43 protein-coding genes and 1 pseudogene are annotated in these 41,960 nt (G+C 64.1%); 22 read left to right on the top strand and 22 right to left on the bottom strand.

What is annotated here, in order from left to right; translation table 11 throughout:
* Positions 1 to 272: pseudogene (locus E2583_RS00345) on the top strand (porphobilinogen synthase); the annotation flags it as partial.
* A gap of 132 nt (positions 273 to 404) precedes the next feature.
* On the top strand, positions 405 to 1,598 hold the full coding sequence (locus E2583_RS00350; RefSeq protein WP_291592109.1) for a magnesium transporter CorA family protein: 1,194 nt from the start codon (positions 405 to 407) through the stop codon (positions 1,596 to 1,598).
* Between the two features lie 165 nt (positions 1,599 to 1,763).
* On the opposite strand, the gene E2583_RS00355 is transcribed toward E2583_RS00350, so the two are convergent.
* Complete coding sequence (locus E2583_RS00355) at positions 1,764 to 2,456, bottom strand: dienelactone hydrolase family protein (RefSeq protein WP_291592110.1); 693 nt, start codon at positions 2,454 to 2,456, stop codon at positions 1,764 to 1,766.
* A 182-nt stretch (positions 2,457 to 2,638) separates the two neighbouring features.
* On the opposite strand from E2583_RS00355, the gene E2583_RS00360 reads away from it, so the two are divergent.
* Positions 2,639 to 3,286: a MarC family protein gene (locus E2583_RS00360; RefSeq protein ID WP_291592111.1), complete on the top strand. Its 648-nt coding sequence runs from the start codon at positions 2,639 to 2,641 to the stop codon at positions 3,284 to 3,286.
* A 92-nt stretch (positions 3,287 to 3,378) separates the two neighbouring features.
* Here E2583_RS00360 and E2583_RS00365 read toward each other — a convergent pair whose 3' ends face one another.
* From E2583_RS00365 to E2583_RS00385, 5 genes are all read right to left on the bottom strand, one after another.
* Positions 3,379 to 3,876: a hemerythrin domain-containing protein gene (locus tag E2583_RS00365; protein ID WP_291592112.1), complete on the bottom strand. Its 498-nt coding sequence runs from the start codon at positions 3,874 to 3,876 to the stop codon at positions 3,379 to 3,381.
* A 173-nt stretch (positions 3,877 to 4,049) separates the two neighbouring features.
* Positions 4,050 to 4,733, bottom strand: a complete 684-nt coding sequence (locus E2583_RS00370; RefSeq protein ID WP_291592114.1) for an ABC-type transport auxiliary lipoprotein family protein — start codon at positions 4,731 to 4,733, stop codon at positions 4,050 to 4,052.
* Between the two features lie 108 nt (positions 4,734 to 4,841).
* Positions 4,842 to 5,786, bottom strand: a complete 945-nt coding sequence (locus E2583_RS00375) for an MlaD family protein (RefSeq protein ID WP_291592115.1) — start codon at positions 5,784 to 5,786, stop codon at positions 4,842 to 4,844.
* A complete protein-coding gene (locus E2583_RS00380) occupies positions 5,786 to 6,634 on the bottom strand; it encodes an ABC transporter ATP-binding protein (protein ID WP_291592117.1) in 849 nt (282 codons plus the stop codon). The genes E2583_RS00375 and E2583_RS00380 overlap by 1 nt, the downstream gene beginning before the upstream one ends.
* A gap of 138 nt (positions 6,635 to 6,772) precedes the next feature.
* The gene (locus E2583_RS00385; RefSeq protein WP_291592119.1) at positions 6,773 to 7,900 is read right to left on the bottom strand and encodes an ABC transporter permease; all 1,128 of its coding nucleotides are present in this window, start codon (positions 7,898 to 7,900) and stop codon (positions 6,773 to 6,775) included.
* Between the two features lie 313 nt (positions 7,901 to 8,213).
* Here E2583_RS00385 and E2583_RS00390 point away from each other — a divergent pair, with 313 nt between their 5' ends.
* Both E2583_RS00390 and E2583_RS00395 read left to right on the top strand, forming a co-directional pair.
* Positions 8,214 to 9,881, top strand: a complete 1,668-nt coding sequence (locus E2583_RS00390) for a GMC family oxidoreductase (RefSeq protein WP_291592120.1) — start codon at positions 8,214 to 8,216, stop codon at positions 9,879 to 9,881.
* 575 nt (positions 9,882 to 10,456) lie between these two features.
* Positions 10,457 to 11,215, top strand: a complete 759-nt coding sequence (locus E2583_RS00395) for a TSUP family transporter (RefSeq protein ID WP_291592122.1) — start codon at positions 10,457 to 10,459, stop codon at positions 11,213 to 11,215.
* A gap of 36 nt (positions 11,216 to 11,251) precedes the next feature.
* On the opposite strand, the gene mrdA is transcribed toward E2583_RS00395, so the two are convergent.
* The 4 genes from mrdA to E2583_RS00415 form a co-directional block, all read right to left on the bottom strand.
* Complete coding sequence (gene mrdA, locus E2583_RS00400; RefSeq protein WP_291592124.1) at positions 11,252 to 13,204, bottom strand: penicillin-binding protein 2; 1,953 nt, start codon at positions 13,202 to 13,204, stop codon at positions 11,252 to 11,254.
* Between the two features lie 159 nt (positions 13,205 to 13,363).
* Positions 13,364 to 13,882, bottom strand: coding sequence for a rod shape-determining protein MreD (gene mreD / locus E2583_RS00405; protein ID WP_291592125.1), 519 nt, complete (start codon positions 13,880 to 13,882; stop codon positions 13,364 to 13,366).
* On the bottom strand, positions 13,879 to 14,904 hold the full coding sequence (gene mreC, locus E2583_RS00410) for a rod shape-determining protein MreC (RefSeq protein WP_291592127.1): 1,026 nt from the start codon (positions 14,902 to 14,904) through the stop codon (positions 13,879 to 13,881). Before mreC ends, mreD begins: the two co-directional genes overlap by 4 nt.
* Before the next feature lie 165 nt (positions 14,905 to 15,069).
* Positions 15,070 to 16,113: a rod shape-determining protein gene (locus tag E2583_RS00415; protein ID WP_003059473.1), complete on the bottom strand. Its 1,044-nt coding sequence runs from the start codon at positions 16,111 to 16,113 to the stop codon at positions 15,070 to 15,072.
* 212 nt (positions 16,114 to 16,325) lie between these two features.
* On the opposite strand from E2583_RS00415, the gene gatC reads away from it, so the two are divergent.
* The 4 genes from gatC to E2583_RS00435 all read left to right on the top strand — a co-directional run bounded on the left by gatC (position 16,326) and on the right by E2583_RS00435 (position 20,731).
* Positions 16,326 to 16,625 (top strand): Asp-tRNA(Asn)/Glu-tRNA(Gln) amidotransferase subunit GatC, encoded by a 300-nt coding sequence (gene gatC, locus E2583_RS00420; protein ID WP_003070403.1) that lies wholly within the window; start codon positions 16,326 to 16,328, stop codon positions 16,623 to 16,625.
* Between the two features lie 20 nt (positions 16,626 to 16,645).
* Entirely contained in the window at positions 16,646 to 18,136 is a 1,491-nt protein-coding gene (gatA, locus tag E2583_RS00425) for an Asp-tRNA(Asn)/Glu-tRNA(Gln) amidotransferase subunit GatA (RefSeq protein WP_291592131.1), read from the top strand.
* Positions 18,137 to 18,161: 25 nt separating this feature from the next.
* The gene (gatB, locus tag E2583_RS00430; RefSeq protein WP_291592132.1) at positions 18,162 to 19,619 is read left to right on the top strand and encodes an Asp-tRNA(Asn)/Glu-tRNA(Gln) amidotransferase subunit GatB; all 1,458 of its coding nucleotides are present in this window, start codon (positions 18,162 to 18,164) and stop codon (positions 19,617 to 19,619) included.
* A gap of 296 nt (positions 19,620 to 19,915) precedes the next feature.
* Positions 19,916 to 20,731 (top strand): alpha/beta fold hydrolase, encoded by an 816-nt coding sequence (locus E2583_RS00435; protein WP_291592133.1) that lies wholly within the window; start codon positions 19,916 to 19,918, stop codon positions 20,729 to 20,731.
* 108 nt (positions 20,732 to 20,839) lie between these two features.
* Here E2583_RS00435 and serA read toward each other — a convergent pair whose 3' ends face one another.
* The gene (gene serA, locus E2583_RS00440) at positions 20,840 to 22,069 is read right to left on the bottom strand and encodes a phosphoglycerate dehydrogenase (protein WP_291592174.1); all 1,230 of its coding nucleotides are present in this window, start codon (positions 22,067 to 22,069) and stop codon (positions 20,840 to 20,842) included.
* Positions 22,070 to 22,306: 237 nt separating this feature from the next.
* Between serA and E2583_RS00445 the strand changes: the two genes are divergently transcribed.
* From E2583_RS00445 to E2583_RS00465, 5 genes are all read left to right on the top strand, one after another.
* Positions 22,307 to 23,344: a hypothetical protein gene (locus tag E2583_RS00445; protein WP_291592134.1), complete on the top strand. Its 1,038-nt coding sequence runs from the start codon at positions 22,307 to 22,309 to the stop codon at positions 23,342 to 23,344.
* A 93-nt stretch (positions 23,345 to 23,437) separates the two neighbouring features.
* The gene (locus tag E2583_RS00450; RefSeq protein WP_291592135.1) at positions 23,438 to 24,013 is read left to right on the top strand and encodes a nitroreductase family protein; all 576 of its coding nucleotides are present in this window, start codon (positions 23,438 to 23,440) and stop codon (positions 24,011 to 24,013) included.
* Positions 24,014 to 24,155: 142 nt separating this feature from the next.
* On the top strand, positions 24,156 to 25,268 hold the full coding sequence (locus E2583_RS00455; protein WP_291592137.1) for an HPP family protein: 1,113 nt from the start codon (positions 24,156 to 24,158) through the stop codon (positions 25,266 to 25,268).
* 88 nt (positions 25,269 to 25,356) lie between these two features.
* Positions 25,357 to 25,575 (top strand): hypothetical protein, encoded by a 219-nt coding sequence (locus E2583_RS00460; RefSeq protein ID WP_291592139.1) that lies wholly within the window; start codon positions 25,357 to 25,359, stop codon positions 25,573 to 25,575.
* A gap of 86 nt (positions 25,576 to 25,661) precedes the next feature.
* Entirely contained in the window at positions 25,662 to 26,015 is a 354-nt protein-coding gene (locus tag E2583_RS00465; protein WP_291592140.1) for a hypothetical protein, read from the top strand.
* An 11-nt stretch (positions 26,016 to 26,026) separates the two neighbouring features.
* Here the strand turns inward: E2583_RS00465 and E2583_RS00470 are convergent, their stop codons facing one another.
* Complete coding sequence (locus tag E2583_RS00470; protein WP_291592142.1) at positions 26,027 to 26,692, bottom strand: DUF4124 domain-containing protein; 666 nt, start codon at positions 26,690 to 26,692, stop codon at positions 26,027 to 26,029.
* 8 nt (positions 26,693 to 26,700) lie between these two features.
* Positions 26,701 to 27,402 carry an orotate phosphoribosyltransferase gene (gene pyrE, locus E2583_RS00475; RefSeq protein ID WP_291592176.1) on the bottom strand — a complete coding sequence of 234 codons (702 nt, stop codon included), beginning with the start codon at positions 27,400 to 27,402 and terminating at the stop codon, positions 26,701 to 26,703.
* A gap of 10 nt (positions 27,403 to 27,412) precedes the next feature.
* Between pyrE and E2583_RS00480 the strand changes: the two genes are divergently transcribed.
* Complete coding sequence (locus E2583_RS00480) at positions 27,413 to 28,216, top strand: exodeoxyribonuclease III (RefSeq protein WP_291592144.1); 804 nt, start codon at positions 27,413 to 27,415, stop codon at positions 28,214 to 28,216.
* 196 nt (positions 28,217 to 28,412) lie between these two features.
* Positions 28,413 to 28,868 carry an azurin gene (gene azu / locus E2583_RS00485; protein ID WP_291592146.1) on the top strand — a complete coding sequence of 152 codons (456 nt, stop codon included), beginning with the start codon at positions 28,413 to 28,415 and terminating at the stop codon, positions 28,866 to 28,868.
* Positions 28,869 to 28,896: 28 nt separating this feature from the next.
* Here azu and E2583_RS00490 read toward each other — a convergent pair whose 3' ends face one another.
* Together E2583_RS00490 and E2583_RS00495 are read right to left on the bottom strand one after the other, a co-directional pair.
* Complete coding sequence (locus tag E2583_RS00490) at positions 28,897 to 29,034, bottom strand: hypothetical protein (RefSeq protein WP_291592148.1); 138 nt, start codon at positions 29,032 to 29,034, stop codon at positions 28,897 to 28,899.
* Positions 29,035 to 29,036: 2 nt separating this feature from the next.
* Positions 29,037 to 29,492 (bottom strand): Lrp/AsnC family transcriptional regulator, encoded by a 456-nt coding sequence (locus tag E2583_RS00495; protein ID WP_182285356.1) that lies wholly within the window; start codon positions 29,490 to 29,492, stop codon positions 29,037 to 29,039.
* 105 nt (positions 29,493 to 29,597) lie between these two features.
* Here E2583_RS00495 and E2583_RS00500 point away from each other — a divergent pair, with 105 nt between their 5' ends.
* Entirely contained in the window at positions 29,598 to 30,224 is a 627-nt protein-coding gene (locus tag E2583_RS00500; RefSeq protein ID WP_291592152.1) for a LysE family translocator, read from the top strand.
* A gap of 173 nt (positions 30,225 to 30,397) precedes the next feature.
* Here the strand turns inward: E2583_RS00500 and pntB are convergent, their stop codons facing one another.
* Together pntB and E2583_RS00510 are read right to left on the bottom strand one after the other, a co-directional pair.
* A complete protein-coding gene (pntB, locus tag E2583_RS00505) occupies positions 30,398 to 31,813 on the bottom strand; it encodes a Re/Si-specific NAD(P)(+) transhydrogenase subunit beta (protein WP_291592154.1) in 1,416 nt (471 codons plus the stop codon).
* A 27-nt stretch (positions 31,814 to 31,840) separates the two neighbouring features.
* Positions 31,841 to 33,484 (bottom strand): Re/Si-specific NAD(P)(+) transhydrogenase subunit alpha, encoded by a 1,644-nt coding sequence (locus E2583_RS00510; protein ID WP_291592156.1) that lies wholly within the window; start codon positions 33,482 to 33,484, stop codon positions 31,841 to 31,843.
* Between the two features lie 339 nt (positions 33,485 to 33,823).
* On the opposite strand from E2583_RS00510, the gene E2583_RS00515 reads away from it, so the two are divergent.
* The 3 genes from E2583_RS00515 (at position 33,824) to E2583_RS00525 (ending at position 36,257) form a co-directional block, all read left to right on the top strand.
* Positions 33,824 to 34,462: an MBL fold metallo-hydrolase gene (locus E2583_RS00515; protein ID WP_291592158.1), complete on the top strand. Its 639-nt coding sequence runs from the start codon at positions 33,824 to 33,826 to the stop codon at positions 34,460 to 34,462.
* Between the two features lie 91 nt (positions 34,463 to 34,553).
* Positions 34,554 to 35,048 (top strand): hypothetical protein, encoded by a 495-nt coding sequence (locus tag E2583_RS00520; protein ID WP_291592160.1) that lies wholly within the window; start codon positions 34,554 to 34,556, stop codon positions 35,046 to 35,048.
* Between the two features lie 123 nt (positions 35,049 to 35,171).
* Positions 35,172 to 36,257 carry a hypothetical protein gene (locus E2583_RS00525; RefSeq protein WP_291592161.1) on the top strand — a complete coding sequence of 362 codons (1,086 nt, stop codon included), beginning with the start codon at positions 35,172 to 35,174 and terminating at the stop codon, positions 36,255 to 36,257.
* On the opposite strand, the gene E2583_RS00530 is transcribed toward E2583_RS00525, so the two are convergent.
* Entirely contained in the window at positions 36,254 to 36,919 is a 666-nt protein-coding gene (locus tag E2583_RS00530; RefSeq protein ID WP_291592163.1) for a pseudouridine synthase, read from the bottom strand. The two genes, E2583_RS00525 and E2583_RS00530, sit on opposite strands and share 4 nt — an antisense overlap.
* A gap of 49 nt (positions 36,920 to 36,968) precedes the next feature.
* Complete coding sequence (locus tag E2583_RS00535) at positions 36,969 to 37,883, bottom strand: LysR substrate-binding domain-containing protein (protein ID WP_291592164.1); 915 nt, start codon at positions 37,881 to 37,883, stop codon at positions 36,969 to 36,971.
* 77 nt (positions 37,884 to 37,960) lie between these two features.
* On the opposite strand from E2583_RS00535, the gene E2583_RS00540 reads away from it, so the two are divergent.
* Positions 37,961 to 38,428 (top strand): CidA/LrgA family protein, encoded by a 468-nt coding sequence (locus E2583_RS00540; RefSeq protein ID WP_291592166.1) that lies wholly within the window; start codon positions 37,961 to 37,963, stop codon positions 38,426 to 38,428.
* A 3-nt stretch (positions 38,429 to 38,431) separates the two neighbouring features.
* The gene (locus tag E2583_RS00545) at positions 38,432 to 39,127 is read left to right on the top strand and encodes an LrgB family protein (protein WP_291592168.1); all 696 of its coding nucleotides are present in this window, start codon (positions 38,432 to 38,434) and stop codon (positions 39,125 to 39,127) included.
* A gap of 36 nt (positions 39,128 to 39,163) precedes the next feature.
* Here the strand turns inward: E2583_RS00545 and E2583_RS00550 are convergent, their stop codons facing one another.
* From E2583_RS00550 to E2583_RS00560, 3 genes are all read right to left on the bottom strand, one after another.
* Positions 39,164 to 40,192 carry a cyclase family protein gene (locus E2583_RS00550; protein ID WP_291592170.1) on the bottom strand — a complete coding sequence of 343 codons (1,029 nt, stop codon included), beginning with the start codon at positions 40,190 to 40,192 and terminating at the stop codon, positions 39,164 to 39,166.
* Between the two features lie 60 nt (positions 40,193 to 40,252).
* A complete protein-coding gene (locus E2583_RS00555; protein ID WP_291592172.1) occupies positions 40,253 to 40,945 on the bottom strand; it encodes a DsbA family protein in 693 nt (230 codons plus the stop codon).
* A 92-nt stretch (positions 40,946 to 41,037) separates the two neighbouring features.
* The gene (locus E2583_RS00560; protein WP_291592178.1) at positions 41,038 to 41,919 is read right to left on the bottom strand and encodes a LysR family transcriptional regulator; all 882 of its coding nucleotides are present in this window, start codon (positions 41,917 to 41,919) and stop codon (positions 41,038 to 41,040) included.
* Between the last annotated feature and the right edge of the window lie 41 nt (positions 41,920 to 41,960).

The raw sequence follows: 41,960 nt of genomic DNA on the forward strand, positions 1-41,960 counted from the left end.
AGGACATCGCCGAAGGCGCGGACATGGTCATGGTCAAGCCCGGCATGCCGTATCTGGACGTGGTGCGCCGCGTCAAGGACGAGTTCAAGGTGCCGACCTTCGCCTACCAGGTCTCCGGCGAATACGCCATGCTCAAGGCCGCTGCCGCCAACGGCTGGCTCGATCATGACGCCGTCATGATGGAGGCCCTGCTGGCCTTCAAGCGCGCCGGCGCCGACGGCATCCTGACCTACTTTGCCATCGACGCCGCCAGAAAGCTGCGCGGCCTGTAACAAAATTGATAGCTATCAGCGCATGTCAATCTTGCGTTTGAAGGCATTTCAGGCATGATCTGACGGCCCGGCCTGCTGACCCGGGCCGTTTCTGCATCCGCTTTCGCACTGACATCGAGGCTGCCAACTCCCATGCGCGTGCTGCATATCTCTCCCCTCTATGCCCAGCCTGTTGACGGGCTGCCCACACAGGCGGCGACAACGGGGTTTTACTGGGTCTCCTGCACGCGCTCTGAGCTGGAGGCTCAGTTGCCCGCCATCCAGACCATGCTGGCCAGGCTGGGCGGCTCAGCCCTCGTGGACCTGCATGTCTCCGACCTGCTCAATCCTGCCATCCCTTCCAATTACGACTACACCTCGGTGTACGACGTGCTGGTGTTCCGGCGCCTGGCCAACGCCCATCTGCCTCCGCTCAACGGCAGCCATGCCTCGCCCGCGCCTGCCGTGGCAGCACCGCCTATCCTGGCGGCCGGCACCGGCAGTGCGGCATCCAGCGCCCCGCCGCCATCCCACAGCCTGGCCCACAGCGGCCAGCGCGAAGCGCCGGTGCTGCAGCGTGTGGAAACCCAGCCCGTGGGCTTTGCGCTCTATGACCAGATTCTGCTGTCCGTGCACCCTGACGGCTGCTTTGTGGTGGAAAACTTCTGGCAGCGCCTGATCTCCGGGCCCGCCAAGACCGACGGCCGGCAGGCCAGCAGCAAAATGCCCGCGGAGCCTGCGGACCTGATGCTGCGCATGGTCAACAGCATGGTGGACGGCTACCTGGACCTGCGCCGCACGCTGACGCGCCAGATCGACCATTGGCAGATGGCACTGCTCAAGCCCGACAAGCGCTTCAGCAACTGGGCCAGCGTGCTCGATGTACGCCTGGCACTGCACCAGCTCGACGAAATCTGCGAAGACCAGCGCGCCGCCGTGCAGGACTGGACCGAGGCGCTGGAGGGCTGGCCACCCGAGCACACCCCCGCGCGCCAGCACGAGCGCGAGCTGCTGCGTGTGCGCTCGCGCGACGTGCTCGAACATATCGAGCGCGTGACCCACCACATCCATCGCATGGAGCAAAGCGCCGAGACCGCCGTCCAGATGCACTTTTCGGCCCAGAGCAACCGCGCCAACGACATCATGCGCACGCTGACCACGGTGACGGCCATCTTTCTGCCGCTGAACCTGATTGCCGGCATCTTCGGCATGAACTTCGAGTTCATACCGTTCGTGCACAAGAAGGACGGCTTCATCTGGGCCCTGGTCGCCATGGTGATCATCACCGTGGTGCTCGTGGCCTATTTCTGGCGCAGGCGCTATCTGGAAAGCGAAGAAAAAGAATGACCCCCTGAGGCGCTTCCGCGCCTTCCCCCAAGGGGGACGACATCCTCGCTGCGCGGCGGCGCTTGCTTGATGTCTCTGATGGGGGACCGCCCAGCGGCAACGGGCTTTAGATAAAAACAGCTACTTGCGCTTATATATCAAGCACAAGCAGCTATTGTTTTTATATCAACCCAGGTGCTGGGCGAAGAAGGCCAGAGTGCGCTCACCTGCCAACGCTGCAGCGGCTTCGTTGTAGGAGCCGCGCTGGTCGCAGTTGAAGCCGTGATCGGCTTCGTAGACATGGACTTCCACCTTGGGTTGAGCCTTCCCGAAGGCTTCGACGGACTCCAGCGAGATGTAGTGATCCTTGCTGCCGAAGTGGGCCAGCACCGGGCACAGCGCCTGACGGCTGGCTTCCAGCTCGCCCGTCATGCCGCCGCCGTAATAGCAGACTGCCGCCGAAACACTGGCCAGATTGCAGGCCGAGCGCCAGGTCATCAGGCCGCCCCAGCAAAAGCCCACCACGCCGATCTTGCCGCCGGGCACCAGCGTCGCGGCATGGGCCACCGCCGCCTCCACATCGCGCAGCGCTCCCGGCGCAGGCAAGGCTTCCACCGCCGTCTTCAGGGCAACGCCTGCCTTCATGTCGTCTTCGCCATAGCCCAGCTCCACATCGGGCTTGACGCGGGCGAACATGGCGGGAGCCACGGCTACATACCCCTGGGCAGCATAGCGATCTGCCACGGAACGGATATGCGAGTTCACGCCAAAGATCTCCTGCAGCACCACGATGGCACCGCATGCCTGGCCCTCGGGCATGGCCACATAAGCGGGGATTTTTGCGCCATCCACGGCCGTCAGTTCAACAAAGCTGCCCATTGCGAAGCTCCTTAACATGATTCAAAAGAGAAATCCGCGACGCGGCCGCCAGCAATGCTGTAATGGTTGCTGCCGCGTCGACGGTCCGCTCATTTTTTCACAGGAGTGTTCATGCCAGCCATTCCAACCCCACAACAGGCCGACAGTCGCAAGAAGCCCCTCATCCCCGGAGGCGAGCTGTAATGGATCTCAAGCCACTGATCACCCTGGTCGCCATCATCAACCCGCTGGCCATTGTTCCGTTCTTCATCCACTACACGGCCGGCTTCAACGCCGAGCAGCGCTGGCAGACCATTCGTACCGCCGCCTTTGCCGCATTCTGCGTGATTGCAGTCTGTGCGTTGCTGGGGTTGCAGATTCTGCAGTTCTTCAACATCTCCCTGCAGAGCTTTCAGGTCGGCGGCGGCCTGCTTCTGCTCATCAGCGCGATGAACATGCTCAACGCCCGGCCCGCCGAAGACCGGCCCAACAACGCCACGCTGGCAGCCGGCGTCGAGAAGGCCGCCGAAGGCAACAGCATTGCCGTCGTGCCGCTGACCATCCCCCTGCTGACCGGGCCTGCCGCCATGTCCACCGTGGTGATCTATGCCGATCAGGCGCGCACCGTCTGGCAGCATGTGGCGCTGGTCGGCTACGGCGTGGTGGTGGCTGCCGCCATCATGCTGTGCTTTTCACTGGCCCATCCGATTGCCCGCGTGCTGGGCAAGACCGGCATCAATGTGATGACCCGGCTCATGGGCCTGATCCTGGCCGCTCTGGCCATCGAGGTGATGGCGGGAGGCCTGGTCAAGATATTCCCCATCCTGGCCTCACCGGCGATCTACCCTTGACCCCCTGAGCGGTTGCACCGCGTCGCGGGGGACGGCAGCTTCGCTGCGCGGAGGCGCTTGCTCGCTGTCTTCCGCCTCAGCGCGTGTCTGCTTCAGGCAGTGGCCGCTTCCATTTTTTCAGCTTCACCGCAGGCACCACCACAGCCGGTGATGGGCTCTGCAGGCAACGCATCGGGCATCAGCACCGCGCCGGTCACCGGGTCAAAGCCTGCGCGGCGCATATGCAGGGCCAGGGCGGCGTCCATGTTCTGTGCATGGTGACTGAACCAGGGCCCCAGCTCGGCCGCCATATGGCGGATGGTGGCCAGATCGCCCTGCCCTCCCTTGGCGGCCCCCTCGCGCAGGACGGCCAGCACCACCTTGTGCTGCTGGCTGTGGCAGTTGCCTGTGGCAAATCCCGTGGTCTGCATCCAGCGATCCTCCTGATCGAAGTGCTGCTGGGTGTGGGCAATCAGCGCGTCCCAGAGCCCGCACAGTTGCTCGTCGGCGGCAGCCTCCACCTCGGCCAGCAGGGTCACGAACTCCTCATGCACCGCATCCATGACGGGAAAATCCAGGATGAGGGCGGCATTCCATTCGAGGCTGGCCATGGCAGTTCCTTGTGCGAGTTGGAGGAACTGGCAGCTTAAGAACAAGACCGCTCCCAGCCATTGACCCACATCAGCAAATCATTGGCCTGCCTGCCTCGAAAAATGGCCCGACATCCCCAAAGCCCTGCAGGGCCGGGCTTTGCGGGCGATCCCGCCTCGGAGGGCAGGACGACCTAGCGCCCGTACCCCTTCAGCCAGCGGCTGATCTGGGCCGCCGCCTCATCCACCGCACGCGCCATGGCCTGGGCACCTCCGGCCGCGTCGGCGGCACTCGAGGGCATGTCGACCGTGAACACCTTCTGGCCCAGCAACTGGTTGCCCGCGCTCTCTCCGGCACCAATCAGGCTGGCACTCAGGCGCAGCACCGCACGGCTGCTGCTGGCACTGTCAAAGACCTGGCTGAACTCGTCCACCGTCACGCGCAACTGCGCAATCGAGCGCTTGTCGGACAACACGGCACGGACATTGTCCTTGCCCGAAAGCACGGGACGCTCCAGCCCCAGACGCATGCGCAGGCGCTGCTCCACCATCTGGGCCGGAGGCAGGCTCCAGCGCGCGTTCTGGTAGGCACGCAGTTGCTGGCTGTCGCTGTAGTTCAGGCGGTAGAACATGGATGTCAAGCCCTCGGGCAGCCCCGGAGCCTGGACTTCGGCCAGCACCAGCGGCACCGGAGCGACGGACGACGCGGCCGCAGTTGCGACCGGCAATGCGATATCGGTCATGCCCAGGTCATAGCGTACCGGCTGTGTGGGCGCCGTGGGCAGGCCTGAGCAGGCGGCCAGTGCCAGCACCAGAGAAGAAGCGCCCAGCAATCGCCATGCTCCGCAGCCTGCGAGTGAAACCTTGGTGTCTGCCATGTTTATTCCTTTAGGTCTGACGCAAACGGGAAGGGGCAACGGGAATTTCCATCGTCAAAGAACACTCTGCCCGGTCCGATGTGCGCGAATCATGTCCTTGTTTCCGATTCACTTCGGAGCCACAAAACCGGGTTCGCCGGGGCCAGGCAGGCCCAGGCCCTGGCCGTAGATGACGGACTGGGGGTTGTCGTTGAAGCGACCCGCTGCAGCGCCCATGGTGCGCGCCGCCCGCGAGACATCGTCGGCCGCGCCGTTCATGCGCGGCAGGGTGCTGCGCCCCAATGACTCAGCCGCCTGCGACAGGGCCTGCGTGCCCTCGGCAATCTGCTGCAGCGGGCCGTCGGGCGCATTCACCTTGCGCACGGTCTGCTGCAGATCGGTCGCCACGCCCGTGGCGGCATTGCCGGCCTTGGTCAGGGACTGCAGGGTCTGGTGCGCATCCGCCGTGAGCTGAGGAAAGTCCTTGGCGGTCTTGTTCATGGTCTCGGCCAGATCCTTGATCCCGCCGGATGCTGCGGCGATATTGTCCAGCGCCGCACTCACCCGCTTCTGGTTGTCCTCTCCCAGCATGGCATTGAGACGGCGTGAAATTTCGTCAACCCGCTCCAGCAACACCGGCCCCTGGTCGGCCAGCATGTTCAAGGGAGAGGACTTCATGGGCAGGCGCGGCAGGCCGCCGGGGCCGGGCTTGAGCGGCTGCGAGGCCCGGCTGTCATCATCGAGCTGGATATGGGCCAGACCTGTCACCCCCTGATAGCCCAGCTGGGCATAGGTGGCCGGCGTGACAGGCGTGTCCTCGCCCACGGCGATGCGAATCAGCACATTGCCGGGGATCTGCGGGTCAAAGCCGATGCGCACGACCTTGCCCACGGGCACGCCCTTGTAGCGCACCGTGGCCTGGGGCTGCAGGCCGCTGACACCGTCCTTGGTGGACATTTCGTAGAGCTGGTATTCGCGGTTGTCGCGCGTCAGCCAGACGGCCAGCCCTGCCAGCAGGGCCGCAACCACCAGCACAAAGATGCCGGCAGCCATGGCATGGGACTTGTTTTCCATCAGCGTTCCTCTGCGGCCGCGCCGCCTTGCACCGGGGCCATGGCACGGCGGCCACGCTCTCCCTGGAAAAAATGTTCGATAAACGGGTGCTTGATCTGGGCCACATCGCGCGGCGCTCCGGTGAACAGCACTTTTTTCTCGGCCAGCACGGCCACGCGCGTGGACAGCGCGAACAGCGTATCCAGGTCGTGGGTGACCATGATCACGGTCAGGCCCAGCTCGGCATGGATATCGCGCAGCAGCTCGCAGAACTCGTCAGAGCCCTTGGGGTCCAGTCCGGCGGTGGGTTCGTCCAGCAGCAGCAGCGGCGGATCCATCATCAGCGCACGCGCCAGCGCCACACGCTTGATCATGCCGCCAGACAGGTCTGCGGGCATGCGCGAGGCATGTTCCGGCTTGAGGCCCACCATCTGCAGCTTGACCATGGCCGCATCGCGCACCACGGCATCGGGCAGGGTGCCCTGCTCTCTCAGCGCAAAGGCGATGTTGTCCAGCACATTGAAGGCCGAATACAGTGCCCCTTGCTGGAACAGCATGCCCACCTGACTCGCCGCCAGCTCGCCGCTGATGACCTCGCGCGAGGGCCGACCGTCCACGGACACCGTGCCGCGCGAAGGCGAAAGCAGGCCGAGGATCTGGCGCAGCAGCACGGTCTTGCCCGTGCCGGAGCCCCCCACCAGGGCCAGGATCTCGCCCGGGTAGACATCGAAATTCAGGTCCTGGTGAACGGCAAAGCGCGACTCGCCCTCGCCAAACTCGGTCCACAGGTCCACCGCCTGCACCAGGGGCTTCACATCCTGCGGCGGCGCGTATTCGCCCACGGCCCCCTCGATACGGCGGTTCTGCATCACCTCTGTCATTGGCCTGCCCCCCGCACCATGAGGCTGGCGCAACCCAAGCCAGAGATGCCGAGCAAGGGCCGCACCGCAGCGAGGGTGTCGTCCCCCTTGGGGGAAGTGGCGAAGCCGCGCAGGGGGTAGTTCATCCTAAAAGCCCACGTTTCTGAAGAGGATGGCGAAGATGGCATCCACGATGATCACCATGGTGATGGAAGACACCACGGCGGCCGTGGTGCCGCGCCCCAGGCTCTGGGTATTGGGCTCCACCTGCAAGCCCCAGTGACAGCCGATCAGGGCAATCAGCACGCCGAACACCACGGACTTGCCCATGGCCAGCACCAGATTGCCGACCTTCACGGCCGCAGGCAGGCTCTGCACGAAGTAGGACGGGGTGATGTCCATGGTCAGGTCGGCCGCGACCATGCCCCCGGCCAGGGCCGCCAGGATGGTCCACAGGGCCACCAGCGGCATGGACACGGCCAGCGCCAGCGCACGCGGCAGCACCAGCCGGTAGCCCTGGGAGATGCCCATGACCTGCATGGCATCGAGTTCCTCGGTCACGCGCATCACGCCGATCTGTGCCGTGATCGCCGAGCCGCTGCGCCCCGCCACCAGAATGGCCGCCAGCAGCGGCCCCAGCTCCCGGATCAGTGAAATGCCCAGAATATTGACGATAAAGGACTCCGCCCCGAACTGGCGCAGCTGCAAAGCCATCAGATAGGCCAGCACCACGCCGATCAGAAAGCCCACCAGGGCCGTGATCGGCAGCGCCGTCGCGCCGGTCGCATAAAGATGTCCCGAAATGTCGCGCCAGGGGCCGCGCAGGGGATTGCGCAGCAGTCGCAGGCAATCCAGCAGCAACTGACCGACCAGCCGGATCAGATTGGCAAAGTGCCCGCAGGCATCGATCACCATCTGGCCCAGCTGATTGATCTCGCACATCCAGCCCGAGGGCTCGGGCTTGGGCTCGGGCACCTCGCTGAATCGCGCCACTCGCTCCAGCATGGATCGCTGGTTTGGGGTTGTCAGCAAGTGCGTTGGCCAGGCCTTGTCCCACTGCTCCCACAGCAGCTGCGCGCCGATATGGTCCAACCAGACCATTTGCTGCAAATCCCAGGCCGCATCCTTGGGCACCGCCTTGATCTGCGGAGCCAGATGACGCCAGATACGGCGGTCGCCCAGCTCGGCAGCACTCCAGCGGCCCGCAGGCACGGCCCATCGCAGACCATCACGGGACTGCAGAGGACATTGAGGTAGTTGGTCTGGGCTGGGCAAAGAAAAGCTTCCTAAGACATGAGGGAGACAGGCTGGCCGCAGGGGGCAGCATAACGCGCTCGGCAAGGAGCATGCCAAACGCGGTACGTAGGCCACAGCCGCATGCCTCGCAATGATAGCGTTGCAATTTTTATCAAAAACTTGTGGAAATCAAAACTGGCATTGCATCGGCAGCTTCCAAAACAGGAGTGTGCGAGCGCTTTCCCTCTCGACACTGCCAAGGTCATCGCACCTAATCAACAGGCCTTTTTGCCCATGACTGCCTGAAGGTATGGCCTGTTCGCCAAGCCATACCCGGCCTTTTGATCTGCCCATGAGTGACACCCAGTTCGACTACATCGTCATCGGCGGCGGCACCGCAGGTTCGCTGCTGTGCAACCGTCTCACCCGCAACAAGAATCACCGGGTTCTGCTGATCGAGGCCGGCGGCAAGGATGACTACCACTGGATCCACATCCCAGTCGGCTACCTCTATTGCATCGGCAACCCGCGCACCGACTGGCTCTATCAGACCGAGCCCGACCCCGGCCTCAACGGCCGCCGCCTGCGCTACCCGCGCGGCAAGACGCTGGGTGGCTGCTCCAGCATCAACGGCATGATCTACATGCGCGGTCAGGCCCGCGACTACGAGCAATGGGCAGAGCTGACCGGCGACGACACCTGGCGCTGGGAGCAGGTGCTGCCGGCCTTCCGGCAACATGAGGACCATTGGCGCCTGGACGCAGGAGGCGACGCCAGCGAGGAGTTCCGGCGCCTGCACGGTAGCCTGAGCACCGGCGGCAGCGGCGAATGGCGGGTGGAGAAGCAGCGCTTGCGCTGGGACATCCTCGACGCCTTTGCCCAGGCCGCGCAGCAGGCCGGCATCCCCGCCACCGACGATTTCAACCGGGGCTGCAACGAAGGCGTGGGCTATTTCGAGGTCAACCAGAAATCAGGCCTGCGCTGGAACACGGCCAAGGCCTTTCTGCGCCCCACCTGCTATGGCCGCCCCAACTTCGAGATGTGGACCCGCGCCCAGGTATGCCGGCTGCTTCTGGAGGATCTGCCGGACGGCGGCCAGCGCTGCACCGGAGCCGAAGTCTGGACCGGCCAGGAGATGGTCACGGTGCAGGCCGGCTGCGAAGTGCTGCTCTGTGCAGGCGCGGTGAACTCGCCGCATATCCTTCAGCTGTCGGGCCTAGGCCCCGGTGAACTGCTGCAGCGCCATGGCGTGGCCGTGCGCCGCGACCTGCCCGGTGTGGGTTCCAATCTGCAGGATCACCTGCAAATTCGTTCGGTCTACAAGGTGCACAACGCAAAGACGCTCAACACCATGGCCGGCAGTCTCTGGGGCAAGGCAGCCATCGCACTCGAATACGCGCTGCGGCGCAGCGGCCCCATGAGCATGGCACCCTCGCAGCTCGGTGCCTTCACGCGTAGCGACCCGGCTCGGGCCCACCCGAATCTGCAATACCACGTGCAACCGCTGTCGCTGGACGCCTTCGGCGAGCCCCTGCATGACTTTGCCGCCTTCACGGCCAGCGTCTGCAACCTCAACCCCGGCAGCCGCGGCACGGTGCAGCTGCAAAGTGCCGACTTCCGCCAGGCGCCGGCCATTGCGCCCAATTACCTCTCCACGGCCGAAGACCGGCAGGTGGCGGCCGACAGTCTGCGCGTCACGCGCCGCATCGTCAGCCAGCCCGCGCTCGCACCCTTCCGGCCAGAGGAGTTCAAGCCCGGACGGCAATACCAGAGCGACGAAGATCTGGCACGCCTGGCCGGCGACATCGCCACCACCATCTTCCATCCCGTGGGGACGACCAAGATGGGGCGCGCCGACGACCCGATGGCGGTGCTGGACAGCCGCTTCAGGGTGCGCGGCGTGCAGGGTCTGCGCGTGGTCGATGCCGGTGCCATGCCCACCATCACCAGCGGCAATACCAACAGCCCCACGCTGATGATGGCCGAAAAGGCCGCGGAATGGATTCGTGCCGCCGCCTGAAAAGCGGCCGCTGAAAGACCCAGTGATTCACTGTGAAAAGCCGGTTCGCCCCCCGAAAGCCGTCGCCGCAGCAACCATCCGCTGTGGGCGGAAAATTTCCGCCCGGCGGCATGAGGCCCACAACAAGGTCTTCTGAGATCTTTTGCTTATAAGCAAATGACGCTATTGTTTTTAAAAAATCTCCAAACCGATCAGGATGTCACAAAACTTTCCGATTCATTTGTCAGACGTTTTTGATATAACCCAAGGGAATTCCCCAATGCACCACACAGGTGCAGCCCTTACATTCTCGTCACTCTCGCTGCTCCACGAAGCAGCATGGAGGGCCGAGGAGACAACTCGACACAACCAGACCTATACACATAAAAGCATCAAAGATGCGTTCAAAAGCGCCCCTCAGCGGGCGCTTTTTTTATGCCGGCGCACAAGCTTGGGGCGGCGGTGCGACAATGCCGGCGCCAACTTCGGGCGTTCACAACCGCCCTCTGCCGGCTTCTTCATCCCGCCTTCAGCAGCGCCGCCCCTGCGGCGACCGGCGCTGCATACGGCATGCACCAATTGCAGGCATTTGCTCCATGGAATGGATTCTTGTTTCCCTCGCCTCGGCCATGGCCGGGTTTGTTGACGCCATCGTGGGAGGCGGCGGACTGATTCTGGTGCCCGCCATGTTTGCAGCCTTCCCTACCACCACGCCCGCCACACTGTTCGGCACCAACAAGAGCGCCGCCGTCTGGGGCACGGCCATTTCCGCCTGGCAGTACAGCAAGCGCGTGCACATCACCTGGGCGACGCTGCTGCCCGCCATCGGCACGACGCTGGTGGGCGCTTTTCTGGGTGCCTGGGCGGTGACGCTGATCTCGCCCGATTTTCTGCGCAAGCTGCTGCCCTTCATCCTGCTGGGCGTGCTGGGCTACACCCTGGCCAAAAAAGAGCTGGGCCGCGACCACGAGCCGCGCCTGGCAGCCCGCACCGAGATGCTGACCGCCAGCGCCATCGGTCTGCTGATCGGTTTCTACGACGGCTTCTTCGGCCCAGGCACGGGCAGCTTCTTCGTGTTCCTGTTCGTTCGCCTGCTGGGCTATGACTTCCTCAACGCTTCGGCCAGCGCCAAGCTGCTGAACCTGGCTTCCAACGCCGCGGCACTGCTGCTGTTCACGCTCAAGGGCCATGTCTGGTGGCACTTTGCCATCCCGCTGGCCGTGGCCAATGTGCTGGGCAGCATGCTGGGCACCTGGATGGCCTTGCGCCACGGCACGGGCTTTGTGCGCACGATTTTCATCGGCGTGGTCAGCCTGCTGATCCTCAAAACGGGTTATGACGCATTCCTGCGCTGAACCCCTTCAAGGCATGCGTAACCAGCGCTCAATACATCAGGGCGCTGTCTCGTCGTCGGACAGCACCGGGATGTCTTCCACACGGCGCGGCGTGCCTATCGGAGCGCCCGCCTTGCCCTGGCGCACGGCAGCGATATCTGCCTCGCTCGGATAGTTGCCCACCAGCCAGTAGTCCAGGATGCGGCGCGCGATGGGTGCGGCAGCTGCCGCACCGAAGCCGGCGTTTTCCACAATCACCGCCACGGCAATCCTGGGTGCCTCTGCGGGCCCGTAGGCGATATAGAGCGAATGGTCGCGCTGATACTCGGCCAGACGCGCAGCGTTGTATTTTTCCTTCTGGCCCACGCTCACGGCCTGGGCCGTACCGGTCTTGCCGCCCGACAGATAGCTGGCACTGCCAAAGACACCACGCCCCGTGCCTCCGGTCACCACGCCCACCATGCCCCGCTTGACGGCATCGACATTGCTCTGCTTGAAGCCCAGGTTGACGGGCGCCGGCTGAACAATCGGCGTTCTCACGCCGGTCACGGAGTCGATCAGCTCCTTGCCCACATGGGGTGTGAAGCTCAGGCCGTTGTTGACCAGCGTGGCCAGCGCATGCGAGAGCTGGAGGATGGTGAAATTGTTGTAGCCCTGACCGATCCCCAGAGAAATCGTCTCGCCCGCAAACCATTGCTGCTGCGCGGCACGTTTGTAGGTCTTGCGCTTCCACTCCTTGCTGGGCAGCACACCGCGCACCTCGCCGGGCAGGTCGATGCCGGTGATCTGGCCAAAGCCCAGCGGCTTCATGAAGTCGTGAATCGCATCCACCCCCATCTCGTTGGCCAGGGTGTAAAAATAGACATTGCTGGAGTGCTGGATGGCACGCGCCAGATCCACCGGCCCCAGCGCGTGGCCGGAGCGGAAGGTGTGGCCGCCGAACGTCCAGGAGCCGCCGTCCTGAATCACCGTGCCCGGCGTGCGCTTGCCGGTCTCTATGCCCGCCAGACCCATGAAGGGCTTGTAGGTCGAACCCACGGGATAGGTACCGCGCAGGGAACGGTTGAGCAAGGGACGGTCCAGCGATTCGTTGAGCGCCTTCCAGCTCTCCTGGTCGATGCCGTCGACGAACAGATTGGGGTCGTAGGTGGGCTTGCTAACCATGGCCAGCACCTCGCCATTGCGGGGGTCCATGGCGATGGCCACGCCGCGGCGATTGCCGTAGAGGTCTTCCACCATCTTCTGCAGCTTGATATCCACCGACAACTGCAGGCTGTGTCCCGGCGTGGCAGGACGACTGCCCAGACGACGCACGGCATGGCCTCCCGCCGAGGTCTCCATTTCCTCCCAGCCGGTCTGACCGTGCAGTTGCAGCTCGTAGCTTTTTTCGGCGCCCAGCTTGCCCATGACCTCGGTGCCGCGGTAGTTGGCAGCATCGTCGGAATCTTCAATCTCTTCTTTTTCCCTTTGATTGATGCGACCGATGTATCCGATCAGATGGCTGCCGGTTTCCTTGAGCGGGTAGGTGCGGAACAGCCTCGCCTTGATGTCCACGCCCGGAAAGCGATAGCGCTGGGCGGCGAACCTGGCGACTTCCTCGTCCGTCAGACGTGAGCGGATCGGAATGGATTCAAAGCTCTTGGAGTCGTCCATGAGCCGCTTGAACTTGCGCCGGTCGCGCGGCGTGATCTCCAAGATCTCGGAGAGTCCGTCGATGGTCTCGTCCAGATCCTCGACCTTGGAGCGCGTGATCTCCAGCGTGTAGGCCGAGTAATTGGTGGCCAGAACCACGCCGTTGCGGTCCAGGATCTGGCCGCGATTGGGCACGATGGGAACCACTGCCGTGCGATTGCTCTCTGCTCGCTCGGCAAACTCCTCGTGGCGCTCCACCTGCAGCACCAGCAGGCGCCAGACCAGCAGGCAAAACGCCAGAAACACCACACCGCCCATGACAATCGCACGCATGCGAAAGCGCTGCAGCTCGACTTCGGTGTTACGGATCTCCATCATGCGACGACCCCAGCCAACACTGCCGCCCCGCATGCGCTGCGCCACCGGCGTGCCTCAGCCCAAAGACAGCGAGCAAGGGCCGTCCCGCAGCGGGGCTGTCGTCCGCCCCCGCGAAGCGAGAGGGAGCCAGGCGCGAGGCGACTCAGGAGGGAATGCATCTCACAGAGGACGGTTTTCATCACTGTCGGGAGCACGGCGCTGGGGTGCCAGCAGCAGCACGCTGACCACCGGCCACAGCAAGGTCTCGATCAGCGGAGCAATCAGAAACTCCAGACCGGGGAAGATGCCTCCCGTCGCCACGCGCAGCAGCACCTGGATGCCGTGCGCAGCGCCAAACAGCGGCAGCAGGTGCAACGCCTGCACGGGGCTCGAGAACCAGAGCAGACGGCGACTCATCCAGCCCGTCACGAAGACCAGCAAGGTGTAGGCCAGCGCATGCTGACCCAGCAGAGAGGCGCGGTCCACATCCATGATCAGACCCAGCGCAAAGGCAATGCCCAGGCCCACACGCTGCGGCTGGTTCAGACTCCAGAAGGCCAACAGCAACAGGAGCATGTCCGGCAGCCAGACGATGCGGCCCAGCGGCAGCATATTGATGGCCAGTCCGATCACCAGGGTGACGACGATGAACAGAGGGTTGACCGGCAGCAACAGCTGCTGGCCGCGCGGCATGATCATGCGGGATCCTTTGCGGGCTTCGCCGCCTTGGCCCCCGCCTTTTCAGCGGCAGCCTTCTCCCTTTCGGCAGCGGCGGCTTCTTTCTTGCCCCGCGCCCTGGCGGCACGGTCGGCCTTCTCTGCATCGGCCTTGGCCTGCATGCTGGAGGCCTCCGGATGCTCGGTGCGCCCCTGAGGCTTGAGCACCATCACATGGCGCACGCCCTGCACGCGGCCCACCGGCTCGCAATAGATGCGGGTGAAGGCCGAGTCGGCACGGCGGTCTACCGTCACCACCGTGGCCACCGGCAGGCCCAGGGGGTACAGCCCGTCAATACCACTCGTGGTCAGCAGATCGCCCACCTGCACATCGGCATTGCTGGGCATGAAGCGCAGCTCCAGGCCACCGGCGCGTGTCGAAGACGCATCGCCATAGGCCACACTGCGCGCACCGGTGCGCGGGTTGAAAACGGGAATGGCCTGATCGCGATCGATCAGCAGCGTGACCTCGGCGCGCGTCGGGTAGACACGCGTGACCTGACCGATCACGCCTTTTTCGTCGAGTACGGGCGAGCCCGGCTCGATTCCGTCGGCCTGCCCCTTGTCGATCACGACCCGGCGCGTGTAGGGATCGGGACTGTCATAGACCACCTCGGCCACCTGCCCCGGCGTGAGCGAGCGCTCGCGCAGCTCCAGCATCGAGCGCAGGTGCTCGTTCTCCTTGATCAGCTCGTCGGCCAGTTCGGCACGCTGGGCCATGACGACCAGTTCCTTGCGCGCGGCATCCTCGCGCGCTACCGCCTGCTGCTGAACCTCGGCATAGCGGCTGGCGTTCTGATAGGCCAGCACGGGCTGAGCCACCAGCCATTGCACGGGCGACAGCGCCGCCGACACGGCTGAGCGAACGGGCGTGGTGATCTTGAAACGCGCATCGGCCACCATCAAAAACAGCGCCAAGGCGCTGTAGAGGGCAAGCTGGGAAGTGCGCGAGGCCTGTTGCTTGAACAGCGATGGGGCGCGGTGGTCCAGGGTGTCCAGGCTCATGTGCGCTCCCTGGGCATGGCCGCATGCGCACGGCCTTCCAAACCAGAAGGAATGCAGAAAGAGAGCGCGGTATGCAGGCGTATCACGGACTCAGGCCCTGTTCATGGAAGTGGCTGCGGTACGCGCACTATGCCGCGTGCCGCAAAACACCACATTGCACAGCGATTAATCGCTGGTGAAGATGCTGCCCTGGCGATCCATGGTCTCCAGGGCCATGCCGCAACCGCGCACCACGCAGGTCAGCGGTTCTTCGGCCACCAGCACGGGCAGACCGGTTTCTTCGGCCAGCAGACGGTCCAGGTCGCGCAGCAGCGCGCCGCCGCCGGTCAGCATCATGCCGCGCTCGGCGATGTCGGCACCCAGCTCGGGAGGCGTCTGCTCCAGCGCGTTCTTCACTGCGGAAACGATCTGGTTGAGCGGATCGGTCAGCGCTTCCAGCACTTCGTTGGAAGAGATGGTGAAGCTGCGCGGCACGCCTTCGGACAGGTTACGACCCTTGACTTCCAGTTCCTTGACTTCGGAGCCGGGGAAGGCCGAGCCGATCTGCTTCTTGATCAGCTCTGCCGTGGGCTCGCCGATCAGCATGCCGTAGTTGCGACGGATATAGCTGATGATGGACTCGTCGAACTTGTCGCCACCGACACGCACCGAGCCCTTGTAGACCATTCCGCCCAGCGAGATCACGCCCACTTCGGTCGTGCCGCCGCCGATGTCCACCACCATGGAGCCCGAGGCCTCGGACACGGGCAGGCCCGCGCCGATGCCGGCTGCCATGGGTTCTTCGATCAGGTACACGGCCGTGGCGCCCGCCGCTTCGGCCGCGTCCTTGATGGCGCGGCGCTCGACCTGGGTGGAGCCGCAGGGAACGCAGATGATGATGCGGGGGCTGGGTGTCAGCACCGAGCGCGGGTGCACCATCTTGATGAACTGCTTGATCATCTGCTCGGTGATCACGAAGTCGGCGATCACGCCGTCCTTCATGGGACGGATCGCTTCGATGTTGCCGGGCACCTTGCCCAGCATGGCCTTGGCTTCGCGGCCGACCGCCTGGATCACCTTCTTGCCGTGGGGGCCGCCTTCGTGACGGATCGCAACCACCGAAGGTTCATCCAGAACAATGCCCTTGTCTCGGGCGAAAATCAGGGTGTTAGCTGTGCCAAGGTCAATGGCAAGGTCGGTGGAGAAGTACCGACGGAAAGCTCCGAACATTCAGGGTCCTCTCAGGCACGGCTTGCGCATCGGCTGGCCGTCGCCGGGATGTAAGGTAATGGAGTCTGGGTGGTGGGCATTTTTTGCACAATGACCAGCCGAACGGAGGTATTGCGGCAAAGCCGAGATAATACCGTATCCCCTGTGAATAACTTCTACTGTCAGGGTTAGAAACACTGCTTTACACGCGGCGGCCCTGTTAAATAATTTCTATGGCATTGAACGATCAAGACATTGCGCGCATCGCCAACTTGGCCCGCCTTGAGCTGTCGCAAGACGAAAGTAAGCGCATGCTCGCGCAACTAAACAACTTTTTCGGCATCGTCGAAAAAATGCAGGCTGTGGATACTTCAGGCGTCAGCCCTCTGTCACATCCGGTGGCAGCCATCCAGGACGTCGCCTTACGGCTACGTGACGATTTGGTAAGTGAGGGCAATAACCGCGATGCCAACATGCAAAACGCCCCTGCCGCCGAAAAGGGTTACTTCCTCGTGCCCAAGGTCATCGAATAAACGCGCGGAACCACAAGAACATGAGCCAAACCGAACTCCACCAATTGAGCGTGGCCGAGCTGGCCGCGCAACTGCGCGCCAAGCAGGTCTCCGCCACCGAAGCCGCCCAGCATTTCCTGGCCCGCGCCAAGCAGCACCAGCACCTGGGCGCTTTTGTTGCCATCGATGAAGACGCCACCCTGGCCCAGGCCCGGGCGGCCGACGCCCTGATTGCCGAAGGCAAGGGCGGCAAGCTGGCCGGCGTGCCCATCGCGCACAAGGACATCTTCGTCACCAAGGACTTCCCCACCACCGCCGCCAGCAAGATGCTGGAGGGCTACCAATCGCCGTTTGACGCCACCGTGGTGAAAAAGCTCGCCGATGCCGGCGTGGTCACGCTGGGCAAGCTCAACTGCGACGAGTTCGCCATGGGCGGCGCCAATGAGAACTCGGCCGTGGCCCCCGTGGGCTTTGATGCGGCCCAGCCCGTGCGCAACCCCTGGAACACCGAGCGCGTGCCCGGCGGCTCGTCCGGCGGCTCGGCCGCTGCCGTGGCCGCGCGTCTGGCCCCGGCCGTGACCGGCACCGACACCGGTGGCTCGATCCGACAGCCCGCATCGTTCTGCGGCATCACCGGCATCAAGCCCACCTACGGCCGCGCCAGTCGCTACGGCATGATCGCCTTTGCCTCCAGCCTCGACCAGGCCGGCCCCATGGGCCGCAGCGCCGAAGATTGCGCGCTGCTGCTCTCCGAAATGTGCGGCCCCGATCTGGACCGCGACTCCACCAGCCTGGACTACCCCGCCGAGGACTTCACTGCCCGCCTGGGTGACTCGGTCGAAGGCCTGCGCATCGGCGTGCCCGCCGAGTTCTTTGGCGAAGGCCTGTCCGACGATGTCCGCGCAGCCGTGGACGCCGCGCTCAAGGAATACGAAAAGCTGGGCGCCAGGCTGGTGCCCGTGAGCCTGCCGCGCACCGAGCTGTCCGTGCCCGTGTACTACATCCTGGCTCCGGCCGAGGCTTCGTCCAACCTCTCGCGCTTCGACGGCGTGAAGTTCGGCCACCGCGCCGCCAAGTACGAAGACCTCAACGACATGTACAAGAAGACCCGCGCCGAAGGCTTTGGCGACGAGGTCAAGCGCCGCATCATGATCGGCGCCTATGTGCTGTCCGAAGGTTATTACGACGCCTATTACCTGCAGGCGCAGAAGATCCGCCGCATGATCGCCGACGACTTCCAGGCGGCTTTCAAGGACTGCGACGTCATCGCCGGCGCGGCCGCGCCGACGACGGCCTGGGCCATCGGCGGCAAGGCCGATCCCGTGAGCAACTACCTGGCCGACATCTTCACCCTGCCGGCATCGCTGGCCGGCCTGCCCGGCCTGTCACTGCCCGCAGGCTTTGGCGACGGCGGCATGCCCGTGGGCCTGCAGCTGATCGGCAACTACTTCGGCGAAGCCCGACTGCTGAATGCGGCACACCGCTTCCAGCAGGCCACCGACTTCCACCTGCGCAGCCCCGCCGGTATTTGAGAGACGCAGGAAGGACTAGATACACATGACAGTGAAACTGATCAATGGCTATGAAGTCGTCATCGGCTTCGAGACCCACGCGCAACTGGCCACCCGCAGCAAGATTTTCAGCCGCGCCAGCACCGCCTTCGGTGCCGAGCCCAACACCCAGGCCAGCGCCGTGGATCTGGCTCTGCCCGGCACGCTGCCGGTGATGAACAAGAAGGCCGTGGAATGCGCGATCAAGCTCGGCCTGTCCCTGGGCTCGACGATTGCACCGCGCTCCATTTTCGCGCGCAAGAACTACTTCTACCCCGACTTGCCCAAGGGCTACCAGATCTCCCAGTTCGAGATCCCCGTGGTGCAGGGCGGTGAAGTCAGCTTCTATCTGGAAGAAGGCAAGAACAACGTCCTCAAGACCGTGCGCCTGGTGCGCGCCCACCTTGAGGAAGACGCCGGCAAGTCCGTGCACGACGAGTTCATCGGCCAGTCCGGCATCGACCTGAACCGCGCCGGCACGCCGCTGCTGGAAATCGTGACCGAACCGGATATCCGCTCCACTGCCGAAGCCGTGGCCTACGCCAAGGAGCTGCACAAGATCGTCACCTGGATCGGCATCTGCGACGGCAACATGCAGGAGGGCTCGTTCCGCTGCGACGCCAACGTGTCCGTGCGCAAGCCCGGCCAGCCGCTGGGCACACGCCGCGAGATCAAGAACCTGAACTCGTTCCGCAACATGCAGATCGCCATCGATTACGAAATCCTCTGGCAGATCGAGCAGCTCGAGGACGGCCACAAGATCCAGCAGGCCACCGTGCTGTTCAACCCCGACACGGGCGAGACCCGCGCCATGCGCACCAAGGAAGACGCAGCCGACTACCGCTACTTCCCCGATCCCGACCTGCCTCCTCTGGTCGTGGCGCCTGAATGGGTGGAGAAGGTCAGGGCCGAGATGCCCGAGCTGCCACGCGCCATGGCCGCGCGCTTTGTCGAGCAATACGGCCTGCCCGAGTACGACGCCACCACGCTGACGCAAAGCCAGGCCATGGCCTCCTACTTCGAAGCCGCCGCCAAGGCCTGCGGCCAGCCCAAGCTGGCCTCCAACTGGGTCATGGGCGAGATCTCGCGCCGCCTGAACATGGAAGAGATCGGCATGGACCAGGTCAAGGTCAGCGCCGAACAGCTGGGCACCCTGATCGCCCGCATCCACGGCAACGTCATCAGCAACAACTCGGCCAAGCAGGTGTTCGAAGCTCTGTGGACCGGCGAAGGCCAGGACGTGGATGCCGTGATCGATGCCAAGGATCTCAAGCAGTCCAACGACACCGGCGCACTGGAGGCCATCGTCAACGAAGTGATCGCAGCCAACCCCGCCAATGTCGAGCAATACCGCGCCGGCAAGGACAAGGCCTTCAACGCCCTGGTCGGCCAGGTCATGAAGGCTTCCAAGGGCAAGGCCAATCCCGGCCAGGTCAACGAGCTGCTCAAGGCCAAGCTGGCCTAAGCTCTCGACTCGGGCACCCGCCACTGTTCAAGGCCGCAGGCAGCATATGCCTGCGGCCTTGTTGCTTGTCATTGTTCGCCAGCGACCGAAGACGAGTCTCGGCCCGCTCTCTGAAAACCAAGCAGGCATGCGGTCAGAACGAAACACGGGCCAAACAAGCCCCAGGCGCACGCAACACCAGCGCCACCCGCAATCAATTCCTCAAACCGGCGCTTACATAAAGCCGAGGTAAAGCGCACACCAAACCCACACAAATCTGCGCACAATCCGGCGCAGGCCCCATATCTTTGCGCTCCATGTTCTCCAAGCTGATCAAGCCCCTGCTCTGGCTGCTGGCCCTGTGCCTGGCGGCCTACATCTGTATCTGCAGCTACATGTTTGCGCAGCAGCGCCAGATGATTTTTCCGGGGGCCAGCACGCAGGTGGCAGCCGAGAGCACCAATTTTTCGCTGCAGCGCTCCGATGCGCTGCTGCGGGGCTGGCAGATGCACCCGGCGGACGGCCGCAAGGCGCGCAATGCGGTGATCTACTTCGGCGGCAATGCCGAGAACATTGCCCACCGGCGCCAGCAACTGGCGCGCAGCCTGCCGCACAGTGATATCTACATGCTGGCCTACCGAGGCTATGGCGCCAGCGAGGGCGAGCCGACCCAGGAGCTGATGGAACTCGATGCCGCAGCCCTGTTCGACGAGGTCAGGCGCCGGCATCCCCAGCTGCCCATTACCGTGATCGGCCGCAGCCTGGGCACAGGCGTGGCGGCCGCCGTGGCCGATCTGCGCGAGCCGGACCAGCTGGTGCTGGTCACGCCCTTCGACAGCATTCTGAACACGGTGCGCGGCATGTATGGCTGGCTGCCGGTGGAGCTTCTGCTGCGCGACCCCTTCGACTCTGCCGCACATCTGCGCCATTACCGCGGCCCGATACTGGTGCTGCGCGCGGGCCGCGATCAGGTGGTGCGACCCGAGCGCACCGATGCCCTCCTCCACAGCCTCCAGGACAAGGCGGTACAGGTGCAGGCATTTGCCCAGGCGAACCATTCGACCATCTTCCGCGCCAACGGCTTCTGGACGGCCATAGAGCAGTTTGTGGACGGACATCAAAAAGCGGCCTGAGAGACCTCTTTCAGCCCTCCCAGAGCCGGGTCGGCGGCTGGTGGTGCAATGGGCAATCCATGCAAAAAGGAGACCGAGGTCTCCTTTTTGCGTTCAGCGGCCCGGGCCTCAGAACAGCACGCGGCAGCGGATGGTGCCCGCAATCTGCGCGAGCTTTTCCAGCGCCAGCGCCGAGGACCTGGCGTCGATATCGATCACCACGTAGCCCACTTTCTCATCGGTGCGCAGGTACTGGCCCGCGATATTGATGCCGTTGTCGGCAAACACCTGGTTGATGGCCGAGAGAATGCCGGGGCGGTTCTCGTGCACATGCAGGATGCGGTTGTTGCCCGGATGCTCGGGCAGTGCCACTTCGGGGAAGTTGACGGCCGAGGTGGTGGTGCCGTTGTCGCTGTACTTGACCAGCTTCTCCGCCACTTCCAGACCGATATTGGCCTGCGCTTCCATGGTGGAGCCGCCGATGTGCGGCGTGAGAATGACATTGTCCATGCCGCGCAGCGGCGACAGGAATTCGTCCTTGTTGCTCTTGGGCTCCTTGGGGAAGACGTCGATGGCGGCGCCCAGCAGCTTGCCGCTCCTGAGCGACTCGGCCAGGGCCTCGATATCGACCACCGTGCCGCGCGAGGCATTGATGAGAATGCTGCCGGGCTTCATGGCGGCAATCTGGGTCGCGCCCATCATGCCGTTCGTGGAGGCCAGCTCGGGCACATGCAGGGTGACGATGTCGGACTGGGCCAGCAGCTCGTTGAGACCGCTGCTTTGCTGGGCGTTGCCCAGCGGCAGCTTGGTCACCACATCGTGGAAGATGACCTTCATGCCCAGGCCTTCGGCCAGCACCGACAGTTGCGTGCCGATGGAGCCATAGCCGACGATGCCCAGCGTCTTGCCACGGATCTCGAAGGAGTTCTCCGCGCTCTTCTTCCAGCCGCCACGGTGGGATACGGCATTCTTTTCAGGGATGCCGCGCAGCAGCAGAATGGCCTCGCCCAGCACCAGTTCGGCCACGGAGCGGGTGTTCGAGTAAGGTGCGTTGAAGACCACCACACCACGCTCGCGCGCTGCGTTGAGGTCCACCTGGTTGGTGCCGATGCAAAAGCAGCCCACGGCCACCAGCTTCTGCGCGGCGGCCAAAACCTCCTCGGTCAGCTGTGTGCGCGATCGGATGCCCACAAAATGAACGTCGGCGATCTTGCGCTTGAGCTCCTCACCGTCCAGCGCACCGGTCAGCGCCTCCACATTGGTATAGCCCGCGTCATGCAGCACCTTGAGCGCTGAGGGGTGAATGCCCTCGAGCAGCAAAAACCTGATCTTCGATTTATCCAGCGACGTCTTGCCCATGATCCAGCCTCGATCCATCAAAACTCCATTACAGCGGTTTCGTAATTCCGTTACGGCATCTGGGTGCATCGCACCCCGGACCGCCAGCCGCCGGAAAACGGCATGACATCGGGTCACAGCATCTGTAACAAATTAAGACTTTCCGATTCGCTTTCTACAATCGCGATCATTCACGCGCTTCAAATTTCATAGTTGCAAGCGCATACCAATCAAGCTTTTTCCAAGGATTTGCTGCCTATGCTGACCCTCCTGCGCCGCGCAGAAGATTTGCTGATTCAAGTTCTGCGTCTTGTCCTGCTGGCTTTCTCCATCTTCGTACTGTTTGGCATGGGCCACTGGATCTGGGACCACTACAAGCCCAAGAAGCCCGATAGCGCCACGGCTGGCGCCGCGGCGCTGAACTGGAAGGATGCGCCCTACGACCTCAAGTACATGGAAGAAGAGACCGGGCGCGACCTGAGCGGCCTCGGCAATGCCGTACCCATGGAAAAGCGCCTGGCCGACCCTGCACTGCGCCCCGACTTCCGCAAGGCCGACGGCCTGCTGCGCGGCTTCATCTACAGGGATGCGGCAGCGCGCAAGCGCGTGGAAGCGGAAAACAACAGCCAGGGCCTGGATCCTGTCCACCCCCTGCTCAAGGGCGATGCCCTGCCCTCGGCCGACGATGTCAACCGCCAGATCAAGATGCGCGAGGCACGTGAGAACTCCTGCTGTGACAAGGAGGCCGCCGACGCGGCCGCTGCCGAGGTGGACGCCGCCTGGACAGCTCGCCGCATCTCGCTGACCCGCGAGGACCGGATGGCGCGTGCCGCGGCAGACGCGGCAGCCGATGCCGCGATGGCGGCTGCCGCCGAGGCTTCGGGCGAAGATGCCATGCGGATGGATCCGGTGAACCTGGCTTCCGAAATCAACGACCGTGCCCAGGCGGCCGAAACGGAGCATGGCGAGGGATCTTATGCGGCCTACCTCAAGGGACTGCCTGCGGCGCTGGAGAAGGTGCTGGGCAACGAAAGTCTGGCCAAGAAGCTGCAACAGCAATCCGCCCCGCAGATCGTCAACACCTTGCTGACCAACTACACGCTGTCCTTCGACCGCACGGCGGCCAAGCTGCGTGGCGACAACCCCGATGAGGAAAAGTGGGAGTTTCTGGGCATGGACACCGCCTTTGCCACGCTGCTGATCTCCTGCCTGGTGATGGTGATGATGGCGCTGGTGATGTTCCGCATGGAACGCCATCTGCGCGGCATCGGCACGCAACCGGATCAAAAGTCCTGATCTCCCGGCTGCGGCACAGGAGCCGGAGCTTGCGCTATCGTTTCGGGCCCGCCTCTGCTGCGCAGACGGGCCCGTTTCTTTTGAGAGATCACCATGAGCACCACCCGTAGCACCACCGTCCCCGTTCACACGCAATTCATCGAGCGCATGTCGCCGCGTGCCTTTGTCCCCGAAGCGCTGAGCACCACCCAGATCGAGCAACTGGTGGAAGCCGCCCGCTGGGCGCCTTCGGCCAGCAACAGGCAACCCTGGCACTTTGCCTACGCCCTGCGCGGTGATGCAAACTGGCAGGCGTTCTCGCAGATTCCCAACGAAGCCAACCGCCGCTGGTGCCTGAATGGCGGCGCACTGATCGTGCTGCTGTCAGACAAGCAGGCCTCGGCCGCCAAGCACAGCTTCGATGCGGGCTGCGCCTGGGGCTATCTGGCACTGCAGGCCCATGCCATGGGCCTGGCAACGCACGCCATGGGCGGCTTCTCGGCGGAAGAAGCCCGCAAGGTGCTGAATCTGCCGGAGCACCTGGTGCCCGAATGCGTGATTGCCGTCGGCCGCCGCGCCGATGCGGCCACCCTGCCCGACGACCTGCGCGAGCGCGAGCTGCCCTCGGGTCGCAAACCGCTGGCAGAAGTGCTGAGCGCCGGAGCCGTTCAAGCCGCTGCAACCACCTGAAGCGGAGCCTATCCCGCCAAAGCTCCACCGCTCACCCTGTGGAGCTTTTTTTGACAGAATTGCCGCATTAATCAATACAACATTGCGGGAGCAGCTATCAAATTTGCGCCCGTCGCCTGAGACTATGTCCGTCCTGCAAACAATGTGGCAACGCCTGGGGCCCGTGGCCTCGCGCCCTTCATGGAAGGAGCTGGTTCGCGCCAGCATCGGTGCCGGCCTGGGACTGGCCCTGGCCGGTATCCTGGTGGGCCTGGTGGAGCATTTCTTTCCGCGCACGCTGTTTCTGTTCGCACCGCTGGGCGCCACCGCCGTCCTCGTGTTCGCCGTGCCCAGCAGCCCGTTGGCCCAGCCCTGGAACTGTGTGGTCGGCAACACCGTGCCAGCGCTCTACACCTTGCTGCTGCTGTGGGCATTTCCCATGCTGTCCCAGACCTCGCTGGCCGCGCTGGCCGTGGCGGGTGCCATCGCCCTGATGCTGCTGCTGCGCGCGCTGCACCCGCCGGGCGGCGCCGTGGCCTTGCTGACGGTGCTGGCTGCGGCCCAGATGGCGCCGCTGGGCTGGCATCTGCTGATTCCCATGGCCGTGCTCTCGGGCGTTCTTGCAGCCGTGGGCGTGCTCTATCACCGCGCCTGTGGCAGACCCTATCTGCACCAGCCGCCCCAGGCCGCCAAAACCCAGCGCCCCACCACGCGACTGGCGCTGAGCGAGCAGGATCTGGAGCTACTGCTGCAGCGCTTTGATCAAAGCTACAACCTGACCCCTGAAGACCTGGGCGAGCTGCTGGCCGCCGCCGAGGAAGAAGCCATCAGACGCCGCCTGTCCAGCGTGAACTGCGGCACCGTCATGTCGTCCCGGCTGGTGACCGTGGGCCCCCAGACTCCGCTGGAAGAGGTCGCGGACCTGTTCCACCGTCATCTGGTCAAAAGTCTGCCGGTGGTCGATGCGCAGGGTGAGCTGATCGGCCGCGTGCTGCGTGCCGACCTGTTCGACTGGCTCTGGCAGGACCATCGCTCGCGCCAGCAACAGAATTTCTGGCAACGCCTGCGCAGCCGCCCGCCCAAGGTGCAGTCCGTGGCCGAGGAGCTGATGCGCGCGCCCGAGATGAGCGTGCAGGAAGACACGCCCATGGGGGATCTGCTGCACGAGCTGGCATCGCACAGCGTGCAGTTCATTGCCGTGCTGCGTGGCAAGACCCTGGTCGGCGTCATCACGCGTTCCGACGTGATCCGCACCTTGCTCTCCATGAATCCATAGCCCTGGGGCAAAGCCCTCTTGCCTGACCCGGCATGCTGGATAAACTATGGGCAGTAGTGGTTTGATTGCCCGAAAAGGAGTTGCTGCCATGGACGCCGTGTTCACCCCCAACCTCGACAAGCTGCGCAACATCGTTCAAAGCTTTGGCGCCAATTCCTTTACCGCGACACAGGTGGCCACGGAGTATGAGGGCAGCGCTGCCAGCAGCGAAGTCACCAAGACCTTCGAGGAACTGCTCGCCCACCACGCCATCCTGCTCGGCATCCAGCCGGTTCCCGGCCATCATGTGGTCTGGCGAGCGAACTGAGCCGCTGACGCTCCGATCCAGGCACGCCCACTTCGGTGGGTTTTTTCTTTTCCGCCGCATGACGCCCTGGGCTAAAGTGCGGCGCCATGTCGCTGATTCCTCTTTTCCTCTGGTTGCCGCTGTCCGTCGCGGCCTGCGTGCTGCCGGTACTGGCTGCGATGGGCTGGCTTTGGCGCACGGCCCTGCACGTTCCGGCCGACAGCCGTGACGGCCGTCCCGTGCGCCACATGGCCGCCATCGGCAACGCAGGCCTGCTGCTGTGGCTGGTCTATGGACTGTTCAAAGCTTATGGGGCGCTGTGGCAGGCCGATGCACTGCTGATCATGGCCCAGGCATCGCTGCTGGTGCAGATGCCGTTGATCATCGCCGCAGTGGCCTGGATTGCGGCCCTGCTGCTGGGCCGCGTCATGGCCATGCACAAGGGAGCGCACGAGGACTGAGGACGCGAGCCTCAGTGCGCGCGCGGTGCGGGCGCAGGGAGGTCTGCCCACAACCTGCGCAGCTGCTGCAGCTCGGTATCGAAGCGCTGGTTGATGCGCTGCTTTTCCTCTTCCTGCTGCCTGATGAAACGCTGCTGCTCGGCCTGGGACTCCGTGTTGTCGTCCAGCTGGCGGCGCAGATGGGCGGGGGCCTTCTTCGGATCGTTCTGATAGAACTCCAGCTCGGTATTGAGCTTGCGGCGACGCTCCTTGAGATCCGCATCCCTTTGCTGCGCCACGCCGATCACATCGTTGACCTGGGCGATGGCCTCGGCTCTTGCGGCATCATGCACGCCCTGGTTCGGGAAACGCGCCAGCATCGCGCGCTCACGCGAGCGCTCCTCGCGCAAGCGCTGCTGCTCGGCCTGATCCTGGCGGCGCCTGGCCTCCAGCGCACTGCGCTCCTGCTCGGTCAGCGTAGGGCCCACGCGGCGCAGTTCGACCCCCGTGTTGCCGAGCACACGCTGCTCACGATCGGCGCAGGAGGCAATCGGCCTGTCGGCCGTGATGCGCCTCCCGCTGGCATCCGTGCAGGCATAGATACCGCCACCGGTGACCTGGGCATGAGCCGGCATGGCCCCAGCCCAGAGGGCAGCAATCACATACAAACTCAGTCTTGCATGCCGGGCCTGCTTCATTTGCGTGTTTATTCCTTGTCTTCGACGCCATAACGCTGGCGGTAGGCCAGCACGCGCTCGTGGTGCTCGGAGCCGTCCTCCCCGCCTTGCTGCTCGAGATAAAGCAACAAATCGGCCAGCTTGGCAATCGCGCACACCTGCATGCCCAGCTGGTTGCGCACATATTGCACGGCACTGTGCGCCACGTCCTGACCATTCTCTGTCGCCATTTCCTGGCGATCCAGAGCGATGGCCACGGCATGAGGCAGGGCACCGGCGGCCTTGATGATAGCAATCGACTCGCGCGCTGCCGTGCCGGCCGACATCACGTCGTCAATGATCAGCACCCGGCCCTTGAGCGGGGCGCCCACCAGGGTGCCGCCTTCGCCATGGTCCTTGGCTTCCTTGCGGTTATAGGCAAAAGGAACATTCTTGCCCTGGCGTGCCAGTTCCACCGCCACCGTGGCGGCCAGGGGGATGCCCTTGTAGGCAGGGCCGAAGACCATATCGAACTCCATGCCGCTGGCCAGAATGGCTTTTGCATAGAATTCAGACAGACGGGCCATCTTGGCCCCATCGTCGAACAGGCCGGCATTGAAGAAGTACGGGCTGATGCGCCCGGCCTTGGTCTTGAATTCACCAAAACGCAGCACGCCCGCATCAACGGCAAACTGCACGAAATCCTGCGCCAGACGGTCTGCACCGCCCATTGGCTTCTCACTCACCACCATGGATTCATCCTTGTTCAAATTAACCAGCCTCAACCTCAACGGTATCCGCTCTGCCACGACCAAAGGCGCCGAAGCCTGGATCGAAGCCACTGCGCCGGATTGTATTTGTGTCCAGGAAATCAAGGCCCAGGCTTCGGATATGGCCGGGCGCTTCGAGGTGTTGGCCGGCATGAAAGGCTATTTCCACTTTGCCGAAAAGAAGGGCTATTCGGGCGTGGGGGTCTACACCCGCCACGAGCCCAGCGATGTGGTCGTGGGCTTCGACATCGAGGAATTCGATGCCGAAGGCCGCTATGTCGAAACCCGTTTCGACACCCCCGGCCGCAAACTCTCCATCATCAGCGCCTACTTTCCCAGCGGCAGCTCGGGCGAGCTGCGTCAGGAGGCCAAGTTCCGCTTTCTGGCCAAGATGCACCGTCACCTGATGCAACTCAAGGCAGAGCGCGACTTCGTGCTCTGCGGCGACATCAATATCGCGCACCAGCAGGCCGACCTCAAGAACTGGCGCGGCAACCAGAAGAACAGCGGCTTCCTGCCCGAAGAGCGCGACTGGATGACCAAGCTGCTGCACAAGACCGAGATCAGCGGCGGCCTGGTGGACGTGTATCGCCAGCTCCAGCCCGACACCACGGATGCCTGCTACACCTGGTGGAGCAACCGGGGACAGGCCTACGCCAACAACGTGGGGTGGCGGCTGGACTACCACCTCGCTACACCGGCGATCGCGGCCCTGGCACGCACCGAGTCCATCTACAAGGGCCAGAAGTTCTCCGACCACGCGCCCATCACCATCGGCTACGACATGGCGATCTGAGGCACGCATGCAACGCAGGCAGTGAACGCCAGCACGCACGGCGAATTGAGTTAGCGCAAGGTGCAACAGTACAACCCATGCGAGCATGCGTTGTACTGAGCCGGCTGGGCAGGATTCCGAAAGAATGAAATGCGGAACCTGGATGGCGAGAAGGCCGCAGCGGTTCCCATTTCGCTTTGAGGAAAAGGAATAGCCAATGAAAAAGATTCTGACAACCCTGGCCCTGTGTGCCGTCGCTGCCCAGAGCGCACCGGCCATGGCGGCCGGCTGCGAAGCCGTCGTTGAAAGCAACGACGCCATGCAGTTCAATGTCAAAAACATCGATGTGCCCAAGTCCTGCAAGAAGTTCAGCGTGACTCTCAAGCATGTGGGCAAGATGCCCAAGACCGCCATGGGCCACAACATCGTGGTCAGCACCTCGGCCGATATGCAGCCCGTGATCACCGACGGCATGGCCGCCGGCGCAGCCGCCGACTATGTGAAGGCCGGCGATGCACGCGTGCTGGCGCATTCCAAGCTCATCGGCGGCGGCGAGACCACCAAGTTCGATATCGACGTGGCCAAGCTCAAGGCTGGCACGGACTACGCCTTCTTCTGCAGCTTCCCCGGCCACTCGGCCCTCATGAAGGGTTCGCTCAAGCTGGGTTCCTGATCCGGAAATTCTATTTTTTTAGTAGCTGCTAGCGCTTTCTTTCAAAGGTTTTCAGATATATAAATACCTGAAAACCTTGATAAGAAAGCGCAATTAGCTTCTGAATTAATAGCAAATCTGGCTGACCCAAAGCGCCTGTGACGAAAGTCACCGGCGCTTTTTTCATGGCTACTCCATCGCCGAAGTCAGCGGCCTGTTGCTCACCACATGCTTCATGACCAGCGTGGACGTCATGCGCAGCACGCCGGGCAGCCGGGTCAGATGCTCGTCATACAGCCGCTGATAGGCCGGCAGATCGCGCACCACGACCTGCAGCAGGTAGTCCGGGTCGCCAAACAGGCGCTGGGCCTGCACCACATTGTCGAGCCGGGCCACGGCGTCCTCGAACGCGGGCACGGACTTGCTGTCCTTGAGGGTGACAAAGACCAGCGACGAAAAATCCAGCCCCAGCGCCGCGGGGTCCAGCTCGGCGCGGTAGCCGCGAATCACGCCCGACTCCTCCAGCGCACGCACACGCCGGTGGCAGGGAGACAGGCTCAGACCCACCTGCTCGGCCAGCTCGGTCACCGTGAGGCGGCCATTGTTCTCGAGCGCAGCAAGAATTTTTCGATCCAGCGAGTTCACGGGGCAATTTCTTCCAATTCCAAGCCGATCGACGGCGAATATTGAGAGCACATTCTCGCTCCTCTTCCCTATTCTCTCGGCATCAACGCTTTTCGAGGGAATTTCGTGTCCTACGCCGCCCTGACTGCCTTCTGGGCCGTCTCCTTTCTTCTGGTGCTCACGCCCGGGGCCGACTGGGCCTATGTGATCTCGGCCGGTCTGCGCGGCCGGCGACTGGTGCTGCCTGCCACGCTGGGTCTGGCCTGCGGCGCGCTGCTGGCCACGCTGGCGGTAGCTGCGGGCGTAGGCGCCCTGGTCGCACGCAACCCGGCCCTGCTGACCGCCTTGACGGCCACCGGAGCCCTGTACCTGGCCTGGCTGGGCGTGGGCCTGTGGCGCAGCCCGACCTCCATCAGCACCGCCGCAGATGCCGAGACCGGCACGCGCTGGCACTGGACGGTCAAGGGAGCCAGCGTCAGCGGCCTCAACCCCAAGCAGCTTTTGCTGCTGCTGGCCCTGCTGCCGCAGTTTGTGCAGCCCGGCGACAGCTGGCCGGTGTTTGCGCAAATCATGGTGCTGGGAGCTGTCCACGCCGCCAGCTGTGCCGTGGTCTACTTCGGCGTGGGCTGGGGCTCGCAAAGCGTGCTGCGCTCGCGCCCCGCCGCCGCGCTGGCGGTCTCGCGCCTGTCGGGCTCGCTGATGCTGGCGATCGCCACCGTGCTGCTGGGCGAGATCGCCGTCCAGCATCTCTGAAAGAAACAATGCCTGCGGCCGAACACCGCAGGCATTTCAGGAACAGGCGTACGCCACGGTACGGGACACTGCCGGGCAAGAGCCGCCTCCCGGCGGGGGCTATGCCCAGTCGAAGATGTCGTCCCCTCCCCGATTGCGACGCAGAGCGCTTCAGGGGCAGTTGCCCCGTTTCATCAGCTCTTCAGAGCGCCTAGCACCTCGTCGAGCATCTTCTTGGCATCGCCGAACAGCATGCGGTTGTTGTCCTTGTAGAACAGCGGATTGTCCACACCCGCATAGCCGGAGGCCATGGAGCGCTTCATCACGATGGAGGTCTTGGCCTTCCACACTTCCAGCACCGGCATTCCGGCGATGGGGCTCTCGGGGTCGTCCTGCGCCGCAGGGTTCACGATGTCGTTCGCGCCGATGACGATGGCCACATCGGTCTCGGGGAAGTCTTCGTTGATCTCGTCCATCTCCATCACGATGTCGTAGGGCACCTTGGCCTCGGCCAGCAGCACGTTCATGTGACCGGGCATGCGGCCCGCCACCGGATGGATGGCAAAGCGCACGGCGACGCCTTTTTCGCGCAGGGTCCGGGTGATTTCGTTGACCGTGTGCTGGGCCTGGGCCACGGCCATGCCGTAGCCGGGCACGATGATGGCGCTCTTGGCTTCGCGCAGCAGCTCGGCCGTCTCAACCGCGCTGACGGGCGCCACTTCGCCCTGGGGCTCGGCAGCCGCAGCGGCACCGCCCTTCCTGGCCGGCGCGCCGGAGCCGAAGCCGCCCGCAATCACGCTTATGAAGTTGCGGTTCATGGCCTGGCACATGATGTAGCTCAGGATGGCACCCGAAGAGCCCACCAGCGCGCCCGTGACGATCAGCAGGTCATTGCCCAGCATGAAGCCGGTGGCCGCCGCCGCCCAGCCCGAGTAGCTGTTGAGCATGGACACCACCACGGGCATGTCGGCGCCACCGATGGCCATGACCATGTGCACGCCGAACAGCAGCGCAATCACGGTCATCACGACCAGCGGCAGCATGCCGTCAGCCACGGTTTCGGCATGCAGAAATTCACGGCCGAACCAGACCACCACCAGCAGCGCGAGCAGATTGAGCCAGTGGCGTGCGGGCAGCAGCAGCGGCTTGCCGCCGATCCTGCCGTTGAGCTTGCCAAAGGCAATCAGCGAGCCCGAGAAGGTGACGGCGCCGATCAGGATGCCCACGTAGATTTCCACCTCGTGAATGGCTTTTTCTGCGCCAGCGAGCTGGATGGAGGTGTCGACATAGCTGGCAAAGCCCACGAGACAGGCCGCCAGGCCGACCAGGCTGTGCATGAGAGCGACCAGCTCGGGCATCTGGGTCATCTTCACGACCTTGGCCGCATACAGGCCGACGCCGCCACCGACCACCAGCGCGCCGACGATCCAGGCGATGCCGCCGGCATCGACACGCGGGCCGAACACGGTAGCCAGCACGGCCAGCGCCATGCCGACCATGCCGAACAGATTGCCGCGGCGCGAGGTTTCGGGGTTCGACAGGCCGCCGAGACTGAGAATGAACAGAATGGCAGCCCCCAGATAGGCCACCGTTGCAAGACTTTGGGACATGGTGTTTCTCTCTTGTGCTGCTTCTTCTTATTTGCGGAACATGGCCAGCATGCGGCGTGTCACGGCAAAGCCGCCAAACATATTGACTGCAGTCAACACCAGCGCGGCAAAGGCCAGCCAGCGAATCAGTTCATCCGGACGGCCCGTGCCTGCCGTGCCCGGCGGCGCAATCTGCACCAGCGCGCCAATGGCGATGATGCTGGAGATGGCGTTGGTCACGCTCATCAGCGGCGTGTGCAGCGCAGGCGTCACATTCCACACCACCATGTAGCCGATGAAGCAGGCCAGCACGAAGACCGTGAAATGCCCCAGGAAGGCCCCCGGCGCATAGGCACCGATGAACCAGAAGGCCAGCGCGGCAATCGCAAAAATAACGGCCAGGGTCTTGGCCGGCAGCGGGCCGGAGGCGCCGTGCCCATGGCCGCTTTTCTTCTGCTCCACCACAGCCGCAGCGGGCTTGGGGGCAGGCTTGGGTGCCTGGGCAATGGGCGGAGCAGGCCAGGTGATTTCGCCGTCCTTGACCACGGTCAGGCCGCGAATCGCATCGTCCTCCATATTCACCACGGCCACGCCATCCTTGGCCTTGCACAGCTCTTCCGTCAGGCGCAGCAAATTGGTCGCATACAGTGTGGACGACTGCTTGGCCAGGCGCGATGCGAGGTCGGTGTAGCCGATGATGGTCACACCGTGGCGCACCACCGCCTCGCCCGGCACGGTCAGCTCGCAGTTGCCGCCCTGCTCGGCCGCCATGTCGACGATCACGCTGCCGGGTTTCATGCTCTGCACCATCTCGGCCGTGATCAGCTTGGGCGCCGGTTTGCCGGGAATCAGCGCGGTGGTGATGATGATGTCGGCCTCACGGGCCTGCTGGGCATACATCTGGCGCTGCGCGGCCTGGAAGCCTTCGCTCATCACCTTGGCATAGCCACCGCCGCCGGCACCGTCTTCTTCGTAATCGACCTTGACGAACTCGCCGCCCAGCGAAGTGACCTGATCGGCCACCTCGGCACGCGTGTCGTTGGCGCGCACGATGGCGCCCAGGTTGGCGGCCGTGCCGATGGCCGACAGACCGGCCACGCCAGCGCCTGCAATGAAGACCTTGGCCGGGGGCACCTTGCCTGCGGCGGTGATCTGGCCGTTGAAATAGCGGCCGAAGGCATTGGCAGCCTCGATCACGGCGCGGTATCCGGAGACACCGGCCATCGAGGTCAGTGCATCCATTTTCTGCGCACGGCTCAGCGTGCGGGGCAGGGAGTCAATCGCCAGCACCGTCACCTTCCTGGCCGCCAGTTGCTGCATCAGATCGGGATTCTGGGCCGGCCAGATGAAGTCGATCAGGATCTGGCCCTCGCGCATCGAGGCGACTTCTGCAGGGGTCGGCGGCCGTACCTTGAAGATGATGTCGGCAGCGGCCCAGACCGCCGCCGCCGTGGGCAGCACCTCGGCTCCCGCTGCGCGATACGCCTCATCGCTGAAGTTGGCGGCATCACCGGCGCCCGATTCGATGGCGACCGAAAAACCCATCTTGACGAGTTTTTCGACCACATCGGGCACGGTGGCCACGCGCTTTTCCAGCGCAAAGGTTTCCCGCGGGATGCCGATGCGCTGGGCGTCACCACGCTGGGCGTCACCACGCTGGGCGCTGGTGGGCTGGTTGGAAGCGGCAGACATGAAGAGTCTCCTGGAGTTTAAAAACGGGTTCTCTCCAGGCCGACCGGCCCCGCCCATCCGCTGGCGGGTGATCCATGCTTTGCATGGGTGTTGGCACGGCCTGAACGATCTTGAAACTGTGTCGGGCCGCCTCCCGAGAAGCGACTGCCCGCTGCCTTGCAGCACAAATACGTTGTAGCAGCCCGCACCAAAATGGGGCACTCGCATCCATGCTAGCTCATATGAGGGATGACGCCAGAATCTGAGCGGGCATTTTTGATGCGCGTGTCATGCCGTGTCATGCTTGCGGGGTTCGCTGACCGCGAGACTACGCAAACGACCGAAAAATACAAGTCACCCATGTTGCAATATCACACCGTCCCCGTCACCGCCTTTCAACAGAACTGCTCTCTCGTCTGGTGCGACCAGACGATGGATGCGGCCGTCATCGACCCCGGCGGGGATATCGAGCAGATCGAGTGGGAGGTCGAGCGCCTGGGGCTGAATCTCAAGGCCATCTGGATCACCCACGCCCATATCGACCATGCCGGCGGCACCAGCGAGCTGGCGGCCAAACACGCCTTGCCCATCATCGGCCCGCATGAGGGCGATCAATTCTGGATCGACGGCCTGCCCCAGCAGGGTGCCATGTTCGGCTTCCCCCATTCCGAGCCCTTCGTACCGACGCGCTGGCTGCACGACGGCGATACGGTGAGCATCGGCCGGGAAACGCTGAACGTGCGTCACTGCCCGGGTCACACACCCGGTCATGTGGTGTTCCACTCGCCGCAGATCGACCGTGCCTTTGTCGGTGATGTACTGTTCGCGGGCAGCATCGGCCGCACGGACTTCCCGCAGGGCAACCATCAGCAGCTGATCGACTCCATCGTGCAGCGCCTGTGGCCGATGGGAGACCAGACGGTCTTCATCCCCGGGCATGGACCGGAAAGCAGCTTCGGCCGCGAGCGCAAGCTGAACCCCTATGTCAGCGGGACCTGAGGACTGACGGCCGGCTCTTGCGGATTCATGCCTTCCGTAGCAGCATGCACCTGTCACGCATTTTGTGACGCCATCAATTGGGGGAGTTCGTATGCGCAACTTATGGAAGGCCTGCCTGGCTTCGGCCCTGGTCAGCAGCTCATTGATCAGCCTGGCTCAGGCTCCGGCAGCGGCGCCTGCCGCACCAGCCGCCAAAACGGCCCCCCTGCCCGCCAAGCCGGCGGCAGAGCCGGCAACGAAGGCAGCCCCGGCCCCTGCCGCGGCCCCTGCGACGGCCAAGGCGGAAATGCAGACCTTTGTCTGCAAGGATGGCTCCACCATGAGCGCAGCATCCTCCAAGGGGGCTTGCTCGGGCCGCAAGGGCATTGACCAGGCGGCCACGGCCAAGGCAGCTGCGGGCGCCAAGCCGGCTGCGACCGCTGCCCCCGGCGGCGGTGCAGGCAAGGTCTGGGCGAACGAGGACAGCAAGATCTATCACTGCCCCGGCACCCGTTACTACGGCACGACCAAGAACGGCAAGTACATGAGCGAGGCCGATGCCAAGGCCGCCGGCATGCACGGCGCCAACAACAAGACCTGTAGCTGATCCTGCGGCCTTCAAGCATCGCGCCGACCTGCATCTGCAGGCGGCGCTTTTTTATGCAAAACAGACTCAAGCGCTTTACCATCAATCGTTTGAAGCTATCAATTCAAGAGGACAATCGCAGGCATGAACGGGCTGGTCGGACTGGTTTTCTTGATGGCGACAGCCCTGCTGATGTGGGCTTTCTCGGCGCTGCTCGCCAGCATGCTCGCCGGCCTGGCGGTCAGCGCCCTGCTCTGGCTGCCACTGCGCTGGTGGCGGCGCAGACAATGGCGGCGAGCACTGGAACGGAACCCGGCTTCCGACATCCAGCAGCAGGATCCTGGCGTCCTGTTTCATCTGCTGTCCGCAGCCGTGGTGCTGCTGGGATGTGCCGCCGCGCTGACCACCCTGATTCATCTGCCCGACCGCCTTTACTCGCCCGAGCAGCTTTCTCTGATCGGGGGCGTGGTCTTTGCCGCCGCTCTTGCAACGCTGATCAAGCTGAGCGGCAATCTCGTCAGCCTGGGCGAGGATGCCGCTGCCGCTGCCGAGATCAGGGCGGCCTGGTCGCTGGCGGCGGCCATTGTGCCCATGCTGTCCGTGGTCGTCCTGATTTTCTTCGTACCGCATACGGCGGGATGGATGGTCTGGCGCGAGCAATGGCGAGGCTATGACAGCACGCGGCTGCGCATCCCCCTGAAAGACCACCACGCCGAGCAGCAGCAGGCCTTGTTGCAACTGGTCCGCCCGATGCTGGAACAAGGCAGCCGCATTCTCAGTCACCATGCCCGCTCGCGCAGCGGCAGCAGCTATACCCTGAGCGCCGTACTGCCCGCACGCTACCGTTTCCATGAGGGTGCTCTGGAGTTGCAACTGGCAGGTCTGATGCCGCAGGAGCAGCTCGACATGCACCTGCAGGCCCTGGTTTCCGTGGTGGAAGGAGAAGCCGGCAGCCTGCCACTGGCCTATGCCCAATGCCAGCCATCCCCCGACTGGTTGGGCAGACAGCGCTTTTTCGGGCGTGGCCAGCAAGCCCTGCAATCGCTGCGCGAATGCGTGCAGACTCGCCAATCCGAGCTGAAGACCGCTCTTCCATTGCTGCGGGGCAATCTGCAGGAGGTCCAGGTAGGCTGGAGTCGCTTTCGTCCCTGGCCGGCTGTGACGCGCTGGCAGGCAACGGCCTTGCCGGAAGATGAAGATGCGATGCAGCAGCTCGATACCTTGCGCTAGACGGCCGGCAGCACATCCAGCCACTGGCCGGGCTCCAGCCCCTCCACCGAATAAGGTCCTACGGCCATGCGCACCAGCCGCAGCGTGGGGTGGCCGACGGCGGCCGTCATGCGGCGCACCTGGCGGTTCCTGCCCTCGCGGATGACGAGTTCGATCCAGCAGTCCGGAATGTTCTGGCGCACGCGAATCGGCGGGTTGCGCGGCCACATCCGGGGCTGGGGTTCTATCCGGCGGGCCCTGGCGGGCAGGGTCTTGCCGTCGCTCAATTCCACGCCGTCGCGCAGGCGCTGCAACGCGGCCTCGTCAGGCAGGCCTTCGACCTGCACCCAGTAGGTCTTCTCCATCTTGTGGCGCGGGTCGGCAATGCGGGCCTGCAGCTGGCCGTCATTGGTGAGCAGCAGCAGACCTTCGCTGTCGGCATCGAGCCGGCCTGCCACATAGACACCGGGCACGTCGATCCAGTCCTTGAGGCCCTGCCACTTGCCTTCGGGGGTGAACTGGCTGAGCACTCCATAGGGCTTGTGAAAGCACAGCAGGCGCGTGACCTCGGGCCGGGGCGCGGGCTGTCGTACCACCGTGCTGTGGCGCAGGTTGCTGGAGCGATTGGAAGAGAACGGGCGAGGCATGGCTGCGAGCTTAGCAACAAAGGCCAGGACTGACATCAAGCATCAAAAAGCCTTGTATCGCTTACTGGACATACGAATACAGCTATCAGTTTTGAAAATCCGGAAAAGCCGCCCCCAGCAGCGGCTGCGGATACACCTCACGCACGCAGTCCAGCCAGGCCCGGGCCGCGCGCGACAGATAGCCGGGCCGCCACATCAGCGCCACATCCCAGGGGATCTCGGGCTCCACCAAGGGTCGGCTGGCCACGCGCTGCGGGTCGTAGCGCGCGATGACATGCTCGAACATCACGGCCACGCCCACCTGGGCCGCGACCAGATGGCCGATGAAGTCCCAGTAGCGCGTCTGCAGCTTGACCTGGGGCGTGAAGCCCGCCGCCTCGCATTGCTGCAGCACATGCTCGTGCAGTGCAAAGTCCGAGGTATAGAGCACAAACGGCAGATCACGCAGATCGCTCCAGCGCATGGGCTGGCCGGGGTCAGCCACCTGCTGGGCAGGCAGCACCACGCGCGTCTTCTGCCGCGCCACCGTGTAGCGCTCCAGCGCCGGATCGGGGGCCGCGAACAGGCCCAGCGCCATGTCCAGCCTGCCTTCCTGGATCAGCTGGTACTGGGCGCGCGCCCCCTGCTCGTTGACCTGCAGATTCACCCCCGGATAGCGCTGCTGGAACAGCGCGATCACCGGCGCCATGTAGTGGCCCGTGGTGGGCATGATGCCCAGGGACAGCTCGCCGCGCGTGATGTGGTCCACCTCTGCCACCTGCCGCCGCAGCAACTGGGCCTGCTCGAGAATTTCCATCCCACGGTCGTAGACCACCTGCCCGGCATCGGTGAGCTGCACGCCCCGGCCTTCGCGCAACAGCAGGCGGCCGCCGAATTCATCTTCCAGCGCCTTGACCATCTTGCTGATGGTGGGCTGGGTCACATGCAGGGCTTCGGCCGCGCGGGTAAAGCCGTTCTGGCGCACGACCTCGATGAAATAGCGCAGGGCACGCAGGTCCATGACAATTCCTTTTTCGCATGGAAAAAATGAGAATAAGTCATTTTAAGAATATAAGTAAAAACCCTAGAATTTCACCCATGTCACAGATTCCGGAAGCTGCCTCCCCTCGCGTCCAGGGCGGCAGCCATTCCTTTGCCCAGACGCTCTGGCCATTGCTCCAGGCCGCGCTGCAAGTGTGCCTGCTCAGTGCGATCTGGATTGCCATGGATGTGCTGCGCCAGCATTTCGGCTGGAGCATGCCGGCTGGCCTGATCGGTTTCGGCCTGCTTGCGGTGGGGCTGTTCTCGGGCCTGGTCAAGGCGCGCTGGCTGCAAAGCGGCACCAACTGGCTGCTGGCCGAGATGCTGCTGTTCTTTGTACCCGCCATGCTGGTGGTCACCGAATACCCCGACCTGATCCGCCACCAGGGTTTGCGCATCCTGGCCGTCATCGTGGCCAGCACGGCCTGCGTGATGGCCGTGACCGCGCTGGCGGTCGATCGCGTCTACCGCTTCGAGCTGTGGCTGGCAAGGCGCCGGTCCGGCCGCGAAGCCGGCAAGGAGTAAGGCATGCTGTCGAATGAAGTCATCGGTCTGCTCTCGCTGCTGACCACCGTGGCCTGTTACTGGGTCAACAAACGCCTGTACCGCAAGCACCCCCACCCGCTGCTGATGCCCATCGTCGCCACGCCCGTGGTGCTGATCGGCCTGTCGCTGCTGACCCATGTCAGCTACCCGCAGTACATTGCCCAGACCCACTGGCTGGTCTGGCTGCTCGGCCCCACCACGGTGGCATTTGCACTGCCGCTGTACGAGAACCGCAAGCTGCTGCGCAAGCACTGGATGTCGATTGCCACCGGCGTGGTCGTGGCCAGCCTGGTCTCCCTCTCCACCACCATTGCGTTTGCCGATATGTTCGGCCTGTCCGAGGCGCTGCAAAAAGGCCTGGCCGTGCGCAGCATCACGACACCGTTCGCGATCGAGGCCGAGAAAGTGCTGGGCGGTCCCACCGATCTGGCAGCCCTGTTCGTGCTGCTGACCGGCGTCAGCGCCATGCTGCTGGGCGAGACCGTGCTGCGTGTGCTGCCCCGCATCCGCAGCAAGCTGGCCACGGGCGCCAGCTGGGGCGGCGCCGCCCATGGCAGCGGCGTGGCCCGCGCGCGCCAGGCCGGCGAAGTGCAGGCCGTGATGGCATCGCTGGTGATGATGATTGCCGGTGCCGTCAACGTGCTGGCCGCCCCCTGGGTGCGCACATTGTTTTTCTGAGCGGCGCTCGGGGACTGGCTCCGGCAAGCGCCGCTCTCAGCGTACCGGAATGGCGATGGGGCGCAGCGGCGCGGCGTCGCCGCCGCGGATCTTGAGCGGCCCTCCGATGAAGGCGAACTCATAGACCCTGTCGCGCGAGAGTGCGTCCAGGGCCACCAGCTCCATGATGGGTATGCCTTGCTGGGCCAGCAGATAGCTGTGCAGCGGCACATAGTCGTCGTCCACCTCGGAGGGGAAGGTCTCCAGGCTCAGATTGTCGGCGCCGATGATCATGGCACCCGCATCCTCGGCCAGAAAGCGGGCCGCATCCAGACCCAGCCCTGGCGGCTTGGCCATATAAGCCTGGGGGTGCTCGTAGAGCTTCATGCGGCCCGTGCGAATCAGCACGATATCGCCCTTTTGCAGCGTCACGTTCTGGCGGGCCAGCGCCTCCTTGAGGTCCTGGCGCGTGATCCGATACTGGTCGGGCAGCATGTCCAGGCCCTTGGCCGCAGCCACGTCAATCAGCACACCGCGCGCCACCAGTGGCGGGAATTTCTCTATGCCCGTACGCTGCCAGCCACGGTCGCCCAGATGCTCGTCGGCACTGAAGCCGTTCCAGATCCTGCCGCGTATGCCGAAGTGGTTGAGTGCGTCGATGTGCGTGCCCGTATGGCTGTACATGGAGAAAGCCGTGCCCGTGTAGCTGCGCGTGGCATTCATGCTTTTGCCCACATTCATGGGGTCGTCCACCACGGTACCGCGTGGCGTGTGCGTCATCCAGAACTGGTAGTGCGGATCGCCGGCGTCCTGCCAGCTCGGCATGCCCACGTAGTACTCGGTGGCGAGGTCATAGACCTGGCCGCCTGTGATGCGCTGCAGGATGGCAGCACGCGAGGCAGGCGTGATCAAATTCAGACGGCCGATCTCGTCGCCCGGACCCCAGGGGCTGGTGCCCACATCCTGGCCGGCACCGACCGGGAGCGTGTGGCCGCCGTGGGCATGAGCCAGGCCGGAAAACGCTGCTGCCATCGCAAGCAACAGGGAGGGCAAGCGCCGGACACGGGCGCGGAAAGCAAAGTTCATGAGTGTTTCCTAGGAAGCGGTGCACCTTGCGGCGCGAGTGAGAAGGTGAGAGGAAATGGCTTAGCCCACCAGGGCGCGCAGCCGCTCGCGCAGCAGGTCCTGGGGCAGGGTCTGCTGCGTGGGCAGGCCCGGAGCGATGACGCTGGGAATGCTGCGCAGGCCCAGGTGCCGGGCCAGTGCAAGGTCCTGGTGAACCATGTTCAAGGCCTCGGCACTTTCCATGCAGCGTGCAAAAGCATTGCGCTCGAAGCCGGTGTGCGTGGCGATGTCCAGCAGCACCTCGGCGTCGCCTATGTTGCGATGGGCGCTCATATGGGCGTGCTGTATGGCATCGAACAGATTCCAGTGAGCCTCGTCGCCCTCTAGCATCTGAGCGGCCTGGCAGGCCAGTGCGCCGGCCAGGCCGCTGGGGTACTCGAAGCTTTCGCGGCGCATGCCTTCGATGTCGATGCGCTGGGTGTCGTCATGCTGCGCGCAGGCCTCCCAGTGCCCGAGAATGGTTTGCTTGGCCTGCTCCATGGAGCCAAACCTGGCCACCATTTCGGCGCGGGAAGCTTGCAGCACAAAGCTGCGCTGACGTACGCGCAAGCCCAGCTCGCCTGCCACTTGGCGCAGGCGCGGCGACATCACATAGCACCAGCCACAGACCACGTCGTGGAAGAAATCGAGGATGGGGGGCGGCAGCGGGCCGGAGGCGAGATGGGCTGCGGGCTGCGCGGGCGAAGCGCAGGCAAAATCATGGCATTGCGTCATGCTTGTGTCCTTCATGGCTGATGGACCGCAAGCGTAGGGCGCAGGCCTCGCAGGAGTAAGAGGCCTGCGCTTGAGAGACTCTTAATCCGGCGTCAAGAATCGCCGCCCATGGCCGCAGGCAGCTCTTCTGCGAGAAAGTCCACAAAGGCGCGCACCTTGGGCAGCAGGTGGCGTTGCGTCGGGTAGACCACATAGACATGGCGTGGCGGCTCTGCCCAGTCTTGCAGGCTCAATGCCTCCAGCTGGCCCTGAGCGATGGCGGGCCGGGCCAGAAAGGACGGCAGTGCACCGATGCCGAGGCCGGCCACCAGCAGCTGCCGCAACATCAGGCTGTTGTTGACGCTGGCGCGTGCGTCACCCGGTGCCTGCAGGCCGTCATCGGCCTGAGCCAGGCTGTAATTCAGCAGCGCATGGTCGCGCAGCGCTGCCACGCTGGCCGGGCGGCCGTGTTGCTGCAGGTAGGCCGGCGACGCGCACAACATTTGCGACAGCGAGGCCAGACGACGCGCAATCAGTGATGAATCCGCCAGTTCGGCGCTCAGGCGTATGGAGACATCGAATCCCTGGCCCACGGCGTCCACCAGCCGGTCTTCCATGGACAGGTCGATCTGCAACAGCGGGTGGCGCTGCATGAAGCGCGCCAGCAGCGGCGCCAGCGTGCTCAGCGCAAACGACAGCGGCGCGTTCACGCGCAGCCGCCCCGTCACCAGCTGGGACTGGGCCCGCACCGACTGCTCCAGCATGTCAAAGCCATCGAGCAGCCGACAGCATTCGGCGTAGTAGGCCCGGCCGGTATCGGTCAGGCTCATGCGGCGCGTGGTGCGCTGGATCAGCACCGCACCCAGCTGTGCCTCCAGTGCACGCAACTGCTTGCTGAGGGCCGCAGAGGAAAGATCGAGTGCATCGGCTGCCCTGGCGATGCTGCCCAGTTCGACAATGCGCCTGAAGGCGCGCAAAGGGGTGAGCGAATCCATGGAAGAGAAGAGCGAAAAACTGGGCCGCAGCGTAGCAGCTT

The organism is Comamonas sp., from assembly GCF_009360615.1.
Classification (GTDB): domain Bacteria; phylum Pseudomonadota; class Gammaproteobacteria; order Burkholderiales; family Burkholderiaceae_C; genus Comamonas.

What these genes read in the sequence shown, in the direction of transcription:
- gatC (WP_003070403.1), top strand. Translation starts at nt 16,326, where the DNA reads ATGGCATTGAACGATCAAGACATTGCGCGCATCGCCAACTTGGCCCGC.
- azu (WP_291592146.1), top strand. Translation starts at nt 28,413, where the DNA reads ATGAAAAAGATTCTGACAACCCTGGCCCTGTGTGCCGTCGCTGCCCAG.
- E2583_RS00395 (WP_291592122.1), top strand. Translation starts at nt 10,457, where the DNA reads ATGGAATGGATTCTTGTTTCCCTCGCCTCGGCCATGGCCGGGTTTGTT.
- E2583_RS00390 (WP_291592120.1), top strand. Translation starts at nt 8,214, where the DNA reads ATGAGTGACACCCAGTTCGACTACATCGTCATCGGCGGCGGCACCGCA.
- E2583_RS00540 (WP_291592166.1), top strand. Translation starts at nt 37,961, where the DNA reads ATGTCACAGATTCCGGAAGCTGCCTCCCCTCGCGTCCAGGGCGGCAGC.
- gatB (WP_291592132.1), top strand. Translation starts at nt 18,162, where the DNA reads ATGACAGTGAAACTGATCAATGGCTATGAAGTCGTCATCGGCTTCGAG.
- E2583_RS00550 (WP_291592170.1), bottom strand. Translation starts at nt 40,192, where the DNA reads ATGAACTTTGCTTTCCGCGCCCGTGTCCGGCGCTTGCCCTCCCTGTTG.
- mrdA (WP_291592124.1), bottom strand. Translation starts at nt 13,204, where the DNA reads ATGATGGAGATCCGTAACACCGAAGTCGAGCTGCAGCGCTTTCGCATG.
- E2583_RS00530 (WP_291592163.1), bottom strand. Translation starts at nt 36,919, where the DNA reads ATGTCAGTCCTGGCCTTTGTTGCTAAGCTCGCAGCCATGCCTCGCCCG.
- E2583_RS00445 (WP_291592134.1), top strand. Translation starts at nt 22,307, where the DNA reads ATGCTGACCCTCCTGCGCCGCGCAGAAGATTTGCTGATTCAAGTTCTG.
- E2583_RS00355 (WP_291592110.1), bottom strand. Translation starts at nt 2,456, where the DNA reads ATGGGCAGCTTTGTTGAACTGACGGCCGTGGATGGCGCAAAAATCCCC.
- E2583_RS00350 (WP_291592109.1), top strand. Translation starts at nt 405, where the DNA reads ATGCGCGTGCTGCATATCTCTCCCCTCTATGCCCAGCCTGTTGACGGG.
- mreC (WP_291592127.1), bottom strand. Translation starts at nt 14,904, where the DNA reads ATGAGCCTGGACACCCTGGACCACCGCGCCCCATCGCTGTTCAAGCAA.
- E2583_RS00535 (WP_291592164.1), bottom strand. Translation starts at nt 37,883, where the DNA reads ATGGACCTGCGTGCCCTGCGCTATTTCATCGAGGTCGTGCGCCAGAAC.
- mreD (WP_291592125.1), bottom strand. Translation starts at nt 13,882, where the DNA reads ATGATCATGCCGCGCGGCCAGCAGCTGTTGCTGCCGGTCAACCCTCTG.
- E2583_RS00520 (WP_291592160.1), top strand. Translation starts at nt 34,554, where the DNA reads ATGCGCAACTTATGGAAGGCCTGCCTGGCTTCGGCCCTGGTCAGCAGC.
- E2583_RS00435 (WP_291592133.1), top strand. Translation starts at nt 19,916, where the DNA reads ATGTTCTCCAAGCTGATCAAGCCCCTGCTCTGGCTGCTGGCCCTGTGC.
- E2583_RS00545 (WP_291592168.1), top strand. Translation starts at nt 38,432, where the DNA reads ATGCTGTCGAATGAAGTCATCGGTCTGCTCTCGCTGCTGACCACCGTG.
- E2583_RS00560 (WP_291592178.1), bottom strand. Translation starts at nt 41,919, where the DNA reads ATGGATTCGCTCACCCCTTTGCGCGCCTTCAGGCGCATTGTCGAACTG.
- E2583_RS00360 (WP_291592111.1), top strand. Translation starts at nt 2,639, where the DNA reads ATGGATCTCAAGCCACTGATCACCCTGGTCGCCATCATCAACCCGCTG.
- pntB (WP_291592154.1), bottom strand. Translation starts at nt 31,813, where the DNA reads ATGTCCCAAAGTCTTGCAACGGTGGCCTATCTGGGGGCTGCCATTCTG.
- E2583_RS00465 (WP_291592140.1), top strand. Translation starts at nt 25,662, where the DNA reads ATGTCGCTGATTCCTCTTTTCCTCTGGTTGCCGCTGTCCGTCGCGGCC.
- E2583_RS00510 (WP_291592156.1), bottom strand. Translation starts at nt 33,484, where the DNA reads ATGTCTGCCGCTTCCAACCAGCCCACCAGCGCCCAGCGTGGTGACGCC.
- E2583_RS00470 (WP_291592142.1), bottom strand. Translation starts at nt 26,692, where the DNA reads ATGAAGCAGGCCCGGCATGCAAGACTGAGTTTGTATGTGATTGCTGCC.
- E2583_RS00370 (WP_291592114.1), bottom strand. Translation starts at nt 4,733, where the DNA reads ATGGCAGACACCAAGGTTTCACTCGCAGGCTGCGGAGCATGGCGATTG.
- E2583_RS00525 (WP_291592161.1), top strand. Translation starts at nt 35,172, where the DNA reads ATGAACGGGCTGGTCGGACTGGTTTTCTTGATGGCGACAGCCCTGCTG.
- E2583_RS00415 (WP_003059473.1), bottom strand. Translation starts at nt 16,113, where the DNA reads ATGTTCGGAGCTTTCCGTCGGTACTTCTCCACCGACCTTGCCATTGAC.
- E2583_RS00365 (WP_291592112.1), bottom strand. Translation starts at nt 3,876, where the DNA reads ATGGCCAGCCTCGAATGGAATGCCGCCCTCATCCTGGATTTTCCCGTC.
- E2583_RS00555 (WP_291592172.1), bottom strand. Translation starts at nt 40,945, where the DNA reads ATGACGCAATGCCATGATTTTGCCTGCGCTTCGCCCGCGCAGCCCGCA.
- E2583_RS00515 (WP_291592158.1), top strand. Translation starts at nt 33,824, where the DNA reads ATGTTGCAATATCACACCGTCCCCGTCACCGCCTTTCAACAGAACTGC.
- E2583_RS00375 (WP_291592115.1), bottom strand. Translation starts at nt 5,786, where the DNA reads ATGGAAAACAAGTCCCATGCCATGGCTGCCGGCATCTTTGTGCTGGTG.
- E2583_RS00380 (WP_291592117.1), bottom strand. Translation starts at nt 6,634, where the DNA reads ATGCAGAACCGCCGTATCGAGGGGGCCGTGGGCGAATACGCGCCGCCG.
- E2583_RS00450 (WP_291592135.1), top strand. Translation starts at nt 23,438, where the DNA reads ATGAGCACCACCCGTAGCACCACCGTCCCCGTTCACACGCAATTCATC.
- E2583_RS00460 (WP_291592139.1), top strand. Translation starts at nt 25,357, where the DNA reads ATGGACGCCGTGTTCACCCCCAACCTCGACAAGCTGCGCAACATCGTT.
- pyrE (WP_291592176.1), bottom strand. Translation starts at nt 27,402, where the DNA reads ATGGTGGTGAGTGAGAAGCCAATGGGCGGTGCAGACCGTCTGGCGCAG.
- E2583_RS00455 (WP_291592137.1), top strand. Translation starts at nt 24,156, where the DNA reads ATGTGGCAACGCCTGGGGCCCGTGGCCTCGCGCCCTTCATGGAAGGAG.
- serA (WP_291592174.1), bottom strand. Translation starts at nt 22,069, where the DNA reads ATGGGCAAGACGTCGCTGGATAAATCGAAGATCAGGTTTTTGCTGCTC.
- gatA (WP_291592131.1), top strand. Translation starts at nt 16,646, where the DNA reads ATGAGCCAAACCGAACTCCACCAATTGAGCGTGGCCGAGCTGGCCGCG.
- E2583_RS00490 (WP_291592148.1), bottom strand. Translation starts at nt 29,034, where the DNA reads ATGAAAAAAGCGCCGGTGACTTTCGTCACAGGCGCTTTGGGTCAGCCA.